The 54358-nt window shown below is 67.2% G+C and carries 54 protein-coding genes (2 of these 54 only partly in view); 30 read left to right on the top strand and 24 right to left on the bottom strand.

The genetic code is table 11. The features are described 5' to 3' along the window. From rpsI to mdtD, 3 genes are all read left to right on the top strand, one after another. Positions 1-381, top strand: partial view of a 30S ribosomal protein S9 gene (gene rpsI / locus ACXJKM_RS02815; RefSeq protein ID WP_056203161.1) — the 3' portion only. 12 nt of this gene lie to the left of the window's left edge; only the last 381 of its 393 coding nucleotides appear in the window; its start codon lies beyond the left edge, outside the window; the stop codon is at positions 379-381. 99 nt (positions 382-480) lie between these two features. Then, positions 481-846, top strand: a complete 366-nt coding sequence (gene erpA, locus ACXJKM_RS02810) for an iron-sulfur cluster insertion protein ErpA (RefSeq protein WP_056203164.1) — start codon at positions 481-483, stop codon at positions 844-846. A 58-nt stretch (positions 847-904) separates the two neighbouring features. Continuing rightward, the gene (mdtD, locus tag ACXJKM_RS02805) at positions 905-2350 is read left to right on the top strand and encodes a multidrug transporter subunit MdtD (protein ID WP_056203167.1); all 1446 of its coding nucleotides are present in this window, start codon (positions 905-907) and stop codon (positions 2348-2350) included. Between the two features lie 10 nt (positions 2351-2360). Here mdtD and ACXJKM_RS02800 read toward each other — a convergent pair whose 3' ends face one another. Together ACXJKM_RS02800 and ACXJKM_RS02795 are read right to left on the bottom strand one after the other, a co-directional pair. Next, the gene (locus tag ACXJKM_RS02800) at positions 2361-3476 is read right to left on the bottom strand and encodes an anhydro-N-acetylmuramic acid kinase (RefSeq protein ID WP_457350085.1); all 1116 of its coding nucleotides are present in this window, start codon (positions 3474-3476) and stop codon (positions 2361-2363) included. Further along, entirely contained in the window at positions 3454-4839 is a 1386-nt protein-coding gene (locus ACXJKM_RS02795) for a peptidoglycan DD-metalloendopeptidase family protein (protein WP_457350083.1), read from the bottom strand. Before ACXJKM_RS02795 ends, ACXJKM_RS02800 begins: the two co-directional genes overlap by 23 nt. A 236-nt stretch (positions 4840-5075) precedes the next feature. On the opposite strand from ACXJKM_RS02795, the gene tyrS reads away from it, so the two are divergent. Both tyrS and ACXJKM_RS02785 read left to right on the top strand, forming a co-directional pair. Further along, a complete protein-coding gene (tyrS, locus tag ACXJKM_RS02790; RefSeq protein WP_056203175.1) occupies positions 5076-6302 on the top strand; it encodes a tyrosine--tRNA ligase in 1227 nt (408 codons plus the stop codon). A gap of 135 nt (positions 6303-6437) precedes the next feature. Further along, on the top strand, positions 6438-6914 hold the full coding sequence (locus ACXJKM_RS02785) for a DUF6622 family protein (RefSeq protein WP_457350082.1): 477 nt from the start codon (positions 6438-6440) through the stop codon (positions 6912-6914). 45 nt (positions 6915-6959) lie between these two features. Here the strand turns inward: ACXJKM_RS02785 and ACXJKM_RS02780 are convergent, their stop codons facing one another. Then, positions 6960-10298: a S41 family peptidase gene (locus ACXJKM_RS02780; RefSeq protein ID WP_457350080.1), complete on the bottom strand. Its 3339-nt coding sequence runs from the start codon at positions 10296-10298 to the stop codon at positions 6960-6962. 139 nt (positions 10299-10437) lie between these two features. Here ACXJKM_RS02780 and ACXJKM_RS02775 point away from each other — a divergent pair, with 139 nt between their 5' ends. The 4 genes from ACXJKM_RS02775 to ACXJKM_RS02760 are packed head-to-tail and all read left to right on the top strand — an operon-like array spanning position 10438 to position 14511. After that, positions 10438-11970, top strand: a complete 1533-nt coding sequence (locus ACXJKM_RS02775) for a DUF4331 domain-containing protein (protein ID WP_457350078.1) — start codon at positions 10438-10440, stop codon at positions 11968-11970. An 11-nt stretch (positions 11971-11981) separates the two neighbouring features. Further along, positions 11982-12251: a hypothetical protein gene (locus ACXJKM_RS02770; RefSeq protein ID WP_457350076.1), complete on the top strand. Its 270-nt coding sequence runs from the start codon at positions 11982-11984 to the stop codon at positions 12249-12251. After that, positions 12248-13408, top strand: coding sequence for a hypothetical protein (locus ACXJKM_RS02765; RefSeq protein ID WP_457350074.1), 1161 nt, complete (start codon positions 12248-12250; stop codon positions 13406-13408). Before ACXJKM_RS02770 ends, ACXJKM_RS02765 begins: the two co-directional genes overlap by 4 nt. Next, the gene (locus ACXJKM_RS02760; RefSeq protein ID WP_082532970.1) at positions 13405-14511 is read left to right on the top strand and encodes a HupE/UreJ family protein; all 1107 of its coding nucleotides are present in this window, start codon (positions 13405-13407) and stop codon (positions 14509-14511) included. The genes ACXJKM_RS02765 and ACXJKM_RS02760 overlap by 4 nt, the downstream gene beginning before the upstream one ends. Here ACXJKM_RS02760 and ACXJKM_RS02755 read toward each other — a convergent pair. The 3 genes from ACXJKM_RS02755 to ACXJKM_RS02745 all read right to left on the bottom strand — a co-directional run bounded on the left by ACXJKM_RS02755 (position 14495) and on the right by ACXJKM_RS02745 (position 16090). Next, on the bottom strand, positions 14495-14866 hold the full coding sequence (locus tag ACXJKM_RS02755; RefSeq protein ID WP_457350073.1) for a hypothetical protein: 372 nt from the start codon (positions 14864-14866) through the stop codon (positions 14495-14497). The two genes, ACXJKM_RS02760 and ACXJKM_RS02755, sit on opposite strands and share 17 nt — an antisense overlap. Then, the gene (locus ACXJKM_RS02750; protein ID WP_157282021.1) at positions 14854-15093 is read right to left on the bottom strand and encodes a hypothetical protein; all 240 of its coding nucleotides are present in this window, start codon (positions 15091-15093) and stop codon (positions 14854-14856) included. Before ACXJKM_RS02750 ends, ACXJKM_RS02755 begins: the two co-directional genes overlap by 13 nt. A 100-nt stretch (positions 15094-15193) precedes the next feature. Continuing rightward, positions 15194-16090, bottom strand: coding sequence for a 5'-nucleotidase (locus tag ACXJKM_RS02745; protein ID WP_056203196.1), 897 nt, complete (start codon positions 16088-16090; stop codon positions 15194-15196). A 77-nt stretch (positions 16091-16167) separates the two neighbouring features. Between ACXJKM_RS02745 and ACXJKM_RS02740 the strand changes: the two genes are divergently transcribed. Further along, entirely contained in the window at positions 16168-16671 is a 504-nt protein-coding gene (locus tag ACXJKM_RS02740) for a DUF3455 domain-containing protein (protein ID WP_457350071.1), read from the top strand. Here ACXJKM_RS02740 and ACXJKM_RS02735 read toward each other — a convergent pair. Together ACXJKM_RS02735 and ACXJKM_RS02730 are read right to left on the bottom strand one after the other, a co-directional pair. Next, positions 16668-17837, bottom strand: a complete 1170-nt coding sequence (locus tag ACXJKM_RS02735; protein WP_457350069.1) for a trans-sulfuration enzyme family protein — start codon at positions 17835-17837, stop codon at positions 16668-16670. The two genes, ACXJKM_RS02740 and ACXJKM_RS02735, sit on opposite strands and share 4 nt — an antisense overlap. Next, entirely contained in the window at positions 17834-19222 is a 1389-nt protein-coding gene (locus ACXJKM_RS02730; protein WP_056203203.1) for a pyridoxal-phosphate dependent enzyme, read from the bottom strand. Before ACXJKM_RS02730 ends, ACXJKM_RS02735 begins: the two co-directional genes overlap by 4 nt. 204 nt (positions 19223-19426) lie before the next feature. Here ACXJKM_RS02730 and ACXJKM_RS02725 point away from each other — a divergent pair, with 204 nt between their 5' ends. The 3 genes from ACXJKM_RS02725 (at position 19427) to ACXJKM_RS02715 (ending at position 21712) form a co-directional block, all read left to right on the top strand. Next, the gene (locus ACXJKM_RS02725; RefSeq protein WP_457350067.1) at positions 19427-20263 is read left to right on the top strand and encodes an ABC transporter substrate-binding protein; all 837 of its coding nucleotides are present in this window, start codon (positions 19427-19429) and stop codon (positions 20261-20263) included. A gap of 73 nt (positions 20264-20336) precedes the next feature. Then, a complete protein-coding gene (locus tag ACXJKM_RS02720) occupies positions 20337-21038 on the top strand; it encodes an amino acid ABC transporter permease (protein WP_457350065.1) in 702 nt (233 codons plus the stop codon). Then, positions 21035-21712 carry an amino acid ABC transporter permease gene (locus tag ACXJKM_RS02715; protein ID WP_457350063.1) on the top strand — a complete coding sequence of 226 codons (678 nt, stop codon included), beginning with the start codon at positions 21035-21037 and terminating at the stop codon, positions 21710-21712. The genes ACXJKM_RS02720 and ACXJKM_RS02715 overlap by 4 nt, the downstream gene beginning before the upstream one ends. A 94-nt stretch (positions 21713-21806) precedes the next feature. Here ACXJKM_RS02715 and gspF read toward each other — a convergent pair whose 3' ends face one another. The 11 genes from gspF to gspG form a co-directional block, all read right to left on the bottom strand. Next, positions 21807-23018 (bottom strand): type II secretion system inner membrane protein GspF, encoded by a 1212-nt coding sequence (gspF, locus tag ACXJKM_RS02710; protein ID WP_457322903.1) that lies wholly within the window; start codon positions 23016-23018, stop codon positions 21807-21809. Positions 23019-23028: 10 nt separating this feature from the next. After that, positions 23029-24453: a type II secretion system ATPase GspE gene (gspE, locus tag ACXJKM_RS02705; protein ID WP_457350061.1), complete on the bottom strand. Its 1425-nt coding sequence runs from the start codon at positions 24451-24453 to the stop codon at positions 23029-23031. An 11-nt stretch (positions 24454-24464) separates the two neighbouring features. Beyond that, positions 24465-26714 carry a type II secretion system secretin GspD gene (gspD, locus tag ACXJKM_RS02700; protein WP_457350059.1) on the bottom strand — a complete coding sequence of 750 codons (2250 nt, stop codon included), beginning with the start codon at positions 26712-26714 and terminating at the stop codon, positions 24465-24467. Positions 26715-26716: 2 nt separating this feature from the next. Then, complete coding sequence (gspN, locus tag ACXJKM_RS02695) at positions 26717-27601, bottom strand: type II secretion system protein N (RefSeq protein WP_457350057.1); 885 nt, start codon at positions 27599-27601, stop codon at positions 26717-26719. Beyond that, the gene (gene gspM, locus ACXJKM_RS02690) at positions 27601-28125 is read right to left on the bottom strand and encodes a type II secretion system protein GspM (RefSeq protein WP_056203222.1); all 525 of its coding nucleotides are present in this window, start codon (positions 28123-28125) and stop codon (positions 27601-27603) included. Before gspM ends, gspN begins: the two co-directional genes overlap by 1 nt. Continuing rightward, positions 28125-29372 carry a type II secretion system protein GspL gene (gene gspL / locus ACXJKM_RS02685; protein WP_056203225.1) on the bottom strand — a complete coding sequence of 416 codons (1248 nt, stop codon included), beginning with the start codon at positions 29370-29372 and terminating at the stop codon, positions 28125-28127. The genes gspM and gspL overlap by 1 nt, the downstream gene beginning before the upstream one ends. A 101-nt stretch (positions 29373-29473) precedes the next feature. Further along, entirely contained in the window at positions 29474-30463 is a 990-nt protein-coding gene (gene gspK / locus ACXJKM_RS02680; RefSeq protein WP_056203228.1) for a type II secretion system minor pseudopilin GspK, read from the bottom strand. Continuing rightward, positions 30460-31083 (bottom strand): PulJ/GspJ family protein, encoded by a 624-nt coding sequence (locus ACXJKM_RS02675; protein WP_056203230.1) that lies wholly within the window; start codon positions 31081-31083, stop codon positions 30460-30462. The genes gspK and ACXJKM_RS02675 overlap by 4 nt, the downstream gene beginning before the upstream one ends. Further along, positions 31083-31451, bottom strand: coding sequence for a type II secretion system minor pseudopilin GspI (gene gspI / locus ACXJKM_RS02670; protein ID WP_056203235.1), 369 nt, complete (start codon positions 31449-31451; stop codon positions 31083-31085). Before gspI ends, ACXJKM_RS02675 begins: the two co-directional genes overlap by 1 nt. Next, positions 31448-31915: a pilus assembly FimT family protein gene (locus tag ACXJKM_RS02665; RefSeq protein WP_457350054.1), complete on the bottom strand. Its 468-nt coding sequence runs from the start codon at positions 31913-31915 to the stop codon at positions 31448-31450. Before ACXJKM_RS02665 ends, gspI begins: the two co-directional genes overlap by 4 nt. Then, positions 31887-32321: a type II secretion system major pseudopilin GspG gene (gene gspG, locus ACXJKM_RS02660; protein ID WP_457322910.1), complete on the bottom strand. Its 435-nt coding sequence runs from the start codon at positions 32319-32321 to the stop codon at positions 31887-31889. The genes ACXJKM_RS02665 and gspG overlap by 29 nt, the downstream gene beginning before the upstream one ends. Before the next feature lie 53 nt (positions 32322-32374). On the opposite strand from gspG, the gene ACXJKM_RS02655 reads away from it, so the two are divergent. Further along, positions 32375-33004: a hypothetical protein gene (locus tag ACXJKM_RS02655; RefSeq protein WP_457350052.1), complete on the top strand. Its 630-nt coding sequence runs from the start codon at positions 32375-32377 to the stop codon at positions 33002-33004. 7 nt (positions 33005-33011) lie between these two features. Here ACXJKM_RS02655 and ACXJKM_RS02650 read toward each other — a convergent pair whose 3' ends face one another. After that, positions 33012-34085 (bottom strand): nicotinate-nucleotide--dimethylbenzimidazole phosphoribosyltransferase, encoded by a 1074-nt coding sequence (locus tag ACXJKM_RS02650; RefSeq protein ID WP_457350050.1) that lies wholly within the window; start codon positions 34083-34085, stop codon positions 33012-33014. A gap of 32 nt (positions 34086-34117) precedes the next feature. Next, entirely contained in the window at positions 34118-35638 is a 1521-nt protein-coding gene (gene ilvA / locus ACXJKM_RS02645; RefSeq protein WP_157282065.1) for a threonine ammonia-lyase, biosynthetic, read from the bottom strand. A 197-nt stretch (positions 35639-35835) separates the two neighbouring features. Here ilvA and ACXJKM_RS02640 point away from each other — a divergent pair, with 197 nt between their 5' ends. Together ACXJKM_RS02640 and ACXJKM_RS02635 are read left to right on the top strand one after the other, a co-directional pair. After that, positions 35836-36015: a hypothetical protein gene (locus tag ACXJKM_RS02640; protein ID WP_157282028.1), complete on the top strand. Its 180-nt coding sequence runs from the start codon at positions 35836-35838 to the stop codon at positions 36013-36015. Positions 36016-36027: 12 nt separating this feature from the next. Beyond that, positions 36028-36459: an OsmC family protein gene (locus ACXJKM_RS02635; protein WP_056203625.1), complete on the top strand. Its 432-nt coding sequence runs from the start codon at positions 36028-36030 to the stop codon at positions 36457-36459. An 11-nt stretch (positions 36460-36470) separates the two neighbouring features. Here the strand turns inward: ACXJKM_RS02635 and coq7 are convergent, their stop codons facing one another. Beyond that, entirely contained in the window at positions 36471-37133 is a 663-nt protein-coding gene (gene coq7 / locus ACXJKM_RS02630; protein ID WP_056203261.1) for a 2-polyprenyl-3-methyl-6-methoxy-1,4-benzoquinone monooxygenase, read from the bottom strand. 196 nt (positions 37134-37329) lie between these two features. On the opposite strand from coq7, the gene ACXJKM_RS02625 reads away from it, so the two are divergent. The 6 genes from ACXJKM_RS02625 to ACXJKM_RS02600 all read left to right on the top strand — a co-directional run bounded on the left by ACXJKM_RS02625 (position 37330) and on the right by ACXJKM_RS02600 (position 43829). Continuing rightward, a complete protein-coding gene (locus ACXJKM_RS02625; protein WP_056203264.1) occupies positions 37330-38367 on the top strand; it encodes a porin in 1038 nt (345 codons plus the stop codon). 176 nt (positions 38368-38543) lie between these two features. Then, positions 38544-39761, top strand: a complete 1218-nt coding sequence (locus tag ACXJKM_RS02620) for a porin (protein ID WP_457350408.1) — start codon at positions 38544-38546, stop codon at positions 39759-39761. A 174-nt stretch (positions 39762-39935) separates the two neighbouring features. Then, complete coding sequence (locus ACXJKM_RS02615; RefSeq protein WP_056203270.1) at positions 39936-40913, top strand: ABC transporter permease; 978 nt, start codon at positions 39936-39938, stop codon at positions 40911-40913. A 2-nt stretch (positions 40914-40915) separates the two neighbouring features. Then, the gene (locus tag ACXJKM_RS02610) at positions 40916-41860 is read left to right on the top strand and encodes an ABC transporter permease (RefSeq protein ID WP_056203273.1); all 945 of its coding nucleotides are present in this window, start codon (positions 40916-40918) and stop codon (positions 41858-41860) included. Beyond that, complete coding sequence (locus ACXJKM_RS02605; RefSeq protein ID WP_056203276.1) at positions 41857-42837, top strand: ABC transporter ATP-binding protein; 981 nt, start codon at positions 41857-41859, stop codon at positions 42835-42837. The genes ACXJKM_RS02610 and ACXJKM_RS02605 overlap by 4 nt, the downstream gene beginning before the upstream one ends. Beyond that, positions 42834-43829 (top strand): ABC transporter ATP-binding protein, encoded by a 996-nt coding sequence (locus tag ACXJKM_RS02600; RefSeq protein ID WP_457350046.1) that lies wholly within the window; start codon positions 42834-42836, stop codon positions 43827-43829. The genes ACXJKM_RS02605 and ACXJKM_RS02600 overlap by 4 nt, the downstream gene beginning before the upstream one ends. On the opposite strand, the gene lptM is transcribed toward ACXJKM_RS02600, so the two are convergent. Beyond that, positions 43826-43963: an LPS translocon maturation chaperone LptM gene (lptM, locus tag ACXJKM_RS02595; RefSeq protein WP_082532972.1), complete on the bottom strand. Its 138-nt coding sequence runs from the start codon at positions 43961-43963 to the stop codon at positions 43826-43828. The two genes, ACXJKM_RS02600 and lptM, sit on opposite strands and share 4 nt — an antisense overlap. An 11-nt stretch (positions 43964-43974) precedes the next feature. On the opposite strand from lptM, the gene cyaY reads away from it, so the two are divergent. After that, on the top strand, positions 43975-44307 hold the full coding sequence (gene cyaY, locus ACXJKM_RS02590; RefSeq protein ID WP_457350044.1) for an iron donor protein CyaY: 333 nt from the start codon (positions 43975-43977) through the stop codon (positions 44305-44307). Positions 44308-44311: 4 nt separating this feature from the next. On the opposite strand, the gene ACXJKM_RS02585 is transcribed toward cyaY, so the two are convergent. After that, positions 44312-46705: a penicillin-binding protein 1A gene (locus ACXJKM_RS02585; RefSeq protein ID WP_082532974.1), complete on the bottom strand. Its 2394-nt coding sequence runs from the start codon at positions 46703-46705 to the stop codon at positions 44312-44314. Between the two features lie 284 nt (positions 46706-46989). Here ACXJKM_RS02585 and ACXJKM_RS02580 point away from each other — a divergent pair, with 284 nt between their 5' ends. The 7 genes in view from ACXJKM_RS02580 to ACXJKM_RS02550 are tightly spaced (at most 58 nt apart) and all read left to right on the top strand, a layout consistent with a single transcriptional unit that may run on beyond the window. Next, on the top strand, positions 46990-48069 hold the full coding sequence (locus tag ACXJKM_RS02580) for a pilus assembly protein PilM (RefSeq protein ID WP_056203284.1): 1080 nt from the start codon (positions 46990-46992) through the stop codon (positions 48067-48069). After that, positions 48066-48668: a PilN domain-containing protein gene (locus ACXJKM_RS02575; protein WP_056203287.1), complete on the top strand. Its 603-nt coding sequence runs from the start codon at positions 48066-48068 to the stop codon at positions 48666-48668. The genes ACXJKM_RS02580 and ACXJKM_RS02575 overlap by 4 nt, the downstream gene beginning before the upstream one ends. Positions 48669-48674: 6 nt before the next feature. Next, a complete protein-coding gene (locus ACXJKM_RS02570; RefSeq protein WP_056203289.1) occupies positions 48675-49364 on the top strand; it encodes a type IV pilus inner membrane component PilO in 690 nt (229 codons plus the stop codon). Continuing rightward, positions 49361-49885: a pilus assembly protein PilP gene (locus ACXJKM_RS02565; RefSeq protein ID WP_457325321.1), complete on the top strand. Its 525-nt coding sequence runs from the start codon at positions 49361-49363 to the stop codon at positions 49883-49885. The genes ACXJKM_RS02570 and ACXJKM_RS02565 overlap by 4 nt, the downstream gene beginning before the upstream one ends. Beyond that, on the top strand, positions 49882-52098 hold the full coding sequence (pilQ, locus tag ACXJKM_RS02560) for a type IV pilus secretin PilQ (protein WP_457350041.1): 2217 nt from the start codon (positions 49882-49884) through the stop codon (positions 52096-52098). The genes ACXJKM_RS02565 and pilQ overlap by 4 nt, the downstream gene beginning before the upstream one ends. Positions 52099-52156: 58 nt before the next feature. Beyond that, positions 52157-54328: a beta strand repeat-containing protein gene (locus ACXJKM_RS02555; RefSeq protein ID WP_157282031.1), complete on the top strand. Its 2172-nt coding sequence runs from the start codon at positions 52157-52159 to the stop codon at positions 54326-54328. Next, positions 54294-54358, top strand: the 5' end (the start) of a protein-coding gene (locus ACXJKM_RS02550) for a shikimate kinase (protein WP_056203298.1). 529 nt of this gene lie beyond the right edge of the window; the window shows 65 of its 594 coding nt (coding positions 1-65); its start codon is at positions 54294-54296; its stop codon lies beyond the right edge, outside the window. Before ACXJKM_RS02555 ends, ACXJKM_RS02550 begins: the two co-directional genes overlap by 35 nt.

Below are 54358 nucleotides of genomic sequence, written 5' to 3'. Positions count from 1 at the left end.
TGGAATTACGGTACGGGCCGTCGCAAGTCGTCGGTCGCTCGCGTCTTCATGAAGAAGGGCACGGGCCAGATCATCGTCAATGGCAAGGCCATCGACGCTTACTTTGGTCGTCAGACGTCCATCATGATCGCCAAGCAGCCCCTGCTGCTGACGAACAATGGTGAAGCCTTCGACATCAAGGTGAACGTGCACGGTGGTGGCGAATCGGGTCAAGCCGGCGCCCTGCGCCTGGGCATCACCCGCGCGCTGATCGACTACGACGCAGCCCTGAAGCCCGAACTGAGCCGCGCCGGCTTCGTCACGCGTGACGCGCGTGAAGTCGAGCGTAAGAAGGTCGGTCTGCACGGCGCCCGTCGCAGGAAGCAGTTCAGCAAGCGTTAATTTCTGCGCTTGGACACAAAAGGCCGCTTCGAGCGGCCTTTTGTTTTTGCGCGGACAATCCCGATATTCGTCTCTGGACAGATTCACAGGAGCCTCGCCATGAGCGCCGTGCTTGATACCCCCGTCACTGACATTCCCGTGCCCCTGGTGTTCACCGACAGCGCCGCCGACAAGGTGCGCGACTTGGTGGCCGAGGAAGGCAACCCGGACCTGAAGCTGCGCGTTTTCGTGCAGGGTGGTGGTTGCTCCGGCTTCCAGTACGGCTTCACCTTCGACGAGGCCGTCAACGACGACGACACGCAGATGCAGAAGAATGGCGTCACGCTGCTGATCGACTCGATGAGCCTGCAATACCTGATGGGTGCCGAGATCGACTACAAGGAAGACCTGCAGGGCGCCCAGTTCGTCATCAAGAACCCGAACGCCACGACGACCTGCGGCTGCGGCTCCTCCTTCTCGGTCTGAGCCTTCGCTCAACCCTCGCTGACAAGCCGCCTCCGGGCGGCTTTTTCATTGCCGACCCATGGCACCTCCCTTGCCGTCTCCCGACATGGATCAGGAACGCAAGCAGCGCATGCTGCTGTGGCTGGTGGCCCTCGGCTTCTTCATGCAGACGCTGGACGCCACCATCGTCAACACGGCGCTGCCGGCAATGGCGCGCAGCCTGGGCGAAAGCCCGCTGCGCATGCAGTCCGTCGTCGTCGCCTATTCGCTGACGATGGCCATGCTGATCCCGGCCACGGGCTGGGTGGCGGACCGCTTCGGCACGCGCCGCATCTACGTCGGCGCAATCGTCCTCTTCGTGATCGGCTCGGTGCTGTGCGCGTTGGCGCCCAGCCTGGACGCCCTGGTCGCCGCGCGTGTCGTGCAAGGCGCTGGTGGCGCGCTGCTGCTGCCGGTCGGACGCCTGGTCGTGCTGCGCACCTTCCCGCGCGAGCGCTTCCTGCAGGCGATGAGCTTCGTTGCCATTCCCGGCTTGGTCGGCCCGCTGATCGGCCCAACGCTGGGCGGCTGGCTGGTGCAGGCGGCGTCCTGGCACTGGATCTTTCTGATCAACCTGCCGGTCGGCCTCATCGGCGCCTTGGCCACGTTGCGCTACATGCCAGCACCTGCGCCGGTCGCGGTCGGGCGCTTTGATCTGACGGGCTATCTGCTGCTGGCCTTCGGCATGGCCGCGGTCTCGCTGGCGCTGGACGGCCTGTCGGGCCTGGGCTTGCGCCAGGCTTCGGTACTGATGTTGATGATCTTCGGGCTGGCCAGCCTGACGACCTACTGGCTGCATGCCCTGCGCCGGCCCGACCCGCTGTTTTCGCCCCGGCTGTTTCGCATCGGTGCGCTGCGCATCGGCCTGCTCGGCAATCTGTTCTCGCGCCTGGGCAGCTCCTGCATGCCCTTCCTGATCCCGCTGCTGCTGCAGGTGACCATGGGCTATTCGCCCGCCCAGGCCGGCATGATGATGTTGCCCGTGGCCCTGGCCAGCATGTCGATGAAGCGCGTGACGACACCGCTCATCCGGCGCCACGGCTACCGGCGTGTGCTGGTCGTCAACACCTTGCTGGTCGGGCTGACGATGGCGAGCTTCGGCTTCGCCACGCCTGGGCAGCCGCTGGTGGTGACTGTCGTGCAACTGGCACTCTTTGGCGCCGTCAACTCGATGCAGTTCACCGCGATGAACACGCTGACGCTGAAGGATCTCGAGCCCGACAACGCGAGCAGCGGCAACAGCCTGCTGTCCATGGTGCAGATGCTGGCCATGGGCATGGGTGTGGCCGCGGCGGGCGCGGTGCTGGCGGCCTTCACAGCGCACTTCGGCATGGACGGTGTGCAGACGCTGCAGGCCTTTCGCGCCACCTTTGTCTGCATGGCCCTGATCACGATGGCCTCGGCTGGCATCTTCGGCCAGCTCGAATCGGGCGACAGCCACGTGGCGCTGGCGATCAAGCAGCAGGACCCGCCCGAACCGGGCTGAGCCAGCGCTGTCAGGCGGGGTAGAGCGCCCCCAGCAGGCGCGTGCCTGCCGCGCCTGTGACGGCGGGCAGATTGCCCGGCCGGCGCTCGACAAAGCACCGGGCCAGCCAGGCGAAGGCCGCCGCTTCGACCTGGTCGACCGGCAGGCCGTGCGCGGCGCTGGTCTGCACGACCACGCCGGGCAGCAGCGCCGCCAGGCGGCCCATCAGCACGCCGTTCAAGGCGCCACCGCCGCAGGCGGTCAAAGTACTAGCCTGCGGCATGGTGGTGTGCAGGGCGTCGGCCACGCAACGGGCGCTGAGCTCCAGCAGCGTCGCCTGCACATCTTCCGGCGCGAGACCCGGCGCCAGCTTCGCGTCCAGCCAACGCAGATGAAAAAGATCCCGCCCCGTGCTCTTGGGCGGCGGCAACGCGAACCAGGGTTCGGCCAGCAGCGCTTCAAGCAGTTCGGGCAGCACGCGGCCTGTCGCGGCCCAGGCGCCGTCGGCGTCATAGGCCAGGCTGCGGTGGCGGGCGATCCAGCCATCCATCAGGCAGTTGGCCGGACCGCAGTCGAAGCCGCCGGTGCGGCCGTCGGCATGCAGCAGGCTGAGGTTGCTGATGCCGCCGAGATTGAGCACTGCCACGTCCGCCTGCGCTGCACCGAAGACGGCGCGGTGGAAGGCCGGCACCAGGGGTGCGCCCTGGCCGCCCGCGGCCACATCGCGGCTGCGCAGGTCGCAGATGACGTCAATGCCGGCCTGCTCGGCCAGCAGGGCGCCGTTCAGCAGTTGCGTCGTGTAGCCGTCGAAGCCGTCCGGGCGGTGGCGCACCGTCTGGCCGTGAGCGCCCAGCGCCGCAATCTGCTTGCGTGGAACGCCCGTGGCTTCAAGCAACTGCGAGACGACGTCGGCATAGGCACGGGCTACCGCATTGGCAGCCAAGGCGGCGCGATGCAGCTCGTTACCGCCAGGTGCGTTCAGTGCCAACAACTCGTCGCGCAGCGCGTGGGAGAAGGGGGCATGCACATGGCCGGTGACGGCCAGCGCATCGGCGTCGAAGAGGACGCCATCAATGCCGTCGAGCGAGGTGCCCGACATCAGCCCGATATAGAGCTGACGGAGCTCAGTCGGCGGCTGAGACGCCATCCATGGTCTCGGCCACGGCCAGTTGGGTCTTGACGCTGGCGACGGTCTGCAGGAACTGCGACTTGGCGTAGTTCGGCAGCGTGATCGCCTCGGAGGCGCGAGCGATGGTGCGTGGGTCCATGTGGCGGCCGCCGACGCGGAACTCGAAGTGCAGGTGCGGGCCGGTGGCCCAGCCGGTCGAGCCGACGGCACCGAGCTTCATGCCCTGTTCGATGCGCTGGCCCTTCTTGACGTCAATGCGGCTCAGGTGAGCGTAGACCGTGCTGCGGTCGCCGGCGTGGCGCACCTGCACGACATTGCCAAAGCCGTTCTGCCAGCCGGCCATTTCGACCGTGCCATCGCCCACCGACCGCACGGCCGTGCCGGTCGGCGCACCGTAGTCGACACCGTTGTGCTGGCGCCAGGTCTGCATGATGGGATGGAAGCGCATCGCGAAGCCGCTGGTGATGCGCGAGAACTCCATCGGGCTGGCCAGGAAGGCGCGACGCTTGCTCGTGCCGTCAAAGCCGAAGAAGCTGCTCTTGCCGGTGGCGTTGTCCTTGAAATAGACGGCCGAATAAGTGCGGCCGTTGTTCGTGAACTCGCCGGCCAGCAGGCGGCCGACGCCGCCGTCCCACGGGACCGGCTCGCCGTCGGCGGTCAGCGTCTCGTAGACGATGCTGAAGCGGTCGCCCTTGCGCAGCTCGCGGTGGAAGTCGATGTCGCCCGAGAACATGTCGGCCATCTGCGAAGCGATGGCGTCGGGGATGTTGGCGTCGTCGGTAGCGGCGAACAGCGAGGTGCGGATGGTGCCGCTGCCCAAGGCCACCTGGGCCTGCAGCGGTGCCGTTTCGGTGCGGGCGGTGAAGCGGGCGCCGACGCGCTCGATCGTCAACCGGGTGAAATGACTTGCTTGCTGCTCGACCTTTTCGGCCGGGAAGCGCATGACGATCTTCTGCACCTGGCCGGAGGCGTCGGCTGTCAGGTGGACCATCTTGCCGGCGCGGCCCTGCAGCACGCGCCGGCCCAGCGGGTCGGTGCGCAGGAAGGCCGCGGCGGCCGGGTCGAAGGCGCCGGCACGCTTGAGCAGGCTGTCAGGGGTATCGCTGGAGCGAGTGGCTTCGGCGCGGGTCAGGCCGACGGCGTGCGTGGCCAGCTCCTCGAGCTGACTCTCCACATCGGGCGTGGCCAGCGTCTCGACCAACGTGCGCTTGGGCAGCTCGGCGGCGTCAGGGGCCAGCGGCGCGATGCCGAAGGCGGTCACGGCGAAGCAACTCAGCAGGCCGACGACGGTGGCCGTCAGCGCACGCGGATGCCGGGCGGCAAAGGCCTCGGCATGCTGCAGGCTGGCTTGGACTTGCTTCAGGCGGTTCTTAACAGTCACTCTCGCTGTCACTCTCGGTATTCCCGGGGTTGTCGCTGGGGCAATCCCGGCCGAGCCGGTTCAGCGCTGAGGCCGCTCGTGGGCGGCCCTTAAAATCCCTGGATTGGTTGTGTTGAAACAACACCCCCAAACGAAGGGTGAATTCTAACGGCTTTGTCCTACCTGGCATGCCGGTTAACCCCGATGGATCAATAACTTAACGTTTCGCCCGGTTTGCTGCCGGGCGCCGATGCGCCATGTCCGACGCTCCGCAATTCCCCATCACCGATGCTGTCCTCGAAGCCCTGGCCGTCACGCGCCGCGGCGTGGACGAGCTGCTGCCGGAGGCCGAGTGGACGAAGAAGCTGGCCCGCTCCGCCGCCACGGGCGTGCCGCTGCGTATCAAGCTGGGCCTGGACCCGACGGCGCCCGACATCCACGTCGGTCACACGGTTGTCTTGAACAAGATGCGCCAATTGCAGGACCTGGGTCACCAGGTCATCTTCCTGATCGGCGACTTCACCTCGCTGATTGGCGATCCGTCCGGCCGCAACGCCACTCGCCCGCCGCTGACCAAGGAACAGATCCAGGCCAACGCCGAGACCTATTACGCCCAGGCCAGGCTGGTGCTGGACCCGGCGCGCACCGAGATTCGCTACAACTCCGAGTGGAGCGAGCCGCTGGGCGCGGCCGGCATGATCCAGCTGGCGAGCAAGTACACGGTCGCCCGCATGATGGAGCGCGACGACTTCACCAAGCGCTTCGCGGCCCAGACGCCGATCTCGGTGCACGAGTTCCTCTACCCGCTGATGCAGGGCTACGACTCGGTGGCGCTGAAGAGCGACCTGGAGCTGGGTGGCACCGACCAGAAGTTCAACCTGCTGATGGGCCGCCACCTGCAGCAGGAATACGGCCAGGAGCCGCAGTGCATCCTGACCATGCCGCTGCTGGAGGGCCTGGACGGCGTCGAGAAGATGTCCAAGTCAAAGAATAACTACATCGGCATCACGGAGGCGCCGAACACCATGTTCGCCAAGATCCTGTCGATCAGCGACGTACAGATGTGGAAGTGGTTCGAGCTGCTGTCCTTCAAGTCCCTGGCCGAGATCGCCGCGCTGAAAGCTGAGGTCGAGGGTGGCCGCAACCCGAAGGACGCCAAGGTCATGCTGGCCAAGGAGATCACGGCGCGCTTCCACAGCGCGGCGGCGGCGGACGCGGCCGAAGCCGACTTCAACAATCGCGCCCGCGGTGGCATTCCTGACGAGATTCCTGAAGTTCAGTTGAGCGGCGCGCCCATGGGCATCGCCCAGGTGTTGAAGGGGGCCGGCCTTGTCGCATCGACAGGCGAAGGCCTGCGCATGGTCGAGCAGGGCGGCGTGCGCCGGGCCGGCGAAGTCATCGCCGACAAGGGGCTGAAGCTTGACGCCGGCGAGCATGTGCTGCAGGTGGGCAAGCGCAAGTTCGCGAGGGTCGTGCTGAGCTGAGCGCCCGGCGGGCGGCCGTTCGCCACCGTTCGCTGGCGATTCCCGCCGCGCGCTGTCCATTCGTCGCAAGCCGTTGGCCCCAAGGGCGAGGCATCCGCACAGTCCAGGCATCGCAACACCCACCGGATGCCGCCAATGACTGCTTCTTCCATCCCCTTCTGGCCCTTCGCCGTCCTGGCCGGCCTCGTCATGCTGGGCTACCGCCAGTCGCGTGACCGTGTCGTCCAGCCCGGCATGCTCGCCAAGGTCGCCCTGGCCATGCTGGCCCTGTCGCTGTATGGCGTCACGACGGCCTTCGGCGCACACATGGTTCCCGTGCTGGCCTGGGCGACGGCCTTTGCAGCTGCCGTCCTCATCGGTGGCCCGCTGTTTGCACCGCGCGGCCTGGCCAAGGAAGGCGCCGCCGTGCGCATGCCCGGCAGCTGGGTGCCGCTGGGCCTGATGCTCGGCATCTTCATGACCAAGTTCGGCCTGGGCTTCGCCACCGGCATGGGCGCCCATGTGCTGCAGGAGCTCTGGTTCATCGCCGCGGTGAGCGCGATCCTGGGCCTGTTAAGCGGTGCCTTCGCGGCCCGGGCCACGGCGGTGCATCGCTTCGTCCGCACCGCTTGATCTCTCAAACCCATGAAAAAGGGAGGCCGTAGCCTCCCTTTGCTTTCACGGCTTGACCGGCCGCAGATACGGTCCCGACTTCACCACCTGGACCGGCTGCTCGGCAATCCGGCGCTTCAGCTCGGCCAGCGCCGCATCCAGCTGCGCGTCCTGGCCCATGGCCGTTGCGCGCGGCGGGTTGTCGACCTCGATGTCCGGCGTCACGCCGATGCCCTCGATCAGGAAGCGGCCCTCGGCGTCGATCTGCCCCGTCTCGGCGGCCCGCATGATGCCGTTGTCGATCAGGCGGTTCTGGTCCGACAGCCACACGCCCGCCCCCGAGCTGCGCTTGCCAATGACGGGGCCCAGCTTGAGGCGCTTGAAGCCCTCGGCGAAGGTCTCGCCGTCGCTGTAGGTGTCTTCGTTCATCAACACCACCGTGTGGCCGCGGTAGACGTTCTGCATATTGGCGTAGACCGGCGCGCCGCCTGGCGAGCGCGGTTGCCAGAAGGCCCAGGCGCGGCGCAGCAGCTTTTCCAGGATCCAGCTGTCGATGTTGCCGCCATTGTTGTAGCGCACGTCGATGATGAGGCCGTCGCGGTCGCTGGCAGCGTAGAACTCGCGCACGAAATCGGCGATGTCGGCCGCGCCCATTGCGCGCAGATGCACGTAGCCGATGCGGCCCTGGGCCGACTGCTCCACGGCGCGGGCGCGGGTGACGCGCCAGTCGTTGTAGCGCAGCTGGTTTTCGCGCGTCTGCGCCACCGGCGTGACGATGCGCTGCACCGTCTTGCCGCTGGCCTGTTTCACCTCCAGCAGCACCTGGCGGCCGGCCTGGCCGCGCAGCAGCTCCAGGATGTGCGGCGCGCTGGCGCTGGGGCGGCCATTGACGGTCGTGATGACGTCACCCACTTGCAGGTTGAGACCGGTCGCGGCCAGCGGCGGTGCCTCGGATGGCAACTCCTGCTCATGCGCATAGATCGCATCGATGCGCCAGCCGTCCGGCGCGCGCGAGAAGCGCCCACCGAGGCCCGCGAGGCCCGGCTCGTCGGGCGCGAGCCGCGTGTCGCCGGCGCCGATCTGGCTGTGCAGGGCGCCCAGTTCGCTGACCATCTGCGCCATCAGCTCGGCGAGCTCGAAGCGGTCGGTCACACGGTCCACCAGTGGCTCGTACTTGGCGCGCACGGCCACCCAGTCGACGCCGTGCATGGCCTTGTCGTAGAAGTGGTCGCGGTGCAGGCGCCAGGCGTCGGCAAACATCTGCTTCCACTCGGCGCGCGGTTGCGTGGCGATCTGCCAGTCGGTCCAGCGCACTTGCAACTTGGCGAGTTCAGTCGGCAGCTTGGGCGCCGCGTCGACGACGAGGATTTCCGGCGCCGCACCCGCGGGCTGGTTGCGCACCAGCATCAGCTTCTTGCCGTCGGCGCTGATGTCGTAGTTGCGCACGTCGCTGGCCAGGATCTCGGCCGGGCCGCCCTGGTTGTCGATGCCAACCGACTTGAGCTGGCTTTTTCCGTCCAGATCACGATCCAGGAACCACAGGCGCTTGCCATCCGCGCGCAGCGCGCGGTAGCTGCCGGCGGTCACGGGCAGCTCGTGGAGGCGCTCGGCCAGGCCTTCGAAAACGATGGCGGGCTTGCCCTTCTTCTCGGCGGCTGGCTTCTTGTCGTCCTTTGGATCAGGCTTGCGCTCGGTCGGCTCCTTGTCGGTGGCCTTCTTGTCCTCGGCGCGCTGCTCGTCGGCCTTCTTCTCGGTGACCGACTCCAGCTCGTCCTGGGCCGCGAACGGCGAGCGCAGGCCCGGCTGCAGGGCCAGCGCGTAGAGCTTGGCGCGAAAGCCGAAGAACGGCCCGGTGTTGCGGTCGCCCCATGGGCTGCCATTGCCCGTCGTCGCGAAGTTGCGGTTGGACGCGAAGTACAGCCATTGCCCGTCCGGGCTGAAGGTGGCGCTGTCGCTGTCGTAGCGGTCGCTGGTCAGCGTGTGGGTGCGGCCATCGGCCGTGCTGTAGAGCTGCAGCTGGCTGCGGTCGGCATGGCGCAGCGACAGCGTCCAGGCCAGGGCCTGGCCATCGGGACTCCAGCCCTGCAGCTGCGGCGCGTCACCAAGGGCGCTGCGAGCGATCTCGCGTGTTGTCTTGGCCTTCAGGTCGGTCAGCCAGATGCCGCCTTCCTTGTCGGTATGCGCCAGCCAGCGGCCGTCGGGCGAAGGGAGCAGGTCGCGGCGCTGCGTCGTTGCGCCGCTGGTGATGCGTTCGGGTTGACCCGTGCCATTGGCCGCGAAGCGCCAGATCTCGGTCTCGCCGCTGAAGTCGCAGACGGCAAAGACGCTCTTGCTGTCGCTGCTGAATTCACCCTTCTTGCAGCTGCCGTCGGCCGGCTGCGGCAGCTCAGCGCGGCGTAGCTGCTGCACGCCCTGCGTCGCGAGGTGACCGCGCGCGGCCAGCAGCACGCGCTCGCCATTGGGAGCGAAGGACGTGTCGGTCAGGAAGTCCTGCGGCTTCTTGATCCAGCGCTCGCGCTGCTGGTCGAAGTCGCCGCCCAGGCTGATGTCGAGCTTCTTCGCGCCCGCGCTCTGCGCGAGGTCGACGAGGTAGAGGTCCGCGCCCACCGCATAGACGACACGGCTGCCGTCGATGGATGCGTGGCGGATGTCCCAGCCCTTGTGCGTGGTGTGCTGGCGCATGTCACCGCCTTGGGCATTGACCGACCAGATGTTGACCGTGCCTTCGCGGTCCGACAGGAAGGCGACGCGCTCCGCGCCACCGTTGCGGTAGGGCAGGGGACGGCGATCGTTGTTGCCCTCGGCGATCAGCGGTTTTGCTTCGGCCTTGTCCGTCAAGTCCAGCGACCACAGCCGCGCGATGGCGCCGCCGCGGTACTGTCGGGCGTTGTCGCTGCGCAGGCCGCTCCGCGTGAAATAGAGCGTCTTGCCATCGGCGCTCAGCGCAGCGTCGCTGGCCTGGCCGACGGGCAGTTGGCGGCGCTGGCCAGTCTTCACGTCGATGGCGAAAAGCTGACTGCCGGGACGGGCGTCCAAGCCGGTGTAGAGGACTTCGCCGGCGGCCGTGAAGCCCCAGACGCGCATGCCGCCGCCTTCCCAGGTCAGGCGCTTCGGCGGGCCGCCGGCCACCGGCATCAGGTAGATCTCGGTGCCGCCGTCGTACTGCGCCGTGAAGGCCAGCCATTGCCCATCGGGCGACACGGCGGGCTGGGTCTCCTGGCCGCTGTGCGTGGTCAGCCGCTGGGCTTCGCCGCCCTGCGTGCCGACGCGCCAGAGGTCGCCCTCGGCGACGAGATAGACGGCATCGCCCCTCAGTGTGGGCTGGCGATAGAAGCCGCTGGTGCCGGCCCAGGCGCTCGTGGCGCACAGGACCGCAGCGAGCGCGGCGAGACGGAAGCGGGGCATGGGGCTCTCCTGATGAGGGTCGCCATTGTGTTGTTAGGGGAATGGAGGGCGATTCGTCACATCGGGTGAATCCGTAGAGCGCTGGAGCGCGTAACAGCGCTCAGATGCCAAGACGGCATTGCCATACAGGATGCCCCCGATGAAAGCTCGTCTCACCCGCAGCGCCGTGGGCGCAGCGCTGTTCTGCCTGGCCGCAGGCGCTCAGGCTTCCAGCCACCGCGAAGCGCCCTTCATCACGACCGTGCCCAAGGTCGACGCGACGGACTTCTACATGTTCAACAGCTACGAGACCGGCCGCGCCGGCTACGTGACGCTGATCGCCAACTACCAGCCGCTGCAGGACGGCTATGGCGGCCCGAACTATTTCTCGATGGACCCCAACGCGCTCTACGAGATCCACGTCGACAACGTCGGTGATGCCAAGGAGCATCTGACCTTCCAGTTCCGCTTCAAGAACACGCTGTCCAACAGCGGTGCCGGCACGTCTTTAAGCGTCGGCGGCAAGATGGTCGGCATCCCGTTGATCCAGTCGGGCGCGGTGGCCAACGTCAAGGACGCCAACCTGCAGGTCAACGAGAGCTACACGCTGACCGTGGTGCGCGGCGATCGCCGCAGCGGCACGGCCCAGGCGGTGGTCCATGCCACCAGCGGTGCGACCAGCTTCGACAAGCCGGTCGACAACATCGGCAAGAAGACCATCGCCGACTATGCGAGCTATGCGGCCAAGCATGTCTACCCCATCACCATCCCCGGCTGCAGCACGCCGGCCAAGGTCTTCGTCGGCCAGCGCCAGGACCCGTTTGCCGTCAACCTCGGCACCATCTTCGACCTGGTCAACGCGCCGGTCTCCGTCATCACCGACCCGTCGCTGATCAATGCCGCGCCCAACACCATCGACGACAAGAACGTCACCACGCTGGCGCTGGAGGTGCACAAGGACTGCCTGAAATCCGCGACCGACGATGTCATCGGCGGCTGGACCACGGCCAGCCTGCGCCAGGGCCGCCTGCTCGATCCCAAGCCGGGCTCGGGCCATCAGGCCAGCGAGAAGGCCGGCGGCGCCTGGGTGCAGGTCTCGCGCCTGGGCATGCCCCTGGTGAATGAAGTCGTCATCGGCCTCAAGGACAAGGACAAGTTCAACTCCTCCAAGCCCAAGGACGATGGCCAGTTCGCCGACTACGTGACCAACCCGACGCTGCCAGCCTTGCTGGAGATCGCGCTGGCCCTGCCCAACACCGCGCCGACCAACTTCCCGCGCAACGACCTCGTCACCACCTTCCTGACCGGCATCAAGGGCGTCAACCAGCAGAAGACGGTCACGGCCTCCGAGATGCTGCGCCTCAATACGGCAATAGCGGCCGTGCCCTTCGCTCAACAAAACCGTTTGGGCATCGTCGGCAACATCCTCGCCGCAGGCAACGACAACGCCGGCTACCCCAACGGCCGCCGGCCCAAGGACGACGTCGTCGACATCTCGCTGGTGGCCGTCATGGGCGGCCTGTGCGTGGCCAACGGCGACACCGACAAGCTCGGCTTCGGCGCGGCCTGCAAGCCCAGCGCGGTGCCCCTGGGTGCCACGACTTTCAAGCTGCATGACGCGGTGGACCAGGCTGTCGTGCCCCTGCTCAGCGGCTTCCCCTACCTCAACACGCCCATCCCGGGCACCAAGTGAAAGGGGCCGCCATGTTGACCCGCAAGACTGCCGCGGTCGCCGCCGGCGCCGTGCTCGTGCTGGCCGCCTGCGGCGGCAGTGACAGCGACACTGAAATCATCAGCCCGCCGCCCCCACCGCCGCCGGCCCCCACCGCGGTGCCCGACAGCGCCGTGGCTTCGTCGATGGCCCTGGTGAGCTACCTGAAGGCGCAGAAGACCGACGACGAGACCACGGAGGCGCTGACGCTGCCGACGGTGGCGGTGTCGGTCAGCGAGACCGAAGAGCCGCAGGCGCTGTGAAGCACCTGCTCGTGCTGCTGCTGGCAATCCCGCTGGCGGTCTTGGCCGAACCTTTCGTCCCGAAGGACGACGCCGAGATCGTGCAGCGCCTGCCTTACCGCATCGACGCGGCCGAGCGTCAGCGCCGTGCGGCCTTGGCGCGCGACCCGGCACAGCTGCAGCTCGCCGTAGCCACTGCACGTGCGGCGCTGCAGCGCGCCCGCGTGCATGGCGACCCGCGCGAGCTCGGCGCGGCACAGGCCGCGCTGGCGCCGTGGTGGCGCCAGGCCGATGCACCCGCCGATGCCGTGCTGCTGCGCGCCCGCGTTCTGCAGGCGCGGCACGAGTTCGAGCCTGCCCTGGCCGAGCTGCACCGCCTGTTGGCGCGCGAAGATCTCGCGCCGGAGCATCGCGCCCAGGCCCTGCTCGACGCGGCCGCGTTGCATCAGCTGCGCGCCGAACTTACCGAGGCTCGCGCCTTGTGCGAACAGCTTCAACCCCTGGCCGCACTGCCGGCAACTGCCTGTCTGGCCGAGCTGGCCAGCCTGTCGGGACAGGGCCAAGCGGCGGCACAAACGCTGGCCCAGCTCAGCCCGGGCCGGTCCATCGCGCCCTGGCTTGCACTGATGCGTGCCGAGCTGGCGGAACGCCTCGGCAACGAAGCCACCGCGCCTGCCCTTTACCGTGCCGCGCTGGCCGGCGAGGACGAGGTCTACACGCGCGCCGCGCTGGCCGACTGGCTGCTGGCCCGCCAGCGCGCGGCCGAGGCCCTCGTGCTGGTCGAACGCAGCCCCGATGCCGAGGCCGATGCATTGCTGTTGCGCCAGGTCATCGCCTTGCGCCAGCTCGGCCGCGATGCGTCGGCGCGGACCGCCCTGATGCGCGAGCGCCTTGCCGCCGCCGACCGCCGCGAATCGGGCAAGCATGCGCGCGAGCAGGCCCGCTTTGCCCTCGATGTCGAGCAGCAGCCACGCGAAGCCCTGCGCCTGGCTCAGCTGAACTGGGCGATGCAACGCGAGCCTGTTGATGCGGTGCTGCTGCTGCGCGCTGCCCTCGCCGCTGGGCGCGATGGCGATGCGACGCGTGAGGAACTGGCGCGCGTGCTGCGCGGCAAGGGCTGGCAGGATGCACGCCTTGCCGCTCTTGATCGGCGTTTTGACCGGAGCTTCGCGCCGTGATCCGTTGTTTGTTGTGGCTGGCGCTGCTGCTGTGCGGTGTGGCCCAGGCCCACCAGGCCAGCGAGGCCTATCTCGTCTACCGCGTCGAAGGTGCGGCGGTCGAACAGCGCCTGGACATCGCCTTGCGCGACCTGGACCGCGACCTGGCGCTGGACGCCGATGGCGACGGCAACTTGAGCTGGGGCGAGGTGCGCCAGCGCTGGCCCGACATCGAAGCGCTGGCCATGGCCGGCCTGCGCTTCACCGCCGATGGCGCGGCCTGCACGCCGCAGGACCGTCCCCAACCCCAGCTCGACCAGCACAGCGACGGCATGCACGCCGTGCTCATCAGCCACTGGCTCTGCCGCGCCGCCGTGCATGAGCTCGACATCGACTACCGCCTCTTTGCCAGCACCGACACCGCCCACCGTGGCCTGGCCCGCCTCGTCGGCGCGGCGGGCGAGCCGCTGGTGCTGACGCCCGGCGCCGGCCCACAACGTCTGGCGCTGGACAGCCGCGGCTTCGGTGGCTTCGTCGTCGAGGGCATGGCCCATATCGCCAGCGGGCTGGACCATGTGCTTTTCCTCGTCACGCTGCTGCTCGTCGCCGTCTGGCGGCGCGAGGGCAAGGGCTGGGCGCCCCGTGCCAGCGGCCGCGCCGCGCTGGCCGAGACGCTCAAGCTTGTCACCGCCTTCACTCTGGCCCACTCCATCACCCTGGCGCTGGCGGCCAGCGGCGCCATCGACCCGCCGACCACCGTCGTCGAATCGCTGATCGCGCTGACCGTGCTGCTCGCCGCGCTCGACAACCTGCGGCCCTTTGTGCCTGGGCCGCGCTGGAGCATGGTCGGCCTCTTCGGCCTCGTGCACGGCGTCGGCTTTGCCGGGCCGCTGAAGGACCTGGGCCTGCGCGGCAGCGAACTGGTGCTGCCGCTGCTGGGCTTCAACCTCGGCGTCGAGCTGGGACAGCTTGCCGTCGTCGCGCTGCTGCTGCCACTGGCCCTGATGCTGCGCTCGGCGACCATCTACCGGCGCTGGATCGTGCCCGGTGGATCCAGCGCTGTCGCCGCGCTGGCCCTGCTCTGGTGTGTCGAGCGCAGCTTCGGGCTCAGCCTGCTGCCTTGAGCGGCCGCAGGCGGCTGCGCAGCAACGCCAGGTCGAAGCGGTAGAACACCGCCTGTATGCCGCGGCCCGATGCGCAAGTCGACAGCGCATCGTCGCCTTCGTGCATCCCGTCAGCCGTATCCCGCGCACCCAGGCAAGCCAGCCCGGGCGGCAGCTGGGCCAGCAGCATCTGGGCCATGATGAGGCTGTCGGCATCGCCGACGAGGGCTTGGAGCGGGATGTCGACACTGCCGGCGGCGTCGTCCAGGTGCGTGGTCAGTGCCTGCTCCAGCCGCGCGCTGACGCCCAGCATGGCAGGCTCGGTGGCAAAGGCCATCGCGTCGGTGTCCAGCAGTGCGCCGATCAGGACGGCCATACTGCCTCCTGGCGCAGGTCGCTGCGCAGCGGTGTGATGCGGTAGCTGTAGCCCGGGCGCATCAGCAACTGCGGGAAGGCGCAGCGGCTGAAGCCATCGCCCACGACGTCGCCGGAGCGGTCGTGCAGCATCTCCCAGTAGAAGCCGAAGACCTGTGGCGGCTGGCGCCGCAGACGCGGCAGGCCGCAAGCCGGGCGGCTCGCATGAGGAATCCACAGATTTGGCACGGCATGCTCCCCGGGGCACACACAAGCGGCCCCTACATGCACAGACGCGCAAATCCGCGCGACCCGGTCACGCCGGCATGCACAAGCTAGGGGGAGGAGGTCAGCCTGCGGCGATGCCGGCGGTCACGTGACCCGCGGGCACGTGGGCGGCCGCACTCGTGACATGGCCGACCTGATCGTCGAAGAAGAAGTCGGGCTCGAACTCGCGCAGGAATTCCCCCTTGGCCAGGCCGCCGAGAAACATGGCCTCGTCGACCTCGATCTGCCAGTCCATCAGCGTGCGGATGGCGCGCTCGTGAGCCGGCGCGCTGCGCGCAGTGACGAGGGCCGTGCGTACCTTCATGCCGTTGGCGTGTGAATGCTGCAGCCGGTGCAGCGCCTCCAGCATCGGCTTGAAGGGCCCGGCCTGTAGCGGCAGGTGGGCGCGCTGCAGTTCATGCTCGCGAAAGGCCGCCAGGCCGTCGCGCTGGAACACCTGCTCCGCTTCGTCGGAGAACAGCACCGCGTCACCGTCGAAGGCGATGCGCAGCTCCTTGGGGTGGGCCGCCGAGGCGCGCGCCGCCAGCGGCATCACGCGCGCCGCGGCCACGCCGGCACCGAGGGCCTGGCGCACGTCGGCCTCGTTGGTCGACAAAAAGAGCTGGGCCGACAGCGGCTTCAGATAGCGCCACGGCGAGGCGCCGCGCGTGAACACGCCGCGCTCGATGGGCAGGCCGTAGTGCTTGGCCGAGCGGAACACGCGCATGCCTGAGATCGGGTCATTGCGCGACAGCACGACGACCTCGACCTGGGGTGCACCGCCAGCATTGAAGGCCAGCAGTTTCTCCACCAGCGAGAAGGCCACGCCGGGCGGCGCCGGTTCGTCCAGGCGCTGCTGCTGCAGGGCCATGTAGGCATGGTCGTCGCCGGCCTCGAAGACTTCGTTTTCGGCCTCGAAGTCGAAGAGGGCGCGTGACGAGATGGCGACGACGAGTTGACCGGAGAGCGTGGCTGGCATGGCGGTCGATGATAGGGCTCGACGCCCGGGCCACGCCTTCCTAGACTCGTCGCGTTTTCAACTCGAAAGACCTGCCCATGCGCGCTGCTGCCCTTGCCCTGCTGCCCATCCTCGCCGCCTGCGCCAGCAAGCCGGTGCCGCCTCAGGTGCCCGCCGCGTTGCAGCCTCCTGCCGGACAGGAACTGCAACTCGAGGCGTTGGCCCAGGGCTGGCAGATCTACGAATGCCAGGCCAAGGCCGATGGCAGCGGCACCGCCTGGGTCTTCAAGGCGCCCGAGGCCACGCTGGCCGACCGCGCGGGGCGGCCGCTGGGCAAGCATTACGCCGGCCCGACCTGGGAGGGGCTGGATGGCAGCACGGTCGTCGGCGAGGTCAAGGCCCGCGACCCGGGCCCGGACGCGAAGGCCATCCCCTGGCTGCTGCTCGCGGCCAAGAGCAATGGCGGCAGCGGCGTCTTCAGCACGACGAAGAGCATCCAGCGCGTCACGACGGTCGGTGGCGTCGCGCCCGCCGAGGCCTGCACGGCGGCCGGCCAGGTCGTGCGCGTCACCTACACGGCGACCTACTACTTCTACCGCTAGATCACGGCCAGCGCGGTGGCGAGGTCGCGCCGCAGGTCGTCCGTGGCCTCGATGCCTACGGACAGGCGCACCAGCGAGTCCGTGATGCCCAGCCGCGCCCGCGTCTCGGGCGGAATGGAGGCGTGGGTCATCAAGGCGGGCAGCGAGATCAGGCTCTCGACGCCACCCAGGCTCTCGGCCAGCGTGAACAGCTCTACGCGCTGCAGAAAGCGGCGCGCACCGGCCAGGTCGGCCTTCAGCGCGACGCTGATCATGCCGCCGCCGCCGCGCATCTGGCGCTTGGCCAGGGCGTGCTGCGGGTGGCTTTCCAGGCCGGGGTAGAGCACACGCTCGACCTGGGGCTGCGCGGCCAGCCAGGTCGCCAATTCGGCGGCGCTGGCGTTGTGCCTCTCCATGCGCAATGCCAGCGTCTTGAGGCCACGCAGCGCGAGGAAGCTGTCGAAGGGCCCGGCCACCGAGCCGACGGCGTTGTGCAGAAACTCGAGCTTCTCGCGCAGCTCGGCCTGGCGCGGCTCTCCACCCACGACCGCAATGCCGCCGATGACGTCGCTGTGGCCGTTGAGGTATTTGGTCGCCGAGTGCACGACGAGGTCGAAGCCCAGTTCCAGCGGGCGCTGGGCCCAGGGGCTGGCGAAAGTGTTGTCCGCCACGGCCAGCGCGCCGTGCTCGCGGGCGACGCGGGCTATGGCTGCCAGGTCGCTCAGGCGCAGCAGCGGGTTGCTGGGCGTCTCGATCCAGATCAGCTTCGTGTCGGGCTGCAGCGCGGCGCGCACGGCCTCGGTGTCGCGGCTGTCCACATAGGTCACGCGCAGGCCGGCGCTGTGCTTGCGCACCCGCTCGAACAGGCGATAGCTGCCGCCGTAGAGGTCGTCACCGGCGACGATATGGGCGCCAGCGGGCAGGGTGTCGAGCACCGTGGCCATGGCCGCCAGCCCGGATGCGAAGGCATAGGCCTGGGCGCCGCCTTCGAGGTCGGCGACGGCGCGCTCCCAGGCCTGGCGGGTCGGGTTGTGGGTGCGGCCGTACTCATAGCCGGTGTGCTCGCCGGGGCCGTGCTGGCGGTAGGTGGAGCTGACCGAGATGGGCGGCATGACGGCGCCGGTCACGGCGTCCGGCTCCTGGCCGGCATGGATGACGCGGGTGTTGAAGTCGAGTTGATCGCTCATCGCGCGATCTCCTTGCGCAGATGGTTGATGAGGTCGAAGCGGGTGACGAGGCCGTGGAAGCCGGCGTCGTCCGCAATGACGGCCACGAGGCCGCGGCGCAACTGCTCGTTCAGTTCGGTGAGCGACGCGCTGGGCGCCAGCGTGATGACGTCGGTATTCATCGCGCTCTGCACCAGGGCGCCAAACGCGGCCGGGTCGGCATGTAGCCGGGCCAGCAGGTCGGACTCGTCCAGCAGCCCGACGAGGCGGTCGCCGTCGAGCACCGGCAATTGCGACACATCGGCCTGGCGCATGCGCGAGAAGGCGGTCTGCAGCGTGTCGTCCGGCCCGACCGACACGACGCCGCCGCTGGTCACCGGGCGCGAGATCAGGTCGCGCAGGTCGCCCAGGCGCGGGCGCGTCAGCAGGCCCTGGTCGAACATCCAATGGTCGTTGTAGACCTTGGACAGGTAGCGCGTGCCGGTGTCGCAGACGAAGGTGACGACGCGCTTCGGCGTAGTCTGCTCGCGGCAGTAGCGCAGCGCCGCCGCCAGCAGCGTGCCGGTTGACGAGCCGGCCAGGATGCCCTCGGCGCGGTAGAGCTCGCGCGCGGTGGCGAAGCTGTCGGTGTCGCTGATGCTGTAGGCCGTGCGTACCGGCCTGAGGTCGGCGATGGGCGGGATGAAGTCCTCGCCGATGCCTTCCACCGCCCACGAGCCGGCGTCACCGAATTTGCCGGTGTCGATGTAGTCCTTCAGGATGGAGCCGACCGGATCGGCCAGCACCATCTCGATGCCGGGGCGCACGCGCTGGAAGAAACGACCGAGGCCGGTGATGGTGCCGCCCGAGCCGACGCCGCAGACGATGGCGTCGACGTCGTGGCCCATCTGCTGCCAGATCTCGGGCGCCGTCGTCGTCTCGTGGGCCAGCGGGTTGGCGGGGTTGTTGAACTGGTCGGCATACCAGGCGCCGGGGATTTCGCGCACCAGGCGGGCGGCCACGTCCTGGTAGTAGGCCGGGTGGCCCTTGCCGACGTCGGAGCGTGTCAGGTGCACGCGGGCACCGAGAGCCTTGAGTTGCAGCACTTTCTCGGCGGACATCTTGTCGGGCACCACCAGCGCCACCTGGTAGCCCTTGGCACGCGCCACCAGGGCCAGGCCCAGGCCGGTATTGCCGGCGGTGGCTTCCACCACCGTGCCACCGGGTTTGAGCAAGCCCTCGCGCTCGGCCGTCTCGATCATGGCCAGGCCGATGCGGTCCTTGATGGAGCCGCCGGGGTTCTGGGATTCGAGCTTGAGGAAGAGCTGGCAGGGGCCGGTGTCCAGGCGCAGCACCGGCAACAGCGGCGTGTTGCCGATGAGGTCCAGCACGGCGGGCCGGGCCTCGAGCGGGAGTCGAGCGTTCATGACGAGTCGGGCCGCGGGTCGGGCGCGGCCAATTTGGGCTAGACCTCGCAGGATACGAAGGGGGGCTTCGCGCGCAATCCCGTTTTTCGCATGAGCTTGCGCGGTTTTCGACCGCGCCCCGCCGCACAAGCAAATGCGAAAAGCATCGTTCACGGCGGCTTATGTGATTCCTAGCATGCGACCACTTGTTCTCCAGGAATCCAGATGACTCTCTCCCGCCGCGTAATCACCCAGGCCTTGGTCGCTGCCGGCCTCTTTGCAGTGCAGGTCGCCCACGCCGACCAGCTCGACGACATCAAGAAGAAGGGCGAGCTCGTGGTCGGCGTGCTCGGCACCGACGAGCCCAACAGCTTCATCGACCCCAAGACGCGCGAAATCATTGGCTACGAGGTCGATCTGGCCCGCGCCATCGCCACCCGGCTGGGCGTCAAGCTGCAGATCAAGCAGCTCGCCGTCGCTGCGCGCATCCCCGAGCTACAGCAAGGCCATGTCGACCTGCTGGCTGCCTCCCTCACGCACAACAAGGAGCGCGAGGCCGTCATCGACTTCTCGCTGACCACCTTCGTCACCGGCCAGAAGGTCCTCGTCAAAGCCGACAGCGGTATCCAGAACGTAGCCGCGCTCGCCGGCAAGAAGGTCGTCACCATCAAAGGCGGCACGCAGGAGCCCAATATTCGCAAGGCCGTACCTCAGGTCGACGTCGTCACCTTCGACACCGGCCCGCAGGCCTTCCAGGCGCTGCAGCAGGGCAAGGGCGTGGCCTTTGTCAACGATGAGGTCTCGCTGCTGGATCAGCACGCCAAGCTCGGCGCGGCGTCGGCGCAGTACCGCATCCTGGAACAGAACATCAGCGTCGAGCCCCTGGCCATCGGCATTCGCAAGGGCGAGAAGCGCCTGAAGGCCGAGGTCGATGCGGCGCTGAGCGGCCTGGAGAAGGGTGGCGAAGCCGACAAGCTGTTCGTCAAGTGGTATGGCCCGGACACGCGTCTGAAGTTCCCCAAGCGCACCTTCAAGATCGACAGCGACAAGGTCGAAAGCTGATTCGTCGGTCTGTCTGATTGCAGCCGCCGCCTCACGAGGGCCGGCGGCTGCCTCGTTTCTGGTGAGCCCCCCGATGCCCGTCCTTTCCTTTGCCCCGCTGCTGCAGGGCGACTACCTCACCTGGCTGCTGCAAGGCCTGCGCCTGTCGCTGCTGCTGACCGGCCTGACGCTGCTGACCGCGCTGCCTTTGGCTGTCTTCATCGCGTTGCTGCGCCTGTCACCGTGGCGCGCGTTGCGCGTCATCGGAGAAGGCTATGTCGAGGCCGTGCGCTGCGTGCCGCTGCTGGTACACATGCTGTTCTGGTACTTTGGCGTGCCGGAGCTGCTGCCCGCCGGCATCAAGGAAAAGGTCTACGCCGGCAATATCGAGATCTTCAGCGCCTGGGCCGCGCTGACGCTGTACACGGCCGCCTACATGAGCGAGGACATCCGCTCCGGCGTGCGGGCCGTGCCGGGCGCCCAGCTGGACGCGGCGATGGCCCTGGGCTTCAGCTTCCTGGCCGGCATGCGCCTGGTGGTGCTGCCGCAGGCCCTGCGCATCACGCTGCCACCGCTGCTGTCACAGACGCTCAACCTCTGGAAGAACACCAGCATCGCCACCGTCATCGGCGCGGCCGAGCTGATGACGCAGGCCCAGCGCGTCGAGTCGGCGAGCTTTCGCGGCTTCGAGACCTTTGCCCTCGTCACGGTGGCCTATCTGTCGGTGTCACTGGTGCTGACGGGGCTGGCGCAATGGGCGCAGCACGTGGTGTCGCCTCAGGGGGCCAAGCGATGAGTGGACTCGTCGACACCTACTGGCTCTACTTCCTCGTCGGCCAGTACCCGCACGGGCCGCTGGGCGGCCTGGCGCTGACCGTGATCCTCGCCACACTGGGCCTGGTGCTCGCGCTGCCGCTGGGCATCCTGCTGGGCCTGGCCCGCTTCAGCCCGAATCGCTGGCTGCGCCTGCCGGTGACCGGCTGGGTCTGGGTGGTGCGCGGCACGCCGCTGCTGATGGTGGTGTTCTGGGCCTATTTCTTCCTGCCCACGGTGACCGGCCACAAGACCGACCAGTTCAGCACCATGCTGGTCGCGCTGATCGTCTTCGACGCCGCCTATCTTGCAGAAATCGTCCACGCCGGCCTGCAGGCCCTGCCGAGGGGCCAGCTGCAGGCGTCAATGTCGCTGGGCATGACGCGCGGCCAGGCGCTGCATTCGGTGCTGCTGCCCCAGGCCTTGCGCCACATGCTGCCCTCGCTGATCAACCAGTTCGTCGCAACCATCAAGGAGACGTCGCTGGGCACCATCATCGGCCTCTCCGAGCTGTCCTTCATCGCCAACCAGATCAACGCCCAGGTGCTGGTCAAGCCGGTGGAAATCTACCTGACGCTGGCGGGTTGCTACTTCGTCATGTGCTTCGGGTTGACGCGCATCGCCAAGCTCGCCGAACGACGCCTCGCGGCCGTGTAGTGCCTTACCCAGCGACCGTCGTGGAACCGGCTTTGCCGGGCCACTGACGGTGCCCCCTTGAGGGGGCCGCAGCTTCGCTGCGGTAGGGGGTGGTCTATTTCACCCAGGTGTTCAGCTGGATGATAGGCAGCAGTACCGCCAGCACGATCAGCAGCACCACCGCGCCCATCGCCACGATCAGCAGCGGTTCGAGCAGCGTGGCCGCGGCCATCGAGCGGCGCTGCACCTCGACGCCCAGCTGGCGCGCCGCACGGCCGAGCATCTCGGGCAGTTGGCCGGTCTGCTCGCCCAGGCGGGCGAACATCGCCAGGATGCCGGGGAAGCGCTTCTTGCCGGCCAGGGCCGAGCCCAGCGGCGCACCTTCGCGCACCTGCACGAGGGCGTCCAGCGCATCGGCCTGCATGGCGCGGTTGGACAGGGTCTCGGCCGCCGCCTGCAGCGCCTTCAGGATGGGCACGCCGGCACCGGCCAGCATGGCCAGCGTGCCGGCAAAGCGGGCGGCGTTGTAGCCGCGCGCCAGTCGCCCGACCAGGGGCAGGCCGAGGATGCCCGCGTCGAAGCGCAGCCGGAAGGCCGGCGCCTTCAACGCGAAGCGCAGCGCCACGCCGCCGGCGACGAGGACGGCGAGCATGGCCCAGCCCCAGCTGCGCACGAAGTCGCTGACGGCGAGCATCGCGACCGTCAACGCGGGCAGGGCGCGCTTGGAGCTGGTGAACACGGTCGCGATCTGCGGCACCACGTAGGTGACGAGGAAGATGACGATCAGCACCGAGATGAAGGAGACGATGGCCGGGTAGGCCATGGCGCCGATGAGCTTGGCCTTCAGGTCCTGGCGCTCCTCGAGGTCGTCGGCGAGCTTCTCCAGCACCTGGCCCAGCGCGCCGCTCTGTTCGCCGGCAGCCACGACGCCGCGATAGACCTCGTCGAACTCGCGCGGCGCCAGGCCCAGCGCCCGCGCGAAGGTCGAGCCGGCATTGACCTCGGCCTTCAATTGCGAGATCAGCTCGCGCTGCTTGGTGTCCTCGCTCTCGTCAGCCAGGGCTGTCAGCGCACGCTCGATGGGCAGGCTGGAGCCGACCAGGCCGGCGAGCTGGCGCGTCCAGACGGCCAGCGCCGTCGTGCTGAAGACGCGGCGGGTGAAGCGGCTGCCTTCCTGGGTGCCGTGCTGCTGCACCATCTCGATCGACAGTGGCGTCAGGCCTTGCGCACGCACCATGGCACGCGCCGCACGCGGGTTGTCGGCCTCGATCAGGCCGCTGCTCTGACGGCCGGCGTCGGTGAGGGCTTCGTATTTGTAGGCTGGCACGGCGGGTCAGCTACTCGCGAGTGACGCGAAGCACTTCTTCCAAAGAGGTGATGCCGGCGTTGATCAAGCGCTCGCCGTCCTCGCGCATGGAGCGCAGGCCGTTGGCCTCGGCGGCGGCCTGCAGCTGGCTCTCCGGCGCTCGGTTGTGGATGAGGCTGCGCACGGCTTCGTCGGCCACCATCAGCTCATACACGCCTGTGCGGCCCTTGTAGCCCGTGTGGCCGCAGGCATCGCAACCGACGGGGTGCCAGCGGCCATGGTCGTCCTGGCGCTTGCAGACGGGGCACAGGCGCCGCACCAGGCGCTGGGCCAGCACGCCGAGCAGCGAGCTGCTCAGCAGGAAGGGCTCGACACCCATGTCGGTCAGGCGTGTGACGGCGCTGGGCGCGTCGTTCGTGTGCAGCGTGGCCAGCACCAAGTGGCCGGTCAGCGAGGCCTGGATGGCAATCTGCGCGGTCTCGTAATCGCGGATTTCGCCGATCATGATGACGTCCGGGTCCTGGCGCAGGATGGCGCGCAGGGCCTTGGCGAAGGTCAGGTCGATCTTGCTGTTGACCTGGGTCTGGCCGATGCCGGGCAGCTCGTACTCGATCGGGTCCTCGACGGTCAGCACATTGGTCGTGCTGGTGTCGACGGTCTGCAGCGAGGCGTACAGCGAGGTCGTCTTGCCCGAGCCGGTCGGGCCGGTGACGAGGACGATGCCGTGGGGCTGTTGCACCAGCTTCTTGAAGGCGGTCAGCACGTTGCCGTCCATGCCCAGGCCTTCGAGCGTGAACTTGGATTCGCTCTTGTCCAGCAGGCGCAGCACCGCGCGTTCGCCGTGCGCCGATGGCAAGGTGGACACGCGCACGTCGATGGCGCGGCCGCCGATGCGCAGCGAGATGCGGCCGTCCTGCGGCAGGCGCTTCTCGGCGATGTCGAGCTCGGCCATGATCTTCAGCCGCGAGATCAGCGCGGCGTGCAGACCACGGTTGGGCTGCACCACTTCGCGCAGCGTGCCGTCGACGCGAAAGCGCACCGACGAGGCGCGCTCATAGGGTTCGATGTGGATGTCGCTCGCGCCGTCCTTGGCCGCCTGGGTCAGCAGGGCGTTCAGCATGCGGATGATGGGCGCGTCGTTGGCCGCTTCGAGCAGGTCTTCCACGGCCGGCAGGTCCTGCATCATGCGCGACAGGTCCACCGCGCTCTCGACCTCGCCGACGACGACGGCTGCGCTCGATTCACTGCCGGCATAGGCGGCGTTGATGCGCTCGGCCAGCGACGTGACGGCTTCGGATTCGAGCCGGTCCACCGCGTACTGGCGCTGCACCTCGGACAGCGTGGCCCAGCCGACCTCGGGCGGCGCCCACAGCGTCAGCGTGCTGCCGTCGTCCTCCAGCAGCACGGTGTTGGCCTTGGCGAAGGCGTAGGGCAGGGGGTGGCGGGTGGCGGCCATGGATCGATCGCTTACTGTGGCGATTGCTGCGGCGATTGCTGCTGCTGTGGCGGCGGCTGCAGCGACGGTTGCGGCAGCGCCTTGTTCGGCGGCGAAGTCTTGGGCTCGGGCAGCACCGGCGCGCCGGTGTCCGGCAGCACGAGGCTCTTCTGCGGCTGGCTGAGCTGCTGCACGCCGCGGATGCTTTCGTAGCGGTCCAGCGTCAGCTGGTTGGCGCTGTCGGCGTTGCGCATGACGACGGGGCGCAGGAAGACCATCAGGTTGGTCTTCACGCGCTTGCGGCTCTTGCTGCTGAAGAGGTTGCCGATCAGTGGGATCTTGGACAGCCCGGGCACGCCGTCGTCGCCGTCGGTGTACTCATCCTTCAGCAGACCGCCGAGCACGATGATGTCGCCGTCATCGACGACGACGCTGGTCTCGATGGCGCTCTTGTCCAGCGTCGGGCCGGTGGTGCTGTTGGAGCCGGGCACCACGGAGGAATTCTCCTGGTAGACCACCATGCGCACGGTGCCGCCTTCGCCGATCTGGCTCTTAATCTTCAGCGTCAGGCCCACGTCCTTGCGGTCCACGGTCGTGAACGGGTTGACGGTGCCACCGGTCGTCGTGCCGCTGGCGTAGGAGCCCGTCACGAAGGGCACGTTCTGGCCGATGACGATGCGCGCTTCCTCGTTGTCCAGCGCCACGAGGTTGGGCGTGGACAGCACGTTGGCGCCGCTCTGGCTTTCGAAGAAATTGGCCACGGCGCCGAGGGTGTAGAAGTCGCCGACCTTTTTCAGAACGCCGATGTTCAGGCCGGTGGGCGCCGAGCCTGAACTCAGCGCCGGACCCACGGTGGAGCGGCCACCGGCGACGGCCACCGTGCCGTTGATGATGTTGGCCAGGCCCGAGCCGAAATTGGTGCCGGCGCCGGTGATGGTGCTGTCGCCCTTGTTGCCGAACAGGTTCTGCCACTGCACGCCGAACTGGGCCGCCTTGGTGTTGTCGATCTTGACGATCAGCGACTCGACGTAGATCTGGGCGCGGCGCGAATCGAGCTGCTCGATAACGGCGCGCACCTGCCGGTACAGCGGCTCGGCAGCCGTGATGATCAGTGAGTTGGTCGACGGGTCGGCCTGCACGAAGCCGCCGGTGGACGGGCCGGCTGACTGCGTCAGCGGCGTCGTCGCGGCGGTCGAGCTCATGCCGCCGGTGTTGCTGTTGGCGGCGTTGCCGCCGGTCAGCGAGGGCGAGGCGCCAGTCAGCGAGCCGCTGCCGCTGAGGCTGGACGTGCCCGAGGAACTGCCGCCACTGCTGCTGCCCGACGAGGCGGCGCCGAAGGCCGCACGCAGCACGGTGGCCAGCTTGGTGGCGTCGGCGTTCTTCAGGTAGACGACGCGGATGTTGTTGCCGCCCCCATCGCCGCTGGGCTGGTCGAGCTTGTCGACCATCGAGCGCACGGCGGCCAGGCGGGCCGGGTTGCTGGCGCGCAGGATGAGGCCGTTGGAGCGCGGGTCGACCAGCACGTTGACGGCGCTGCTGCTCTGGCCGGGCACGGCCCCGCCGACGGCCGCACCGCCATCGGCCAGGCGCTGCACCAGCGGTGCCAGGTCGGCGGCGACGGCGTTCTTCAGCGGCACGATCTCGATGTCGCTGGTGCCCGGCGTGTCCATCGCCGCGATGATCTTGGCGATGCGCTGCAGGTTGTCGGCGTAGTCGGTGATGATCAGGCTGTTATTGCCCGGGTTGGCATTGATGGTGTTGTTGGGGCTGATCAGCGGGCGCAGCACGGCGACGAGGTTGTTCGCGTTCTCGTGCTGGATGCGGAAGATCTGCGTCAGGATCTGGTCGCCACGCACTGCGCTGGTCTCGACGGCCACCGAGCCGGCCTGCAGCTTGGCGTCGGGCTCGGGCAGTACCTTCAAGAGGCCGGCCGTCTCGACGACGGTGAAGCCCAGGCCGCGCAGCGCTGCGAGGTAGTTGAGGTAAGCCTCGCGCACCGACACCGGCTGCTCGCTGTAGACCGTGATCGTGCCCTTGACGCGCGGGTCGATGATGATCTGGCGGTCCAGCATGACGCCGATGGCGCGGGTGACGGCCTCGATGTCGGCGTTGACGAAGTTCAGTGTGACCGGCGAGCTGGCGCGTACGGCGGGGCCTTTGCCCGAGCCTGGCCGGCCGCGCTGCACTGTGGCGCTGTCGGGCTGGGCGAACGCGCTGCCTGCGGACGTCAGCAGCACGGAGAGCGCGGTAGCCGAAGCGACGGCGGTGCGTTGGAAATTCATGATCATCCGATCGTCAGGACGGAGCGGGCCCCTTGGCGGCGCCCGATGATGTTCAGCAAATTGTTCAGCGCTTCCTCGCGGCCCGGCGCGGCGCCGGCCTCACCAGTGAAGCGGCTCTTACCACCGCTGTTCAGTGTGCCGACGCCCGAAAGCTGCAGTGCGCCCTCCAGCGTGGACAGGCGCAGCGTGCTGACGCCGGGATTGGCGGTGTCGGCCGTCACGGTGAAACGGTAGCTGCCCAGTGGCGCAACCGTGGACACGCGCGAGGACAGGTTGAGCAGGTCCAACTGCAGCTCGCCGAACTGGCGCCAGCGGCCCTGCACCGATTCGAGCCTCAGCTCGCGGGCCGACAGGCGCAGCGAGCCACCCAACTGCAGCGTGTTCCACGGCGTGCCCAGGCCCGCCAGCAGGCCGGCGGGCAGGCGGGCCAGCCAGTCGGTCTGGTTGTCGACGCTGATCTCCATGCGGCCCAGGCCCGGCTTGACGCCCAGCAGCAGGTCGCCGTTGATGCAGCAGTCCTGGCGCGCCGCGAGCTGCAGGCCCAGGCCTTTGACGGCCATGCGCCAGTACAGCCGGCCGGGCAGGGCCGAGGCATCACGGCTGCCGCTGCCGCCGGTCAGCACCAGCACGCCTGAGCCATTCCAGACGCTGCCGCGCGTGTCAACGATGAGCAGGTGGTCGTTGCTGGCCGAGGCCAGCGCGCGTGCCAGCCAGCTCGCCGGCGCAAAGACGATGAGCGCGGCGAGGATGCCGATCAGGGCGCCGCCCACGGCCCAGCGCCGGGGCGTGCGGTGGCGCACCGCACGGCCGCCATAGCTGCCGCTGCCCAGCACCGAGTCCGACATTTGCTGCGTCGTGTGGCCGCTGCGCTTCTTGAACAAGGCCATCAGGCGCCTCCCAGGCTCAGCACCAGCGTGCCGGCATAGCCCTTGGGGCCGCGCGTCAACTGAGCTTCGACGGGCCGGGCCCGCGCGGCCGAGCGCACCTCGCCCAGCCAGCCCTGCAGCAGCTCGGGTGCGACGCCGGTGAGCGTGACGACGGCGCGGTCGCCCGTCAGGTTCAGGCGGGCTGCGGCGCCCAGGTGTTCGACGGAGGCCTTCAATGCGGCCTGGGCCTGGTCGGGCGGCACCGGCGGCGCCGCGCGCAGCGCCTGGGCCTCCTGGGCCTGGGCCTGCATCTGCTGCAGTTGCAGCTCCAGCCGGTCCAGTTCGGTGGGCGCTGTCTTCAGCGTTCGCAGGGCCGGCGCGAGCAGCACGCTCCAGGCCAGCAGCAGGCCGAGCAGCAGGCCGATGGCACCCACGGCTAAGCGTTCGCGTTCGCCCAGGGCTTGCCAGTGCGCGAGCGCCTGGGCCTTGGCCTGGCCGAGTTGGGCGGAGAGGCCGTCGCCGGCGCTGGAATTGAAGCGGGCCATCAGGGGCGTCCTTGCGCGTTGGTGCGGCTGATGGTCAGCTTGCCCTCGCTGGCGTCCAGCTGCCAGCCTTCGCTGCGCAGCTGATTGCGGAAATTGTCGATCTGGGGCTGGGCCCAGCCCTGTGCCGACACCGTGAGGCGGCCGGGCTCGAAGGCCAGCGCATCAGTCGGCGGGCGGTCGGCCGGCCAGGCCATGGCAGCGGCCGCGAGCAGGGCTTCGAGGTCCTGCTCGCCGACGCTGCCGGCGCTGGCGCGCAGCAGGTCGAGCTGCTTTTGCATCTGCACCGGCGCGTCGAGGATGGCACGCACCTGCGGGAAAGCGCCGGTCAGCGTTGTCGTGACCGCCTCGCGTCGCGCCGCCACCTCGCGATGCTGGTGCCAGGCCCACAGGTTGAGGCCCAGCAGCTGAACGATGGCCAGGCCGGCGAGGCCGTAGCGCACCGGCTGCCAGGGCTTGCGCATCAGCCCGCGGCTGAGAAGGCGCAGGGCGCGCACGCCACGGGCGCGGGGCGCGAGGTCGAACTGGCGGAAATCCCAGGCGTTGTCGACGACGGCCAGCCCCCGCTGCGTCGGCGTCTGCACAGTGACCGTCGTGCCCAGCCAGCGCTCGGCCACTGTCGCCACAGCTGGCGTGGCCGTCCACTGCGCGGCATGCACTAGGCCAGGCGGGAAGAGCTGGCGCGCCAGGCCGCCTTCCAGCGGCAGGGTGGCGACGCCGTCGACATGGCTCCAGCGCAGGGCGACGCCGGCGCCATTGGCTTCAAAGAAATGGCCGCGCGGCAATTCGTCGGGCCAGGACAGCGGTGCGACGCGATCGATGAAGATATGGGCCGCTTCGAGCTGGGCCAGATGCTCGGCCAGCCAGGGGCGGGACGTGACGGCGATCCAGGCCGTGTCGCCGCCCAGGGCGTCGGGCTCGACCGCAAAGTGCAGGGTGTCGGGCTCGTCGAGCAGGGCCTCCTCAAGCTTGCCGGCGAGGGCAGCGCGCATCTGGCGGCCGGCGCGCGGCAGTTCGACGCGACGCCAGGCCACATCGGACTCGTTGACGACGGCGATGACGCTGTCCGCCGCCGGCAGGCCACCCGGCGCGGCACGGCCCTCGGCGGTGATCTGGCGGCCATCCGGCGTCAGTGCGTAGTCGTACTCGCGCACCGCGTTGGCGCGCGGCAGCTCGGCCGCGGCGGACGCGGCTTTGCCCAGGGCGCGCAGGCGCGTCCGTGGGGGCAGGAACAGCAGCAGGGTGCTCATTGGGAGATCAGGGGCGGCGCATTCTAGGAGGGGCGGCTGCCTTCCCGGCCCGGGCGCCAAGCCGCCGGTGAAAGTCTGTAGCCGGGTTCGAGTTCAAGGAATCACTGATCCAGCAGCTGGTTGATGCGCTCGCGGGCGAGGACGTCCATGCTCAGGTTGTTGCGAAAGATCAGCGAGCGCTGTTCGAGCTGACGCTCGTCAAGGCGCAGCCGGCCGGTGACGATGAAGTAGGACGAATCCACCGACGCCCGGTTGCCGCTGAGGTCGACAGCGGCGGGCAGGAAATTCTTGGCATCGTCGACGTTCTGTAGCGGCTGGGCCTTGCGGCCCTGCACCAGGCGCTCGGCCGAGGCGAGGTCGACGCCCTCGAACAGCGCTGCGATGACTTCGCGCGGCGCGGTGTTCAAGTTGACCGGCGTGGGCTTGGGCAGCAGCACCACATAGGGCTGCAGGCGCTTGAGGGTGTCGGCGTCCAGGCCCAGCCAGGCGAGCTGGTCCAGGCCGGCCGGCTGCAGGGGGCCGGACTCGCTGATGGCCGCATCGCTCGCAGGCGCGCCGGGCCCGCTGGCGGCGCTGGCCGGCGCCGGGAAAGCGCTCCGCAGGCCGGTGACGATGACGGCAGCCGCGCCGGGCGCCGCGTTGACCTGGCTGCACAGCCGCTCCAGCACGCGCTGCTCCAACTCCGGCACCTTTGCACCGCCGAGCAGTGCGCGCAGGTTGTAGCGGCTCTGCGCGTCCTCGATGGTGCCGGACAGGAAGGCCTCGGGGCCGTCGTCGTCGCTGGCCGCCGTTCGGTCGGCAGCCAGGAAGGTGGACAGCCGCGCCTCGGCCAGCGGCACGGCCCAGGGCTCGCCGAGGTGGTCGATCTTCTTCCGCTGCTGGCTGTTGCCTCGGGCGTCCTCTTTCAGGATCAGACGGGCCCAGTCCAGCGCGCCCTGCAGGATCCAGGCGCTCTGCGCGCGGGCGCGGTCGGCGGCTTCGATCTGCACTGCGCGGTACTGCTGCCAGACCATGCCGGCGGCGAGGCTGGCAATCAGCGTGACGATGATCATGGCCGTCAGCAAGGCGGCGCCGCTCTGACGAGTCTTCATCGAACGGTCACTTCCAGCTCGCGCGTCAGCGTGCCAGTCAGGCCGCTGCCCTCGGCGAACTGCATGGCCACGCGCAGGCCGGCGGGCGGCTGGGTCGGCGTCTTGGGGTTGACGGGGCCGGCGTTGTCGTTGCCGTTGCCGCCGGTGGACTGGCAGTTGCTCCAGGCATTGCCCCAGTAGCAATAGAACTGCCAGCCGGCCACGCCGTCGAATGCGCGTAGGGCCGGGTTGCGCTGGTCCAGTTGCTGCAGGCCGCGCTGGCGCTGGTCTTCGAGGTCCTGCACGGTACGCTGCGCCGGGCTTTCCCATCGCCATAGGCTGCCTTCGCGCAGGGTCCAGACGACGACCTGCAAACCGGTCGGCGCCTGGCGGGTCAGCACGAGGTTGCCGCCGTCGAAAGCGATGGGTTGCACGGTGCTGTGGCTGTCCTGCAAGGCGTGCAGGTCGACCTCCCACTGCGCCAGCACGGTCTGCAGCCGGGCGGTCTGGGCCAGGTGGGCCTGGGCGATCTCGCGGCTTCTCACGAGGGCGTCGATGCCGCGCCAAGCCATGGCCGCCATGGTCGCCATGACGACCAGGGCGACGAGCACCTCGACGAGGGTGAAGCCGCGCACCTTCATCAGAACTTGCCCATGATGGTGCTCAGGCTGAGCACGGGGCGGCCCTGGTCGTCGGTGACGTCGGCGTCGACGCGGCGGAACAGTGGGTTGGGCGTCGGGCTGACCCTGAGCTTGCCGCCATAGCTGCGGCCGAGCTGCTCGCAGCTGAAGGGCGATTCGCCGATGTCGGGAAACTGCTGGGTCAAGCGCAATTCGGTCAACAGGTTCTCGGCGCACCATTGGCCAGCGCTGACCTGGGCCAGGCGCTCGGCGTTGTTGGTCAATGCCCCGGCAGCCTTGATGCCGGCGCCCAGCGCAATGGCGACGATGACCAGGGCGACGAGGACCTCGATCAACGTGAAGCCGCGCTGGTCATGCACGGGATTCATTGCGGCGTGACGATGTCGAAGGCGGCCAGGCCGTCGGTGGCCAGCACGAGTTGCTGGCTGCCGAGCTGCAGGCGCAGGCGCTGGGCGGGGATGACGGGTTCGGGGCCGAGCCTCAGGCCAGGGTTGGTGGCGGTCGCGTTCTCGATCAGCACGGCCACCGGCTCGCCGAGCCAGCGCGTCGGCAGCTGGATGGTGCGGGGCAGGCCTTCGAAGCGGAAGTCGTCACCGGTCTTGATGCCCTTGGGGATCCAGCGCACGTCCAGGCCCGACGCGCGGCTCTCGGCGCGCGCCGTCTCCAGCAGTGCGGCCAGGCGCTGGGCTTCGCGCTGCAGCTGCAGCTCGGCGGGGTCGCGCAGCGCCAGCGTGATCGTGGCGCTGGTGATCGCGATCAGTGCGACGACGACCAGCAGCTCGATGAGCGTGAAGCCCCTGGACTTACTGCCAGGAACCGATGTCCGCGTCACGGCCCTCGCCGCCGGCGCGGCCGTCGGCGCCAAAGCTATAGATATCAACCTCGCCCTTCACGCCGGGATTGGCGTACTGGTAGGGGTGGCCCCAGGGGTCGTTGGGCAGCTTGTCGAGATAGGGCTTCCAGTTCGGCGGCGGGTTGCCGGCCGTGGGCTTGTGCACGAGGGCGTCCAGGCCCTGCTCTGAGCTCGGATAGCGCTGGTTGTCCAGCTTGTAGATCTTGAGCGCCTGCATCAGGTTGTTGACGTCGGTGCGGGCGGCGGTGACGCGAGCGTCTTCGGCGCGGTCCAGCACGTTGGGCACGACGAGGGCCGCGAGCACGCCGATGATGACGAGCACGACCAACAGTTCGATCAGCGTGAAGCCGCGGGCAACGGAGCCGGTGAGGGAGGAGCGACGCATGTCTGGGGGCGTGGAAGCGCTGAGCTGCGGTGAGCGGGCCATCATAATGGGCCATGCTTGCTCGAACGATGGCGTTTACGGTGTGGCTGCTGCTCGGCGGCTCGGTGGCTTACTGGAGCCTGCAACTGCTCGCACGGCCGCTGGCCATGCCGGCTTCGGTGCTGCCGGCCGGTGAGGGGCGCGGCGGCGCGGTCGACCTGAGCCGGCTGCTCGGCGTGACGGCGCCCGAGGCGGTGCCCGAGCCCGAGGTCGCGGTATCGACGCGGCTGCGCCTGCTGGGTGTCGTTGCGCCCAAGAACGCGAAGGCGGCCGAGGCCGGCGAGGGCGTCGCGCTGATCGAGGTGGACGGCGTGGCGCGCACGGTGCGCGTCGGCGCAGTGGTCGACGGCGAGTTGCGCCTGCTGCGCGTGGACGTGCGCAGCGCCAGCCTGGGCCGCATCGGCCAGGCGCCAAGCCAGGTCTTGCAGATCAGCCCGCCGGCCGCTGCGGCCACGGGCGCGCTGCCGCCGGCTGCGCCATCTCCGGTGGTGCTGGGCGGCAATCCGAATGGCAATCCCAATGCCGCGCCCAACGCACAGGGCCTGCCGCGGCGCGGCAATGCGCCGCCGCCCGTGCCGGCCACCTATGGCGCGGCGCCGGCAAATCAGGCCTCGCCGCCGACGCGCGAGGAGCAGCAGCGCTGACCTGGCGTTAGGCGCCCAGCGTCGGGACGTGGGCGCCGGGGTCGGGGCGGGCCGCGACGCGGGCTTCGGCGACCTCGTGCAGATCGGTCAGCAGAGCGGCGGCGGCGCGGATCATCGGCCAGGCCAGGGCCGCGCCGGTGCCGTCGGCGCTGTCCATGCCCAGTTCAAGCAAGGCGGAGGCATGGAACAGGGCCAGCGCTTCATCCAGGCCGCGGTGCACATGGCTGCGGCAGAACACCGCGTAGTCGGTCACCGGCGCGCAGATCAGCGACGCGAGCTTGAGGGCTGCGCAGGCGGCGATGCCGTCCACGATGATGAGGCTGCGCTTGCTGGCCGCGACGAGCATGGCGCCAACCATGACGGCGATCTCGTGGCCACCGAAGGCCGCGATGATGTCCATGGGGTCCTTGGCGTCGCGATGGCGGGCCAGGGCGCCTTGCAGCACGTCGAGCAGATGGACGAGATCGTCCTGGCGCATGGTCGGGCCAGAGACGATGAAGTCGCGCACCGGTTGGTCGGACAGCCGCGCCAGCACCAGGGCGGCGCATTCGGGCGAGCCCTGGCCCATGGAGGCGCAGGCCAGCACATTGCCGGGCAGGTTGTCGGCGATCTCCATGCCGACGCGCACGCCGGCGTGGGCCTGCTCGACGCTCATCGCATGCGCGGTGCGCGCGTTGCGCGTGCCATGGGCGACCTTGCGCGCCAGCAGCCGGGCGTGAGGGGGCAGGTTCTCGGCGACGCCGCAGTCGACGACGGTCAGGTGCAGGCCCTGCAGCCGGGCAAAGACTGACACCGGCAACTGGGCATGCAGGGCCATCTGCACCTGGTCCCTGGTGGCACGGCCCCATTGGGCGCCGACGCCGTCGACGACGATGCCGTGATCGGAAGCGAAAAGACCGAGCACCGGGTCGCGAAAGCGCGGCGTCAGGCTGTTCTGCACGAGCCCGAGGCGGACGGCCAGTGGTTCCAGTTCGCCGAGGCCGCCAGCGATGGCCGAGCGTCGATCGACGCGGTCACGCAGGGCTTTTTCCAGCTCGGGATTGGCGGTGGGGGAGATCAGCGACTGTTGGGCAACGGTCATGGCGCAGGCGTTGTCAGACCCCGCATTTCAACTCAACCGAGGAACAAGCGATAGACCGGATTGGAGGTTTCGTCTTCGAAGGGGTAGTTCAAGCCGTTGAGGAACTCTCGCAAAGCCGCCGCATCGCCCCTGGGAACCTGGATGCCGACAAGGATGCGGCCGTAATCCGCACCCTGGTTGCGGTAGTGGAAAAGGCTGATGTTCCAGTCGGGGTGCATGCTGGACAGGAAGCGCATCAGTGCGCCCGGCCGTTCTGGAAAGACGAAGCGATAGAGGCGCTCGTCGCGCGCCAGTTCGCTGCGCCCACCCACCATGTGGCGGATGTGCTGCTTCGCGAGCTCGTCGTTGGTCAGGTCCAGCGTCTCGAAGCCGGCCTTGCTGAAGGTGCGGGCCAGCTTGGCAGCGTCGTCGGGCTTGGAGATGGCGATACCGACGAAGATATGGGCGACGTCCGCGCCGGCGATGCGGTAGTTGAACTCGGTGACGCTGCGCGGGCCGAGCAACTCGCAGAAGCGCTTGAAGCTGCCGCGCGCCTCGGGGATGGTGACGGCAAACAACGCCTCGCGGTGCTCGCCGACCTCGGCCCGCTCGGCGACGAAGCGCAGGCGGTCGAAGTTCATGTTGGCGCCGCAGGTGATGGCGACCAGCGTTTCGCCCTTGGCGCCAGTCGTCGCGGCGTATTGCTTGACGGCGGCGACGCTCATCGCCCCTGAGGGCTCAAGAATGGAACGCGTGTCCTCGAAGACATCCTTGATGGCCGCGCAAACGGCGTCGGTGTCGACGACGATGTAGTCGTCAACCAGCTCGCGAGCGATGCGGAAGGTTTCCTCGCCCACCAGCTTGACGGCGGTACCGTCGGCGAACAGGCCGACGTCACTGAGCGTCACGCGCTTGCCGGCCTTCACCGAGCGCAGCATGGCGTCAGAGTCGGTGGTCTGTACGCCGATGATCTTGATCTCCGGACGCAGCGCTTTGACGTAGGCAGCAACGCCGGAGATGAGGCCGCCGCCGCCGATGGCGACGAAGATCGCGTCGATGGGGCCGGGATGCTGGCGCAGCAGCTCCATGGCGATGGTGCCCTGGCCGGCGATGACGTCGGGGTCGTCAAAGGGGTGGACGAAGGTCAGGCCTTGCGCGCTCTCCAGTTCCTTGGCGTGACCATAGGCGTCGGTGAAGCTCTCGCCGAACAGCACGACTTCGCCGCCGTGGCCGCGCACTGCCTCGACCTTGACCTGGGGCGTGGTCACCGGCATCACGATGACGGCGCGGCAGCCGAGCTTTTTCGCCGACAGCGCCACGCCCTGGGCGTGGTTGCCTGCCGAAGCGCAGATGACGCCGGCCGCGCGTTGTTCGGCCGACAGATGCGCCATCTTGTTATAGGCACCGCGCAGCTTGAAGCTGAAGACGTCCTGCTCGTCCTCGCGCTTGAGCCAGACCTTGTTGGACAGACGCTTGGATAGCTTGGCGGCGGCGTGGAGATGGGTCTCGCGGGCGACTTCGTAGACCCGGGCGTTCAGGATTCGCTGCAGATAGCTGCTGCCGGGCGGCAGCATCGCGGGCACCTGAGATGACGTGCTGGACGGCGCCTTGGCGGGGGGCTGGCGTCGGCGCGAGGGAGAGGTCCCTGCGGCACCCTTCGCGCTGCGCGCTGTCCCGCCGGGCGGGAGTTGAGCCCCTACGGGCGGCCGGGCGGGGCTCATCGTCTCTCCATGATGTCTTGTTGCGGCGCCGCATGATAGGGGAGACCCTCATGGGGCGCCGCTTGCCTGCCTTCGGCGAAAAAAAACCCGAGCTTTTGCAAGCTCGGGTTGAATCCACCATGGAGGCGGTGGAGGAGACAATCGGTGCGAAAACGTTTTCGCTTGAGTGGCAGTTTAGCGCCGAGTTATGCTGCGCTGCAATATTTTTCGTGAACGAATTGGAGCTTTGACTCTAGATGACCATGGAATGCACCGTCAGTTGGCTGGGTCCTGAGGGCCCGAGTGGCATGAGCTTCGTGGCCGAGACCGGCAGCGGTCATGTGCTGAGCATGGACGGCGCGCCGGACGGTGGCGGGCGCAACCTGGCGCCGCGGCCCATGGAAACCGTGCTGGCGGGTACGGGCGGCTGCACGGCCTATGACGTGGTGCTCATCCTCAAACGCGGCCGCCATGATGTGCGTGGCTGCAAGGTGACGCTGAAGGCCGAGCGCGCCACCAGCGATCCCAAGGTCTTCACAGCCATCCACTTTCACTTCATCGTCAGCGGCAAGGGGCTGAAGCCTGAGATCGTCGAGCGCGCAGTGGCGCTGTCGCACGAGAAATACTGTTCGGCGACAGCCATGCTGGCCAAGACCTCGGCCATCAGTACCTCTTTCGAGGTCACTGAAGTTTGAGCCAGGTCTGATCAGATGTGGTGAGCCACGGTCGTCATGACCTTGGCTGCCGCGCGCATCAGCTCCGCAATGGGCGCGGGCAATGGCCGCGCGCCGGCGGCAACGGCCGCGTCGGCATGCTCGGCTTCCTCGCGCCGCATTTGGTCGACGATGGCGCGGGATGGCGCGTCGGCCTCAGGCAGGCGTTGAAGATGCGAGGCCAAGTGGGCTTCGACCTGGCGCTCCGTTTCGACGACGAAGCCAAGGCTCCATTGATCGCCGGCCAGCCCAGCCAGGCTGCCCCAGGCGAAGGCACCGGCCCACCAGAGCGGCGCGAGGTGGCTGGTATGGCCATCCAGTTCGGCGATCCGGTCGGCCGTCCAGGCGAGGTGATCCAGTTCTTCCTGGGCGGCTTGTTCGAAGTGCCGCCGCAGCTGCTCGTTGCGGCTGAACAGCGCCTGTGACTGGTAAAGCGCCTGGGCGCAGATTTCACCGACGTGATTGACGCGCATCAGCGCTGCCGCGTGCTGCTGGTCTGCCGCATCCAACTCGACCGGCGACTGGGCCGCCGACGGCGACTGGCGGGTGGCGCGGGTGGGCACGAACACGGTGCGAAGCCCGGCGTCGAGCGCGCTGATCAACCTGTCCCGAAAGTCCAGATCACGACGATGTGAATTGCTTGCTCGAGGTTGCATTCAGTTAAGCAATGTTTCGATGAAGAAATGGTGAATCTGGGGCGGCGTTGTGGATCGGCAACGACAACACATAATTTCATATCCGTGAATTCCCCAGCATCTCAAACCTGTAGTGGAATACGCGCACTTCCTCATAGGAGGTAAGTCGCTGTGGCCTGTTCGCTCGGCGACTCGGATGAATACCTAGGAGTATCGAATGAAGAAAGCTCTGATTGCCTTGGCCGTCCTCGGTCTGACCGGCGGCGCTGCCGTCGCGCAATCGTCCGTCACTCTGTTTGGCGTCATTGATGCCGACCTGAAGTACGTCAAGACCGGCGGTCTCACGGTGAAGAAGTTGGACTCCAGCGGTCTGAACACCAGCCGTTTCGGCGTGCGTGGCACCGAAGATCTGGGCGGCGGCCTGAAGGCTGGCTTCTGGCTGGAATCCCAAGTCGATACCGACACCGGTGTCGCTGGTGGCGGTAGCGCCTTCTGGGGTCGCCGCGCCACGGTCAGCCTGAGCGGCGACTTCGGTGAAGTGCGCCTCGGCCGCAACAAGACCGTCTCGCGCCTGCACGTCGAAGACTTCGACCCGTCCGCATTCACCGGCCTGGGCAGCGTCAGCGTGCTGTACAGCAACCTGGGCAGCGGCAACGGTACGTCTTTCGGCCGTGCTGACAACCTCGTCTCGTATTCCCTGCCGGCCAATCTCGGCGGCTTCTACGGCGGTGTGGACATCTCGGCTGGTGAAGGCGTGGACACGAACAAGGGCCAGTCCGTTCGTCTGGGCTATAAGCAGGGTCCCCTGCACGTGTCGGGCGCCTATGCCAGCACGTCCAACGCGGGTGACAGCAGCAAGTTCAAGCTGACCTCGATCGGTGCAGCCTACGACTTCGGCGTGATTCGCCCGTCCCTGTCCTACACGGAGTCCAAGTACCTGTCGCGCAAGCAGCAGATCCTGACGGCTGCCGTGACGGCACCGCTTGGCCAGGGTCAACTGTGGGCCTCATTCACGGACGCCAAGGCCAATGCTGGCGCCGAGACGGCCGTCGCGGGCTACACCGCCATCGGCGATGCGAAGCTGTTCGCGGCTGGCTACATCTACAACCTGTCCAAGCGTACCGCGCTGTACACGACGTTCTCGCAGCTGAAGAACAGTGGCGCTGCGCGCTTCGCCGTCGGCGGCGCTCCTGCAGCGACCTCCAACGGCCTGAAGTCCACCGGCTACGACGTCGGCGTTCGTCACAGCTTCTGATGTCGAGCGGCCTCTCGGCCGCAGCGAAATCAGCCAAGCCGCCTTCGGGCGGCTTTTCTTTTGTCCCATGCGGGACAGGGGAATTGCTGTGGGAAATCAACAACAGAGCTCGCGTTATGGCAGGGCGCATCACTGAGAATCAAAAAGTTCACTTTTCTTCGCAGGAGACAACCTTGATGAAAAAAGCCACTCTGGCAGTTGCCGCTCTGGCCGCTTGCACCTCTTCCGCTTGGGCCCAGTCCACCGTGACCCTGTACGGCATCGTGGACGCTGCCGCGCGTTACACCACCAACGTCAATCCTGGAGCTGCACCAAAGCAGTTGATCCCTGGCGGCATGTCGCAAAGCCGTCTGGGCGTGAATGTCGTGGAAGACATGGGCGGCGGTCTCAAGGCTCTGGTGAACATGGAGCATCGCCTCAGTTCGGATACCGGCGCTGCCGCCTCTACTTCCGATTTCTGGCGTCAAGCCTGGGTTGGCCTGCAGTCCAGTGACCTGGGCCAGATCCGCCTCGGCCGTCAATACAACATCCTGTTCGACGTCTACACGTCGACCTTCGCATCCTTCCGCTACTCGCCGTATATCGAGGCGTACAAGCCCGAAATCGGCATGTCCATGGCCGCGCGTCAGGACAACATGGTCAAGTACCTGGCCCAGTTTGGCAGCTTCTATGCCGAAGTCCAGGTGAGCGCCGGTGAAGGTCAATCGGGCGCTGCCGCGGCTTTCCCGAACAAGACCGTCGGCGGCTTGGTTCGCTACAACGATGGTAAGTTCGGCGCGGGCGCCGCATATCTGCAGGCGACCGAGCAGACCGGCAAGAAGATCAAGGCGACCGTCCTCGGCGGCTCGTACACGAATGGCCCGCTCTACCTGCATGCGTCGTGGGGCGAGAACAAGTTCGAAAACCCCTTCACGCTGTTGAGCCTGAGCAGCCCCGCAGCTTTCGCGGCCTCGACCGCCGCCGGCGGCCCGGCCAATATCGCCCTGGCGACGCGTACAGCCTATACCGGCGGTATCTTGGGCGCGAACATCTTCAATGGCGATGCGGCTGACATCAAGAAGCGCACCATGATCATGTTCGGCGCGACCTATCAGTTGACGCCTCAGCTGAACATCGGCGCGAATGCCTGGCTGACCGAACAAACGCACTACGGCACGGTCCAGAACCTGGGCCCGTTCAGTGCGGCCTTTGCAGCGGCGCCTGGCGGTTTCTCGACGAACGCCAACACCAAGTCCAAGGCTAACTTCTTCGCCGTCGTCCTCGACTACGCGTTCTCCAAGCGCACCGACGCCTACCTGGAAATGGACTACACCAAGCTCAAGGGCGAGGTGCTGTTCCTGAACGGCGCTGGCAAGCGTGGCGGCGCGATGGTCGGTCTGCGTCACCGCTTCTGATGCCGATGCGGGGCTTCGGCCTCGCGAGGCGTCTCGACGGGCCGCGAAAGCGGCCCGTTTTCATTGGCGGCTCAGGCTCGCGGAGCTAGGGCTTTCCCGGGAAGCCCCGGCCCCCGCACTTCGCCATGATCCCGCCTTCGCGCCGCGCAAAGACGCGCTCGCTTCAAAGTCTTCATGCTGGTCTTCATCCTTCGCCGCCTTGTCCAGGCTCTCGTCGTCATGCTGACGGTCGCCTTCATCGCCTTCATGCTGTTTCAGTACGTGGGCGACCCGGTCACGAATCTGCTGGGCCAGGATGCGACCGAGGAGCAGCGCATCGCCTTGCGCAAGGATCTGGGCCTGGATCAGCCCTTTCCCGTGCAATTCGCGCGCTTCGCGGTCAACGCGGCCCAGGGCGAATTCGGCATCAGCCTGCGCCAGGGCCGCAAGGTTTCAAGCCTCATCGTCGAGCGCTTCCCGGCGACGCTGGAGCTCGCTCTCGTCGCCGGCCTGATTGCGCTCGGCCTGGGCATCCCGCTGGGCGTCTATGCGGCGCTGCGCCGCGGCAAGGCAAGCGCGCAACTGCTGATGACGGGCACGCTGTTCGGTGTCAGCCTGCCCAATTTCGTCATCGGCATCGTGCTGATCTGGATCTTCGCGGTCGAACTCAAATGGCTGCCGAGCTTCGGCCGCGGCGAAGTCGTTGCCCTGGGAGCGTGGACCTCGGGCCTGCTGACGCGCGACGGCCTGCTGCACCTCGTCTTGCCGGCCTTCACGCTGTCGGCCTTCCAACTGACGCTGATCATGCGGCTCGTGCGCGCCGAGATGCTGGAGGTGCTGCGCACCGACTACATCCGCTTTGCCCGCGCCCGCGGCCTGACGGACCGCAGCGTCTATTTCGGCCATGCATTGAAGAACACGCTGGTGCCCGTCATCACGATCACCGGCCTGCAACTCGGCTCATTGATTGCCTTTGCCATCATCACCGAGCAGGTCTTCCAGTGGCCCGGCATGGGCCTGCTCTTCATCCAGGCCGTGCAGTTCGCCGACATCCCCGTGATGGCCGCCTATCTCTGCCTGATCTCGCTGATCTTCGTCGTCATCAATCTGGGCGTTGACCTCCTCTATTTCGCCGTCGATCCGCGCCTGCGCGTTGAGGGCAAAGCACATTGACCATGGCAGTCGACGCCAATCCCAACTCCACCCCGTCGGCATCCGCGCTGCGCGGCTTCTTCGACGGCGACGTCTGGCATTCCTTTCGGAACTCGCCGGTCGCGATGCTGGCCGCCGCCATTGCGCTGGTCTGCCTTGTCTGCGCGCTGTTTGCGGAGCTTGTGGCGCCGCACAACCCTTTCGACCTGGCGACGCTGGAACTGATGGACTCGCTCAAGCCGCCGGCCTGGGTCGATGGCGGCGAAGCCAGGTACCGGCTCGGCACGGACGGCCAGGGCCGCGACATTCTGTCCGCGCTGATGTACGGCGCGCGCATCTCGCTGCTCGTCGGCATCGCCTCGGTGCTGCTGTCCATCCTGATCGGCGTCAGCCTGGGCCTGCTGGCGGGCTTCGTTGGCGGCCGCACGGACGCCTTCATCATGCGCATCTGCGATGTGATGCTGTCCTTCCCGTCCATCCTCGTCGCGCTGATGATCAGCGGCGTCGGCCGCAGCCTCTTCCCGCACGCTCCCGACATGCTGGCCTTCGTCGTCCTCGTGCTGGCGATTGCGCTGACGGGCTGGGTGCAGTACGCACGCACCGTGCGCGGCTCGACGCTGGTGGAGCGCAACAAGGAGTACGTGCAGGCCGCTCGCGTCATCGGCGTCGGCTCGCTGCGCATCATGCGTCGCCATGTGCTGCCCAATGTGCTCGGGCCGGTGCTGGTGTTGGCCACCATCCAGATCGCGTCGGCCATCATTACCGAGGCGACCCTGTCCTTTCTCGGCGTCGGCGTGCCGGCGACCAGCCCGTCCCTGGGTACGCTGATCCGCAATGGCAATGACTACCTGTTCTCGGGCGAATGGTGGATCACCGCCTGGCCCAGCCTGACGCTGGTGCTGATCACGCTCAGTGTGAACCTGCTGGGCGACTGGCTGCGTGACGCGCTCAACCCCCGTCTGCGATGACTGTCCCTTTGCTTGAAGTCAGCCACCTGCGGGTGGAGTTCCCGACCCGCCGCGGCACGTTGTTGGCGCTGGACGACATCTCTTTCTCGATCGCTCCCGGTGAGATCCTTGGCGTCGTCGGCGAATCCGGCGCCGGCAAGTCGCTGACCGGTGCGGCCATCATTGGCCTGCTGGACCCGCCGGGCCGCATCGCCGCCGGCGAGATCAGGCTCGCGGGCCGGCGCATCGACAACCTGCCTTACGAGCAGATGCGCCGTATCCGCGGCAAGGAGATCGGCGCTGTCTTCCAGGATCCGCTGACGTCGCTGAATCCGCTCTACACAGTTGGCCGGCAACTCACCGAGACGATCACGACCCACCTTGATTTGAGCGCCGCCCAGGCCCGGGCCCGGGCCGTCGAACTGCTGGCGTCCACCGGCATTCCGGCGCCCGAGGCTCGGGTCGATCACTTCCCGCACCAGTTTTCCGGCGGCATGCGCCAGCGTGTCGTCATCGCGCTGGCCCTGGCGGCCAACCCCAAGCTCATCGTCGCCGACGAGCCGACCACGGCGCTGGACGTCTCAATCCAGGCGCAGATCATTGCGCTGCTGAGGAAGGTCTGCCGCGAGCAGGGCGCGGCCGTCATGCTGGTCACTCACGACATGGGCGTCATCGCCGAAACCTGCGACCGCGTCGCCGTCATGTACGCCGGCCGCATCGCCGAGATCGGCCCGGTGGCCGACGTCATCCACCACCCGGCCCACCCCTATACCGTCGGGCTGATGGGGTCCATCCCGGCGATGGACGAGGATCGCGAACGCCTGCTGCAGATCGATGGCTCGATGCCGCGCCTCACTGCGATCCCACCGGGATGCGCCTTCAACCCGCGCTGCCCTCGCGTTGTCGAGCGTTGCCGTGCCGAGCGGCCCGAACTGGTCCAGGTTGGCGCGACGACTGCGGCATGCTGGCGGCCTGTCACCGTGGAGGTGCCGCGATGAGCACGCCCCTCGTCGAGGTACGGGACCTTGCCAAGATCTTTGACGTTTCACCCCCCTGGCTGAACCGCGTCGTCGAGCGCAAGCCCAGGGCTTTTGTGCATGCGGTGGACGGCGTGTCCTTCAGCATCGAGCGCGGCAAGACGCTGGCTCTCGTCGGCGAGAGTGGCTGCGGCAAGAGCACGGTCGCACGCCTGCTGGTTGGGCTGTACGCGACGACGCGCGGCGCGGTCAGCTTCGACGGCGAGGACATCGCCAAGACGCTGGCCGGTGCCGGCGCCCTGAAGCTGCGCCGGCGCATGCAGATGATCTTCCAGGATCCCTATGCGTCGTTGAACCCGCGCTGGAAGGTGCTGGATATCGTCGCCGAGCCACTGCGCGAGCACGGCCTGATCCCAAGCGACGCGGAGGCCAGGCAGCGCGTCGGTGAGCTGCTCAGCTCGGTCGGCTTGAATCCGGCCGATGCCGAGAAATTCCCGCACCAGTTCTCCGGCGGCCAGCGTCAGCGCATCTCCATCGCCCGTGCGCTCGCGACGCAACCCGAATTCCTTGTCTGCGATGAGCCGACGTCGGCGCTGGACGTGTCCGTGCAGGCTCAGGTCCTCAACATCATGAAGGATCTTCAGCGCGAACGCGGCCTGACCTACCTCTTCATCTCGCACAACCTGGCTGTGGTTCGCCATGTGGCCGACCAGGTCGGCGTCATGTACCTCGGCCGCCTGGTCGAAGTGGCCGACAAGGCCGAGCTGTTCGCGCGGCCGCGCCATCCCTACACGCGCATGCTGCTGGACGCGATTCCCGACATCCACATGACTGGCCGCGCCCGCACGCCGGTGCAGGGCGAGGTGCCCAACCCGCTGAATCCGCCGAGCGGCTGCAGTTTCCACCCACGCTGCCCGCTGGCCAATGTGCGCTGCAAGGCCGAGCGGCCGGCGCTGCTGGAGATCAAGGGCGTGCGCGTGGCCTGCCACGCGGTGGAAGAAGGCCGGGACTAGCGCGCAGGGCCAGACGCCGGAGCAGAGGCCGCGCCGGCCGGCTTGGGCAGGGTCAGCGGCCCCTTCTGCCCACAACCCATGAGGGCGGTAAGGGTGATCAGCAGGACACCTAAACTGGCGGCAGTCTTCTTCATCCGCCCAGTTTATGCCCCTGTCCGACGCCGATTACCACGCCAAGGCCCACGCCCTGCTCGCTCGCATCGAGGAGCAGATCGATGCCTGGCTCGAGGCCGACGTGGTGGACATCGACACCCATCGCACCGGTGGCCTGCTGGAGCTGAGCATGCCCGGAGGCAGCAAGATCGTGCTGAACACCCAGCCCCCGCTGCAGGAGATCTGGCTTGCGGCGCGCTCGGGCGGCTATCACTTCAAGTGGGACGGCTCGCAATGGGTGGACCGCGAAGACCAGGAATTCCTCGCGCGCCTGTCGCGCTGCGCAAGCGAGCAAGCCGGCCAGGCGCTGAAGTTCAGCGCCTGAGCCGCTATCTCTTGAAGAGGTCCAGGATGGACTTCTTTTCGTCCTCGGTCGCCGCGCCAGGTACCGCCGCGGGTTCGCTGGACAGTTCACGCACGCCGTTGCCGGTTGTGTATTCCTCGTAGAACCACTCGCCATTGACGTTGACGATGCCTTCCGGCGGCGTGATTTCGTCGACGGGCTTGTTCTTCAGCGCAAAGCCCATGTACTCGATCCAGACCGGCAGGCTCAAGCCTCCGCCCGTCTCGCGGTCGCCGAGCTTGCGCGGCTGGTCATAGCCAATCCAGACGATGGCGACGAGATCCTTCTGGTAGCCGGCGAACCAGGCATCCATCGAATCATTGGTCGTGCCGGTCTTGCCATAGATGTCGGGACGCTTCAGCGTCGCCTGGGCGCGGGCTGCGGTGCCGCTGCGCGTGACCTCCTGCAGCAGGCTGCTCATCAGGAAGGCGTTGCGTGGCTCGATGGCGCGGGTGTCGTCGGTCAGCGTGACGGGCAGGGCTTCGTAGAGCAACCGGCCCTTGTTGTCGGTGATCCTGGCGATGAGCTGCGGGCTGACGCGATAGCCGCCGTTGGCGAACACCGCATAGCCCTGGGCCATCTGCATGGGCGTCACCGAGCCGGCGCCCAGGGCCATGGTCAGATAGGCAGGGTGCTTCTCGGCCTCGAAGCCGAAGCGCGTGATCCAGTCCTGCGCGTAGCGCACGCCGATGGAGTGCAGCACGCGAATGGAGACCATGTTCTTGGATTTGGCCAGCGCCGTGCGCAGCGGCATCGGGCCTTCGAACTTGCCGTCGTAGTTCTTGGGCTCCCAGGGCTGGCTGCCGGTCGTGCCAGCGTCGAAGAACAGCGGCGCATCGTTGACGATGGTGGCCGGCGTGAAGCCCTTCTCCAGCGCCGCCGAGTAGATGAAGGGCTTGAAGCTCGAACCCGGTTGACGCCAGGCCTGGGTCACATGGTTGAACTTGTTCTTGTTGTAGTCGAAGCCGCCGACCATGGCGTGCACCTGGCCGGTCTTCGGGTCCAGGGACACGAAGGCGCCCTCGACCTCGGGCAGTTGGGTGACGGTCCACTCGCCGCCGTCCTTCTGCTTGGCGCCCTTGACGACGCGGATGACGGCGCCTCGGCGGATGCGGGTCTTGGGATTGCCCTTGTCGGACAGGCCGGAGGTGGCAGGCTTGAGACCTTCGCCGATGATGGCGATCACGTCGCCGCTTTGCAGCACCGCCGTCACCTTCTTGGGATCGGCCTCCAGCACGACGGCGGCAAGCAGCTCGTCATTGGCAGGGTGGTCGGCCAGCACCAGCGCGATGCGCGCGTCCAGTTCCTTGGCGTCGCTCGGCAGATCGGCATAGGCCTCGGGGCCGCGGTAGACCTGGCGCTTCTCGTAGTCGAGGATGCCACGGCGCAGCGCGCGGTAGGCCGTGTTCTGCTCGGCGCTGTTCAGCGTCAGATAGACGTTCAGCCCTCGCGAATAGGCTTCGTCGCCATACTGGCTGAAGATCAGCTGGCGCGCCGCCTCGGCGACGAACTCGGCATGCGATACCGACTCCTGCACCGGGCGGATGCGCAGCTTCTCGGCCTTGGCCTCATCACGCTGCTCCTCGGTGATGTAGCCCGTCTCATACATCCGCTCGATGATGTATTGCTGACGGATGTTCGCGCGGCGCGGGTTGTTGATGGGGTTGTAGGCCGACGGCGCCTTGGGCAGGCCGGCCAGCATCGCAGCCTCGGCGATGCTGAGCTTGTCCAACGTCTTGCCGAAGTAGATCTCGCTGGCTGCCGCGAAGCCATGCGCGCGGTGGCCCAGGAAGATCTGGTTCATGTAGATCTCGAGGATCTTTTCCTTGGACAGCGCCGACTCGATCTTCAGCGCCAGCAGAATCTCGTAGATCTTGCGCGTGAAGGTCTTTTCCGTGGAAAGGTAGAAGTTGCGCGCCACCTGCATCGTGATGGTCGATGCGCCCTGGCTGCGCGACTCGCCCACATTGGCCAGGCCCGCGCGGATGATGCCCAGGTAGTCGACGCCGCCATGCTGATAGAAGCGTGCGTCCTCGATAGCCAGCACGGCCTCCTGCATGACCTTGGGAATCTCGCGGATTGGCAGGTAGTTGCGGCGCTCCTCGCCAAACTCGCCCAGCAGCACACCGTCAGTGGACAGCACGCGCATGGGCAGCTTGGGTCGATAGTCCGTCAGACCACTGATGTCGGGCAGGTTGGGATAGGCCAGGGCCAGACCCAAGGCCAGCAGCAGGCACACGGCCGCGATGCCGCCTGCCACGACGCCCAGAGCCCACAAGGCCCAGCGACCGAGGCGGGAGCTCAGGCCGGAGAGGGGACGGGAGGTGGGTGTGCCGGCGGGCGAAGGACTGGGTGCAGCAGAGCGGGGCTTGTCGATCATGAGCCGGCGGGGCGCGCCCGCGGGCGCGTTGGGAGGAGGCGGCGGATTATAGGAAGCGCCGCCTCGGCATCCTTGTATACCCGCGCACGCATCAAACCGTGTGCCAAACGACCGCTTCACATGTGTTTTTCAGTAGCTTGCAAGTTGGTTGAATCGTGTATGTTTAGCAACGTGGCGTTACCAGCTCGCGCCGAATTTCCGTTCGGCGTCAACGGCTTTGCTGCTAGCATTCAAGTAACTTATTAATAGTCCGATACGTAACTCGCGTGTCGGGAACAAAGGGCATGGGAATACTTGACGCACTTTTGGGTCGCAAGCACCCCCCCCTGATTGGCCTGGATATCAGTTCATCCAGCGTCAAGCTGGTGGAGCTGAGCCAGACCAAGAGCGGTGAATTCGTGCTCGAGCGTTTTGCCAGCGAGCCCTTCGAGAAGGGCTGGATTGCTGACGGCCAGATCGAGAAGTTCGACGAGGTAGCCGACGCGGTCCGCCGTGTCGTTGCGCGCAGCGGCAGCAGGACCCGCGACGCCGCCCTGGCCATGCCGCAGTCGGCCGTCATCACCAAGAAGATCATGTTGCCCGCCGGCTTGCGCGAGGAAGAACTCGAATTGCAGGTCGAGGCCGAGGCCAACCAGTACATCCCGTTCTCGCTGGACGAGGTCAGCCTGGACTTCTGCGTCATCGGCCCCAGCCCCACGTCGGTGGGCGATGTCGAGGTGCTGATCGCCGCCTCGCGCAAGGATCGCGTGCAGGACCGCCAGGGCCTAGCTGAAGCGGCAGGCCTGCGTCCCGTGGTGCTGGACATTGAGTCCCACGCCTCGCGCATGGCCATGGGCCGCTTGATCGCTGCCCTGCCCAATGAAGGCAAGGATGCGCTCGTTGCGCTGTTCGAGATCGGCGCCGACACCACCAGCCTCAAGGTGCTGCGCGACGACGAGCTGCTTTACGACCGGGACCAGTCTTTTGGCGGATCCCAGCTGACACAGCTCATCTCAAGGCAGTACGGTTTCTCCTTCGAAGAGGCCGAGCAGAAGAAGCTCGCCAACGAACTGCCCGAGGATTACGAGAGCAGCGTGCTCAACCCCTTCGTCGACAGCCTGTCTCAGGAAATCGGTCGGGCGCTGCAGTATTTCTTCACCAGCACGCCGCATCACAAGGTGCACTACGTGATGCTGGCCGGCGGCACGGCCACTCTGCCCGGTCTGAAGGAGCGAGTGACGGACCTGACGGGCTTCGCCTGCATGGTGGTCAATCCCTTCGAGAACATGGCCATGGGCTCGGCCGTGCGCGAGCCCAAGCTGCGTCGTGAGGCGCCGTCCTATCTGACCGCCTGCGGCCTCGCGATGCGGAGGTTCTTCCAGTGATCCTGATCAACCTGCTGCCGTATCGCGAAGAGCGGCGCAAGCGGCGCAAGGCTGCCTTCTTCGCCGGCCTGGGCTTTGCTGGCCTGGTCGGCGCCGGCCTGGTGGTGGCGGCCTACTTGATGCTGCAGTTCCTGACTGCGGAGCAGCAGTCGCACAACCAGTACATCCAGAGCGAGATTGCGCGGCTGGAGGCCCAGATCAAGGACATCGCCGATCTGAAGGCCGAAATCGAGTCGCTGAAGGCACGCCAGCGTGCCGTCGAGGACCTGCAGACCGATCGCAACACGCCTGTGCAACTGCTCAATGATCTGGCCCGGCTCGCGCCCGAAGGCATCTATCTGACGGCCATCAAGCAGGACGCCAAGCTCGTCACCATCAGCGGCATTGCCCAGACGAACGAGCGCGTGTCCGAATTCCTGCGCAACGTGTCGCGCAGCTCGGAATGGCTGGAGAAGCCCGATCTCATCGAAGTCAAGCTGGCCAATGTCACGACCAACACGCGTGACCAGCGGCGCCTGCTGGACTTCTCGATGAAGGTCTCGATCAAGACCCCGCCGCGCGAGGCTGCGCCGGGTGCCGCAGCGCCGAAGAAGAGCTGATCGCCCATGGCCACCTCCACATCCAAGTTCGACCTGAACGCCTGGTTCGCCGATGTCGCGAGCCAGTTCCAGGGCCTCAATCCCAAGGAGCCCGGCCAGTGGCCGCTGCTGCCCAAGCTCGCAGCCTCGCTGGTCGTGATGCTGGCCGTTGCCATCGCCGGCTATGTCTTCGTGCTGTCCGACGTACAGGCGGGCCTGGAGGCAGAACGGGACCGCGAACCGCAGCTGCGCCAGGACTATCACAACAAGCTGGGCCAGGCCGTCAACCTGCCCGAGTTGCGCAAGCAGAAGAGCCAGGTCGAGGAATACGTGACCCAGCTTGAAAAGCAGTTGCCCGGCAAGGCGGAAATCGATTCCCTGCTGTCCGATATCAGCAGCGCGGGCGTCGGGCGCGGCCTGCAGTTTGAGCTGTTCCGGCCCGGCCAGGTGCTGATCAAGGACTATTACGCCGAGCTGCCGATCGCGGTCAAGGTGTCGGGCCGCTATCACGACATCGGCGCCTTTGCGGCCGACGTGTCGAATCTGTCGCGCATCGTCACCTTGCACAACCTCGTGGTCGTGGCACCCGCCGGCCCGCGCGACGCGAACGGTCCCCTCAGCATGGAAGCCACGGCACGCACCTATCGCTACCTGGATGCCACCGAAGTCGCCGAGCAGAAGAAGGCCGCGACCAAGACGGCGGGAGGCAAGAAATGAAGCGTCTGCTGATGCCCCTCGCCGTGCTGCTGCCGCTAGCTGGTTGTGGCGGCGACATGGATGAGCTGCGCCAATGGATGGAGCAGGAGCGCAAGGAAGCCAAGACCACCGTCACGCCGCTGCTGCCGCCCAAGAAATTCCTGCCCCAGCCGTATGAGTCAGCGGCCGGCGTGGATCCCTACAGCCCGCAGAAGCTCAGCGTCGCGATCAAGCAGGAAGCCGCCCAGCCGAATTCCCTGCTGACGGCCGAAATCAGCCGTCGCAAGGAGCCGCTGGAGGCCTATCCGCTGGACGGCATGGCCATGGTGGGCAGCCTGACGCGCGACAACCGTCGCTACGCGCTGTTGCGCGTCGACAACCTGTTGTATCAAGTCAAGGCCGGGGACTACCTCGGCCAGAACTTCGGCCGCATCACCAAGATCAGCGAGACCGAGATCACGTTGCGAGAAGTCGTCCAGGACGCTGCGGGCGAGTGGATCGAGCGCACCAGTACCCTCCAGCTACAGGAGAAGGGACGATGAACAAGACACCGCAGGAGAATAAGTCGATGGGCCGTGGCTGGTTGGTGGGATTCGCACTCACGTTGCTGGCCGCGCCGGCGGCTTGGGCACAGACGCAGATACGCTCGATCAATACCAGCCAGCAGGCGGGTGTGGAGGTCGTGCGGATCGAACTGAGCGAGCCCTTGCCGGCCCTGCCGACCGGCTTCACGATCCAGGCGCCGCCGCGCATCGCCATCGATCTACCGGGCGTCACGAACGGCGTCGGTCGCAACCAGATCGACATCAACCAGGGAAATCTGCGCTCGGCCAATGTGGCGCAGGCGGGCGAACGCTCCCGCATCGTGCTGAACCTGCGCCATGCATCGGGCTACACGGCCAAGCTGGAAGGCAGTGCACTGGTCATCGTGCTCGACCCGGCGCCTGCGCAGCCCTTGCCCCAGGCCCAAGCTCCCGGCGAACCGGTCCATTTCGCACAGAGCCTGAACGCCGCACCTCAGCCGCTGCGCGATATCGACTTCCGTCGCGGCGCGGACGATGCGGGCCGCGTCATCGTCAACCTGCCCAGCAACCAGGTCGGCGTCGACATCCAGCAGCAGGGCCATGGCCTGGTGGTCGAGTTCCTGCGTTCCAGCCTGCCGGAGAACCTGCGTCGCAAGATCGACGTGACCGATTTCGGCACCCCTGTGCAAACCATCACCACGAGCCAGGTCGGCGATCGGGTGCGCATGCTGGTCGAACCCAAGGGCAGCTGGGAACACAGCGCCTACCAGAGCGACAACCAGTTCGTCCTGGAAGTCAGGCCGCAGAAGGTCGATCCGAACAAGCTGACCCAGGGGCCCGGCTACGCGGGTGACAAGCTGTCGCTGAACTTCCAGAACATCGAAGTCCGGGCACTGCTGCAGGTCATTGCCGACTTCACCAACTTCAACGTCGTCACCAGCGATACCGTGACCGGCAGCGTCACGCTGCGCCTGAAGGACGTGCCCTGGGATCAAGCGCTGGACATCATCATGCAGGCCAAGGGCCTGGGCCTGAGGAAGTCCGGCAACGTGCTGTGGATCGCGCCCAAGGAAGAGCTCGCCACCAAGGAGAGGCTGGACCTTGAGGCCAAGGCCGCCATCGCTCAGCTCGAACCGCTGCGAACCCAGTCCTTCCAGCTCAACTATGTGAAGGCCGAGGACCTTGCCAGGGGCTTGACCGGTCAGGGCATCACGTCCTCCGGCAGTGGCGGTTCCAGCGGTGGCAGCAGCAGCAGTAGCAGCGGCAGCAACAGTGGTACCGGCACCCGCATTCTTTCGACGCGCGGCAGTGTCATCTTCGAGCCTCGTACCAACCAGCTCTTCGTCTCGGACGTGCCGAGCAAGCTCGAAGAGATCCAGGCCATGATTGCCAAGATCGACATCCCGGTGCGCCAGGTGCTGATCGAGGCGCGCATCGTCGAAGCCAACGACAAGTTCGGGCGCTCGTTGGGCGTCAAGCTCGGCGCGAACGACCTGCGCGGGCAGCAGGGAGGCATCCCGGGCTATAGCGTCGGTGGCGGCAACTACGTGACCGTTGGCGGCAACTACAACGGCATCGGCTCACAGACCAACCAAGGGGTCACGGCCAATTACAACAACACCCAGTTCGTCAACCTGCCGGCGAACGTGTCGTCCGACGCGTTCAGCGGCGGCACGGCAACCCAGGTCGCGCTGTCGCTGTTCAGTGCCACCGCCAACCGCTTCCTGAACCTTGAGCTGTCGGCGCTTGAATCCGACGGCAAGGGCAAGGTCGTGTCCAGCCCGCGCGTCATCACGGCCGACCAGGTCAAGGCCCTCATCGAGCAGGGCGAGGAGCTGCCCTATCAGGTGGCCACCGCGAGCGGCGCCACCTCCGTGCAGTTCCGCAAGGCCAACCTCAAGCTGGAGGTCACGCCGCAGATCACGCCTGAAGGCAGCGTCATCCTGAACGTGGACGTCAACAAGGACAGCCGCGGTACTTTGACGCCCCAGGGCTATGCGATCAATACCAAGCATGTTCAGACGCAGGTGCTGGTCGAGAACGGCGGTACGGTCGTCATCGGCGGCATCTACACCCAGGACGAGGGCGAGACCGTCAACAAGGTACCGCTGCTGGGCGATGTGCCTTTCCTGGGCAACCTGTTCAAGAACAAGACCCGCACGACCTCGAAGACCGAGCTGTTGATCTTCCTGACGCCCAAGGTGGTCAGTGAGCGGTCAACGGTGCGCTGAGGATTCACCGAATTGACGATGTGTCAGCTGCGCTGGCTACACACGGGAGTGAGCAGAGATGTTGAAGTTTGATGTTTGGAGCCGGACTGCGGTTCGCGCGTTGTTGGGTGGTGTGCTCGCTGCAGCGCTCACGGCCTGTGGCGGTGGTGGTGGAAGCGCCGGAACACCGGTCTTCGATCCCCCGGCATCCACCCCGTCGGGCGCGGCGAGCGCCGTGGCGGCCGACCTCGTCGTTGTGCTGAACAAGGCCACGTTGACGAACACGGGGTCCGACTCCATCACGGCGACGGTGACGTCCATCGACACCAACCGCGCCGCGGTCGGCAACGTGCCGGTTACCGTTTCAATCAACGCCAATGCAGTGGTGTCGACAAATAACGCGACAGCGACCAATGCCAGCGGTCAGCTGACGGCCACGATCACCCAGGGCTCCGACACTTCGGTTCGCCCCGTGACCCTGACCGTGACCTCGGGCACTATTACGCGGGCGGTGACCTTCAATGTCGTCCAGCAGTCTTCGACCAATAATCCTCAGGCCAATGACCTGACGTTGACGCTGAGCGCGAGCAATATCAACAACTCGGGCAGCGCAACGATCACGGCCACGGCTACGGCGGTGGACAGCAATAGAAACGCCTTGCTGGGCATTCCCGTGCAGTTGTCGGTGACAGACGCCAGCGCCTTCCTCATCGCACCCTCCAGCACTACAAATGCCAGTGGGCAGGTAACCGGTACGGTCAACATCGGGCAGGACCGCTCGAATCGCACCATCACAGTCGTTGCGACAAGCGGCAACTTGACGCGCACCGCTGCGTTCCAGGTCATTGGGGCAAACTTCTCGCAAGCCAGCCCGGTGCCGGCCGTTGCGACGGTGGGCGCCGCCGGTACCGTCCAATACACGCTGTCTGACGTGAACAGCAATCCGATGCCGGGCGTGACTATCAATGTCAGCGGCAACGGCGTGACGAGTGCCACGGGGACGACGGACTTGAATGGCGCCTATACGTTCACCTACACCACACCCAACGCCCCGGGAACCAATCTGACGATCAAGGCGGTAGCCGGCGGGCGCGAGTCGCTCGTGACGATTCCCGTCGCAGGCGGCAGCACGACGGTGCCAGTGGCTGGCTCCACGCCTGTCGCGACGGCACTGAACCTGTCTGCCGATGTCGTCACCGTCAACACGTCCTCCACCAACAACCAGGTGACTGTCAGTGCCATCTTCCGCGATGGCAGCAATGCGCCCATCTCCAATGTCCGCGTGCTGTTCGCGGCAGCGGGCGACAACGGGACCGGCAAGATTGGCTCTGGGGCAAACTCCGTTCTGTCAGATGCTTCGGGTACCGCTTCGACGACTTATGCCCCTGGCGCCGTCAGCAGCCCGACGAACGGCGTGACCATTCAAGCCTGCTGGAAGGTCAGCGACTTCGCGCCCGGCGCCACGGCTGGCAGTTGCGTCGCTGCGGGCGGCCAGTTGCTTACCACGACGCTGACCATCGTCTCGAATCCGGTGTCGATCTCGATCGGCACGGACAACTCGATCGGTGACGGTGGCGGTGGTCTGACGTATGTGAAAAAGTACGTCGTGCTCGTTGTAGATTCAGCTGGCAATCCCAAGGCCGACGTTCAGATCACCCCGTCGTTGGATCTGGGTAGCTATTCGAAGGGGTTCTGGGAATACAACGCCGGGAAGAAGCGCTGGGAGCTGACACCTCAAGGCGACTATGTGGCCGTCATTGGTACCGGGGGGTTTACCGTGGGCCAGCTCAACGCCATTTGTCCCAACGAGGATTTGAATCGGAACGGTGTCGTCGATGGCGGTGAGGACGTGAATGGCAACAAGCAGTTGGATCCACGCAAGTCCGATGTCGCGATCACGCTGGTGGGCGCCACCAGGACGGATGCAAACGGCGTCGCTGTGCTTCAGCTCGAGTATCCGAAGAGTCTAGGTACTTGGGTCGACTACAAGATCACGGTCACGGCTGCGGGTGTCCTCAGCCCACCTGCTTACTACCCGATTGGTGTGCCGGTGTCCCTGTCGTCCAAGTCTTACTCCGCGCTTGTGGCCGAGGGCGTCGCTCAAGGCAAGACCTACGCGGCAAGCGTAGTTGACTACCTGTACACCTACGCACGACTGCCGGTCGCTGCAGCAGACCTTTCCAGCGAATCGGCGCCGGCGTTCGTGGTCAGCCCTTATGGCACCAGCAACAGCTGCGCCAGCGCGAAGTGACGTGATCGCCCTTGTGGGCATGCCTGGCGG

The organism is Roseateles sp. P5_D6, from assembly GCF_054049415.1.
Note: the sequence above shows the minus strand (reverse complement) of the source record. Positions and strands in the feature narration are given on the sequence as shown.

What these genes read in the sequence shown, in the direction of transcription:
- erpA (WP_056203164.1), top strand. Translation starts at nt 481, where the DNA reads ATGAGCGCCGTGCTTGATACCCCCGTCACTGACATTCCCGTGCCCCTG.
- mdtD (WP_056203167.1), top strand. Translation starts at nt 905, where the DNA reads ATGGCACCTCCCTTGCCGTCTCCCGACATGGATCAGGAACGCAAGCAG.
- ACXJKM_RS02800 (WP_457350085.1), bottom strand. Translation starts at nt 3,476, where the DNA reads ATGGCGTCTCAGCCGCCGACTGAGCTCCGTCAGCTCTATATCGGGCTG.
- tyrS (WP_056203175.1), top strand. Translation starts at nt 5,076, where the DNA reads ATGTCCGACGCTCCGCAATTCCCCATCACCGATGCTGTCCTCGAAGCC.
- ACXJKM_RS02785 (WP_457350082.1), top strand. Translation starts at nt 6,438, where the DNA reads ATGACTGCTTCTTCCATCCCCTTCTGGCCCTTCGCCGTCCTGGCCGGC.
- ACXJKM_RS02780 (WP_457350080.1), bottom strand. Translation starts at nt 10,298, where the DNA reads ATGCCCCGCTTCCGTCTCGCCGCGCTCGCTGCGGTCCTGTGCGCCACG.
- ACXJKM_RS02775 (WP_457350078.1), top strand. Translation starts at nt 10,438, where the DNA reads ATGAAAGCTCGTCTCACCCGCAGCGCCGTGGGCGCAGCGCTGTTCTGC.
- ACXJKM_RS02770 (WP_457350076.1), top strand. Translation starts at nt 11,982, where the DNA reads ATGTTGACCCGCAAGACTGCCGCGGTCGCCGCCGGCGCCGTGCTCGTG.
- ACXJKM_RS02755 (WP_457350073.1), bottom strand. Translation starts at nt 14,866, where the DNA reads ATGGCCGTCCTGATCGGCGCACTGCTGGACACCGACGCGATGGCCTTT.
- ACXJKM_RS02745 (WP_056203196.1), bottom strand. Translation starts at nt 16,090, where the DNA reads ATGCCAGCCACGCTCTCCGGTCAACTCGTCGTCGCCATCTCGTCACGC.
- ACXJKM_RS02740 (WP_457350071.1), top strand. Translation starts at nt 16,168, where the DNA reads ATGCGCGCTGCTGCCCTTGCCCTGCTGCCCATCCTCGCCGCCTGCGCC.
- ACXJKM_RS02735 (WP_457350069.1), bottom strand. Translation starts at nt 17,837, where the DNA reads ATGAGCGATCAACTCGACTTCAACACCCGCGTCATCCATGCCGGCCAG.
- ACXJKM_RS02730 (WP_056203203.1), bottom strand. Translation starts at nt 19,222, where the DNA reads ATGAACGCTCGACTCCCGCTCGAGGCCCGGCCCGCCGTGCTGGACCTC.
- ACXJKM_RS02725 (WP_457350067.1), top strand. Translation starts at nt 19,427, where the DNA reads ATGACTCTCTCCCGCCGCGTAATCACCCAGGCCTTGGTCGCTGCCGGC.
- ACXJKM_RS02720 (WP_457350065.1), top strand. Translation starts at nt 20,337, where the DNA reads ATGCCCGTCCTTTCCTTTGCCCCGCTGCTGCAGGGCGACTACCTCACC.
- ACXJKM_RS02715 (WP_457350063.1), top strand. Translation starts at nt 21,035, where the DNA reads ATGAGTGGACTCGTCGACACCTACTGGCTCTACTTCCTCGTCGGCCAG.
- gspE (WP_457350061.1), bottom strand. Translation starts at nt 24,453, where the DNA reads ATGGCCGCCACCCGCCACCCCCTGCCCTACGCCTTCGCCAAGGCCAAC.
- gspD (WP_457350059.1), bottom strand. Translation starts at nt 26,714, where the DNA reads ATGAATTTCCAACGCACCGCCGTCGCTTCGGCTACCGCGCTCTCCGTG.
- gspN (WP_457350057.1), bottom strand. Translation starts at nt 27,601, where the DNA reads ATGGCCTTGTTCAAGAAGCGCAGCGGCCACACGACGCAGCAAATGTCG.
- gspM (WP_056203222.1), bottom strand. Translation starts at nt 28,125, where the DNA reads ATGGCCCGCTTCAATTCCAGCGCCGGCGACGGCCTCTCCGCCCAACTC.
- gspL (WP_056203225.1), bottom strand. Translation starts at nt 29,372, where the DNA reads ATGAGCACCCTGCTGCTGTTCCTGCCCCCACGGACGCGCCTGCGCGCC.
- gspK (WP_056203228.1), bottom strand. Translation starts at nt 30,463, where the DNA reads ATGAAGACTCGTCAGAGCGGCGCCGCCTTGCTGACGGCCATGATCATC.
- ACXJKM_RS02675 (WP_056203230.1), bottom strand. Translation starts at nt 31,083, where the DNA reads ATGAAGGTGCGCGGCTTCACCCTCGTCGAGGTGCTCGTCGCCCTGGTC.
- gspI (WP_056203235.1), bottom strand. Translation starts at nt 31,451, where the DNA reads ATGAATCCCGTGCATGACCAGCGCGGCTTCACGTTGATCGAGGTCCTC.
- gspG (WP_457322910.1), bottom strand. Translation starts at nt 32,321, where the DNA reads ATGCGTCGCTCCTCCCTCACCGGCTCCGTTGCCCGCGGCTTCACGCTG.
- ACXJKM_RS02655 (WP_457350052.1), top strand. Translation starts at nt 32,375, where the DNA reads ATGCTTGCTCGAACGATGGCGTTTACGGTGTGGCTGCTGCTCGGCGGC.
- ACXJKM_RS02650 (WP_457350050.1), bottom strand. Translation starts at nt 34,085, where the DNA reads ATGACCGTTGCCCAACAGTCGCTGATCTCCCCCACCGCCAATCCCGAG.
- ilvA (WP_157282065.1), bottom strand. Translation starts at nt 35,638, where the DNA reads ATGCTGCCGCCCGGCAGCAGCTATCTGCAGCGAATCCTGAACGCCCGG.
- ACXJKM_RS02640 (WP_157282028.1), top strand. Translation starts at nt 35,836, where the DNA reads ATGGGGCGCCGCTTGCCTGCCTTCGGCGAAAAAAAACCCGAGCTTTTG.
- ACXJKM_RS02635 (WP_056203625.1), top strand. Translation starts at nt 36,028, where the DNA reads ATGGAATGCACCGTCAGTTGGCTGGGTCCTGAGGGCCCGAGTGGCATG.
- coq7 (WP_056203261.1), bottom strand. Translation starts at nt 37,133, where the DNA reads ATGCAACCTCGAGCAAGCAATTCACATCGTCGTGATCTGGACTTTCGG.
- ACXJKM_RS02625 (WP_056203264.1), top strand. Translation starts at nt 37,330, where the DNA reads ATGAAGAAAGCTCTGATTGCCTTGGCCGTCCTCGGTCTGACCGGCGGC.
- ACXJKM_RS02620 (WP_457350408.1), top strand. Translation starts at nt 38,544, where the DNA reads ATGAAAAAAGCCACTCTGGCAGTTGCCGCTCTGGCCGCTTGCACCTCT.
- ACXJKM_RS02615 (WP_056203270.1), top strand. Translation starts at nt 39,936, where the DNA reads ATGCTGGTCTTCATCCTTCGCCGCCTTGTCCAGGCTCTCGTCGTCATG.
- ACXJKM_RS02610 (WP_056203273.1), top strand. Translation starts at nt 40,916, where the DNA reads ATGGCAGTCGACGCCAATCCCAACTCCACCCCGTCGGCATCCGCGCTG.
- ACXJKM_RS02605 (WP_056203276.1), top strand. Translation starts at nt 41,857, where the DNA reads ATGACTGTCCCTTTGCTTGAAGTCAGCCACCTGCGGGTGGAGTTCCCG.
- ACXJKM_RS02600 (WP_457350046.1), top strand. Translation starts at nt 42,834, where the DNA reads ATGAGCACGCCCCTCGTCGAGGTACGGGACCTTGCCAAGATCTTTGAC.
- lptM (WP_082532972.1), bottom strand. Translation starts at nt 43,963, where the DNA reads ATGAAGAAGACTGCCGCCAGTTTAGGTGTCCTGCTGATCACCCTTACC.
- cyaY (WP_457350044.1), top strand. Translation starts at nt 43,975, where the DNA reads ATGCCCCTGTCCGACGCCGATTACCACGCCAAGGCCCACGCCCTGCTC.
- ACXJKM_RS02585 (WP_082532974.1), bottom strand. Translation starts at nt 46,705, where the DNA reads ATGATCGACAAGCCCCGCTCTGCTGCACCCAGTCCTTCGCCCGCCGGC.
- ACXJKM_RS02580 (WP_056203284.1), top strand. Translation starts at nt 46,990, where the DNA reads ATGGGAATACTTGACGCACTTTTGGGTCGCAAGCACCCCCCCCTGATT.
- ACXJKM_RS02570 (WP_056203289.1), top strand. Translation starts at nt 48,675, where the DNA reads ATGGCCACCTCCACATCCAAGTTCGACCTGAACGCCTGGTTCGCCGAT.
- ACXJKM_RS02565 (WP_457325321.1), top strand. Translation starts at nt 49,361, where the DNA reads ATGAAGCGTCTGCTGATGCCCCTCGCCGTGCTGCTGCCGCTAGCTGGT.
- pilQ (WP_457350041.1), top strand. Translation starts at nt 49,882, where the DNA reads ATGAACAAGACACCGCAGGAGAATAAGTCGATGGGCCGTGGCTGGTTG.
- ACXJKM_RS02555 (WP_157282031.1), top strand. Translation starts at nt 52,157, where the DNA reads ATGTTGAAGTTTGATGTTTGGAGCCGGACTGCGGTTCGCGCGTTGTTG.